General features: G+C 39.4%; 41 protein-coding genes (1 of these 41 only partly in view). 11 read left to right on the forward strand and 30 right to left on the reverse strand.

Annotated features, from left to right (window positions below):
* Nucleotides 1–13: 13 nt before the first annotated feature.
* A complete protein-coding gene (locus AN391_RS04755) occupies nt 14–2,377 on the reverse strand; it encodes an alkaline phosphatase D family protein (protein WP_055014327.1) in 2,364 nt (787 codons plus the stop codon).
* Nucleotides 2,378–3,052: 675 nt separating this feature from the next.
* On the opposite strand from AN391_RS04755, the gene AN391_RS04760 reads away from it, so the two are divergent.
* On the forward strand, nt 3,053–4,978 hold the full coding sequence (locus AN391_RS04760) for a CRTAC1 family protein (protein WP_055014328.1): 1,926 nt from the start codon (nt 3,053–3,055) through the stop codon (nt 4,976–4,978).
* A gap of 638 nt (nt 4,979–5,616) precedes the next feature.
* Here the strand turns inward: AN391_RS04760 and AN391_RS04765 are convergent.
* The 9 genes from AN391_RS04765 to AN391_RS04805 form a co-directional block, all read right to left on the reverse strand.
* Nucleotides 5,617–9,078 carry a TonB-dependent receptor gene (locus AN391_RS04765; RefSeq protein ID WP_055014329.1) on the reverse strand — a complete coding sequence of 1,154 codons (3,462 nt, stop codon included), beginning with the start codon at nt 9,076–9,078 and terminating at the stop codon, nt 5,617–5,619.
* Nucleotides 9,079–9,324: 246 nt separating this feature from the next.
* Nucleotides 9,325–11,667 (reverse strand): alkaline phosphatase D family protein, encoded by a 2,343-nt coding sequence (locus tag AN391_RS04770; RefSeq protein WP_055014330.1) that lies wholly within the window; start codon nt 11,665–11,667, stop codon nt 9,325–9,327.
* Between the two features lie 20 nt (nt 11,668–11,687).
* On the reverse strand, nt 11,688–12,659 hold the full coding sequence (locus tag AN391_RS04775; RefSeq protein WP_235576470.1) for an aldose epimerase family protein: 972 nt from the start codon (nt 12,657–12,659) through the stop codon (nt 11,688–11,690).
* A gap of 5 nt (nt 12,660–12,664) precedes the next feature.
* Entirely contained in the window at nt 12,665–13,693 is a 1,029-nt protein-coding gene (gene galE, locus AN391_RS04780) for a UDP-glucose 4-epimerase GalE (RefSeq protein WP_055014332.1), read from the reverse strand.
* Between the two features lie 10 nt (nt 13,694–13,703).
* Nucleotides 13,704–14,858: a galactokinase gene (galK, locus tag AN391_RS04785; RefSeq protein WP_055014333.1), complete on the reverse strand. Its 1,155-nt coding sequence runs from the start codon at nt 14,856–14,858 to the stop codon at nt 13,704–13,706.
* An 8-nt stretch (nt 14,859–14,866) separates the two neighbouring features.
* A complete protein-coding gene (locus tag AN391_RS04790) occupies nt 14,867–15,910 on the reverse strand; it encodes a UDP-glucose--hexose-1-phosphate uridylyltransferase (protein ID WP_055014334.1) in 1,044 nt (347 codons plus the stop codon).
* Nucleotides 15,911–15,921: 11 nt separating this feature from the next.
* Complete coding sequence (locus AN391_RS04795; RefSeq protein WP_055014335.1) at nt 15,922–17,010, reverse strand: family 43 glycosylhydrolase; 1,089 nt, start codon at nt 17,008–17,010, stop codon at nt 15,922–15,924.
* A gap of 9 nt (nt 17,011–17,019) precedes the next feature.
* The gene (locus AN391_RS04800) at nt 17,020–17,958 is read right to left on the reverse strand and encodes a sugar kinase (RefSeq protein ID WP_055014336.1); all 939 of its coding nucleotides are present in this window, start codon (nt 17,956–17,958) and stop codon (nt 17,020–17,022) included.
* Entirely contained in the window at nt 17,955–19,550 is a 1,596-nt protein-coding gene (locus AN391_RS04805; protein WP_055014337.1) for a sugar porter family MFS transporter, read from the reverse strand. The genes AN391_RS04800 and AN391_RS04805 overlap by 4 nt, the downstream gene beginning before the upstream one ends.
* A gap of 318 nt (nt 19,551–19,868) precedes the next feature.
* On the opposite strand from AN391_RS04805, the gene AN391_RS04810 reads away from it, so the two are divergent.
* Entirely contained in the window at nt 19,869–22,202 is a 2,334-nt protein-coding gene (locus AN391_RS04810) for a beta-galactosidase (RefSeq protein ID WP_055014338.1), read from the forward strand.
* Between the two features lie 105 nt (nt 22,203–22,307).
* Nucleotides 22,308–22,922, forward strand: coding sequence for a GntR family transcriptional regulator (locus AN391_RS04815; protein ID WP_055014339.1), 615 nt, complete (start codon nt 22,308–22,310; stop codon nt 22,920–22,922).
* A gap of 253 nt (nt 22,923–23,175) precedes the next feature.
* Here AN391_RS04815 and AN391_RS04820 read toward each other — a convergent pair whose 3' ends face one another.
* The 3 genes from AN391_RS04820 to AN391_RS04830 form a co-directional block, all read right to left on the reverse strand.
* Nucleotides 23,176–24,015, reverse strand: a complete 840-nt coding sequence (locus tag AN391_RS04820) for a hypothetical protein (RefSeq protein ID WP_055014340.1) — start codon at nt 24,013–24,015, stop codon at nt 23,176–23,178.
* A gap of 141 nt (nt 24,016–24,156) precedes the next feature.
* Nucleotides 24,157–25,020, reverse strand: a complete 864-nt coding sequence (locus AN391_RS04825) for a hypothetical protein (protein ID WP_055014407.1) — start codon at nt 25,018–25,020, stop codon at nt 24,157–24,159.
* Between the two features lie 122 nt (nt 25,021–25,142).
* On the reverse strand, nt 25,143–25,760 hold the full coding sequence (locus AN391_RS04830; RefSeq protein WP_055014341.1) for a hypothetical protein: 618 nt from the start codon (nt 25,758–25,760) through the stop codon (nt 25,143–25,145).
* 608 nt (nt 25,761–26,368) lie between these two features.
* On the opposite strand from AN391_RS04830, the gene AN391_RS04835 reads away from it, so the two are divergent.
* From AN391_RS04835 to AN391_RS04845, 3 genes are all read left to right on the forward strand, one after another.
* Nucleotides 26,369–27,133 (forward strand): hypothetical protein, encoded by a 765-nt coding sequence (locus AN391_RS04835; RefSeq protein WP_055014408.1) that lies wholly within the window; start codon nt 26,369–26,371, stop codon nt 27,131–27,133.
* A 117-nt stretch (nt 27,134–27,250) separates the two neighbouring features.
* Complete coding sequence (locus AN391_RS04840; RefSeq protein WP_235576468.1) at nt 27,251–27,754, forward strand: hypothetical protein; 504 nt, start codon at nt 27,251–27,253, stop codon at nt 27,752–27,754.
* A gap of 44 nt (nt 27,755–27,798) precedes the next feature.
* The gene (locus AN391_RS04845; RefSeq protein WP_055014342.1) at nt 27,799–28,026 is read left to right on the forward strand and encodes a hypothetical protein; all 228 of its coding nucleotides are present in this window, start codon (nt 27,799–27,801) and stop codon (nt 28,024–28,026) included.
* 219 nt (nt 28,027–28,245) lie between these two features.
* Here the strand turns inward: AN391_RS04845 and AN391_RS04850 are convergent, their stop codons facing one another.
* The 4 genes from AN391_RS04850 to AN391_RS04865 all read right to left on the reverse strand — a co-directional run bounded on the left by AN391_RS04850 (nt 28,246) and on the right by AN391_RS04865 (nt 34,456).
* Entirely contained in the window at nt 28,246–28,962 is a 717-nt protein-coding gene (locus AN391_RS04850; RefSeq protein WP_055014343.1) for a SapC family protein, read from the reverse strand.
* A gap of 33 nt (nt 28,963–28,995) precedes the next feature.
* Nucleotides 28,996–30,564: a tryptophan halogenase family protein gene (locus AN391_RS04855; RefSeq protein WP_055014344.1), complete on the reverse strand. Its 1,569-nt coding sequence runs from the start codon at nt 30,562–30,564 to the stop codon at nt 28,996–28,998.
* A 77-nt stretch (nt 30,565–30,641) separates the two neighbouring features.
* Nucleotides 30,642–33,413, reverse strand: a complete 2,772-nt coding sequence (locus AN391_RS04860) for a TonB-dependent receptor (RefSeq protein ID WP_055014345.1) — start codon at nt 33,411–33,413, stop codon at nt 30,642–30,644.
* A 272-nt stretch (nt 33,414–33,685) separates the two neighbouring features.
* The gene (locus tag AN391_RS04865; RefSeq protein WP_055014346.1) at nt 33,686–34,456 is read right to left on the reverse strand and encodes an IclR family transcriptional regulator; all 771 of its coding nucleotides are present in this window, start codon (nt 34,454–34,456) and stop codon (nt 33,686–33,688) included.
* Between the two features lie 235 nt (nt 34,457–34,691).
* Here AN391_RS04865 and AN391_RS04870 point away from each other — a divergent pair, with 235 nt between their 5' ends.
* From AN391_RS04870 to AN391_RS04880, 3 genes are all read left to right on the forward strand, one after another.
* On the forward strand, nt 34,692–35,456 hold the full coding sequence (locus AN391_RS04870) for a phytanoyl-CoA dioxygenase family protein (protein ID WP_055014347.1): 765 nt from the start codon (nt 34,692–34,694) through the stop codon (nt 35,454–35,456).
* An 83-nt stretch (nt 35,457–35,539) separates the two neighbouring features.
* The gene (locus tag AN391_RS04875) at nt 35,540–36,649 is read left to right on the forward strand and encodes a hypothetical protein (RefSeq protein ID WP_055014348.1); all 1,110 of its coding nucleotides are present in this window, start codon (nt 35,540–35,542) and stop codon (nt 36,647–36,649) included.
* An 86-nt stretch (nt 36,650–36,735) separates the two neighbouring features.
* A complete protein-coding gene (locus tag AN391_RS04880; protein ID WP_055014349.1) occupies nt 36,736–39,087 on the forward strand; it encodes a beta-galactosidase in 2,352 nt (783 codons plus the stop codon).
* 61 nt (nt 39,088–39,148) lie between these two features.
* Here AN391_RS04880 and AN391_RS04885 read toward each other — a convergent pair whose 3' ends face one another.
* Nucleotides 39,149–39,967 (reverse strand): hypothetical protein, encoded by an 819-nt coding sequence (locus tag AN391_RS04885; RefSeq protein ID WP_055014350.1) that lies wholly within the window; start codon nt 39,965–39,967, stop codon nt 39,149–39,151.
* A gap of 105 nt (nt 39,968–40,072) precedes the next feature.
* Between AN391_RS04885 and AN391_RS04890 the strand changes: the two genes are divergently transcribed.
* Nucleotides 40,073–40,936: a helix-turn-helix transcriptional regulator gene (locus AN391_RS04890; protein ID WP_235576469.1), complete on the forward strand. Its 864-nt coding sequence runs from the start codon at nt 40,073–40,075 to the stop codon at nt 40,934–40,936.
* 6 nt (nt 40,937–40,942) lie between these two features.
* Here the strand turns inward: AN391_RS04890 and AN391_RS04895 are convergent, their stop codons facing one another.
* The 10 genes from AN391_RS04895 to AN391_RS04940 all read right to left on the reverse strand — a co-directional run bounded on the left by AN391_RS04895 (nt 40,943) and on the right by AN391_RS04940 (nt 53,285).
* Nucleotides 40,943–42,220 carry an NAD(P)/FAD-dependent oxidoreductase gene (locus tag AN391_RS04895; RefSeq protein WP_055014351.1) on the reverse strand — a complete coding sequence of 426 codons (1,278 nt, stop codon included), beginning with the start codon at nt 42,218–42,220 and terminating at the stop codon, nt 40,943–40,945.
* 18 nt (nt 42,221–42,238) lie between these two features.
* Nucleotides 42,239–42,547, reverse strand: coding sequence for a 2Fe-2S iron-sulfur cluster-binding protein (locus AN391_RS04900; protein ID WP_055014352.1), 309 nt, complete (start codon nt 42,545–42,547; stop codon nt 42,239–42,241).
* A gap of 41 nt (nt 42,548–42,588) precedes the next feature.
* Nucleotides 42,589–43,761, reverse strand: coding sequence for a cytochrome P450 (locus tag AN391_RS04905; RefSeq protein ID WP_055014353.1), 1,173 nt, complete (start codon nt 43,759–43,761; stop codon nt 42,589–42,591).
* A gap of 202 nt (nt 43,762–43,963) precedes the next feature.
* Nucleotides 43,964–45,412, reverse strand: coding sequence for an aldehyde dehydrogenase (aldA, locus tag AN391_RS04910; RefSeq protein WP_055014354.1), 1,449 nt, complete (start codon nt 45,410–45,412; stop codon nt 43,964–43,966).
* 4 nt (nt 45,413–45,416) lie between these two features.
* Nucleotides 45,417–46,181 carry an SDR family oxidoreductase gene (locus tag AN391_RS04915; protein WP_055014411.1) on the reverse strand — a complete coding sequence of 255 codons (765 nt, stop codon included), beginning with the start codon at nt 46,179–46,181 and terminating at the stop codon, nt 45,417–45,419.
* Nucleotides 46,182–46,192: 11 nt separating this feature from the next.
* Nucleotides 46,193–47,215 carry a zinc-binding dehydrogenase gene (locus AN391_RS04920; protein ID WP_016709222.1) on the reverse strand — a complete coding sequence of 341 codons (1,023 nt, stop codon included), beginning with the start codon at nt 47,213–47,215 and terminating at the stop codon, nt 46,193–46,195.
* Between the two features lie 10 nt (nt 47,216–47,225).
* Nucleotides 47,226–48,335 carry a mandelate racemase/muconate lactonizing enzyme family protein gene (locus AN391_RS04925; protein WP_055014355.1) on the reverse strand — a complete coding sequence of 370 codons (1,110 nt, stop codon included), beginning with the start codon at nt 48,333–48,335 and terminating at the stop codon, nt 47,226–47,228.
* 176 nt (nt 48,336–48,511) lie between these two features.
* On the reverse strand, nt 48,512–49,498 hold the full coding sequence (locus AN391_RS04930) for an SMP-30/gluconolactonase/LRE family protein (RefSeq protein ID WP_082429298.1): 987 nt from the start codon (nt 49,496–49,498) through the stop codon (nt 48,512–48,514).
* Nucleotides 49,488–51,809: a hypothetical protein gene (locus tag AN391_RS04935; protein ID WP_055014356.1), complete on the reverse strand. Its 2,322-nt coding sequence runs from the start codon at nt 51,807–51,809 to the stop codon at nt 49,488–49,490. The genes AN391_RS04930 and AN391_RS04935 overlap by 11 nt, the downstream gene beginning before the upstream one ends.
* A 138-nt stretch (nt 51,810–51,947) precedes the next feature.
* Nucleotides 51,948–53,285: an RICIN domain-containing protein gene (locus AN391_RS04940; RefSeq protein WP_055014357.1), complete on the reverse strand. Its 1,338-nt coding sequence runs from the start codon at nt 53,283–53,285 to the stop codon at nt 51,948–51,950.
* A 1,003-nt stretch (nt 53,286–54,288) separates the two neighbouring features.
* Here AN391_RS04940 and AN391_RS04945 point away from each other — a divergent pair.
* A complete protein-coding gene (locus AN391_RS04945) occupies nt 54,289–55,938 on the forward strand; it encodes a diguanylate cyclase (RefSeq protein ID WP_055014358.1) in 1,650 nt (549 codons plus the stop codon).
* 30 nt (nt 55,939–55,968) lie between these two features.
* Here the strand turns inward: AN391_RS04945 and AN391_RS04950 are convergent, their stop codons facing one another.
* Together AN391_RS04950 and AN391_RS04955 are read right to left on the reverse strand one after the other, a co-directional pair.
* A complete protein-coding gene (locus AN391_RS04950) occupies nt 55,969–56,916 on the reverse strand; it encodes a siderophore ABC transporter substrate-binding protein (protein WP_055014359.1) in 948 nt (315 codons plus the stop codon).
* 423 nt (nt 56,917–57,339) lie between these two features.
* Nucleotides 57,340–57,671, reverse strand: partial view of a LysR family transcriptional regulator gene (locus AN391_RS04955; RefSeq protein ID WP_004586768.1) — the final stretch only. It continues 586 nt past the right edge of the window; only the last 332 of its 918 coding nucleotides appear in the window; its start codon lies beyond the right edge, outside the window — the gene reads right to left on this strand; it ends in the stop codon at nt 57,340–57,342.

The following is a 57,671-nucleotide window of genomic DNA, read 5'->3' on the forward strand; positions in this document are numbered from 1 at the left end:
ATTTTGATAATATTTAACTTATCAAGTTATTTCCTCTGTTCTCTTTTTGGTGAATTGTAACAGGCCAACCTGGGAACTGGTTACTTGCCTTACTATCAGCTACATCAATTAAAAAGCGATATGCTTCCATTGTGTAGGTGAGGTTTCTAGAGTCAAAGGTAATAAAACCAAAACCACTTCCTTTCTCATGTGCTTTCACATAGCGGTTATTTGATTTTCCAACCTTTGGATTACCAACCGCATAGACATAAATCTTATTACCGAAGGTATCATTGTACTCGCCTGTTTCAGCAAGCCCATGTGCAGGGCGATTTTGATAAGGCATCTTCATAGAATCAGGCTTCCACCACCTTGGCCAACCGGCAGAAATAGCTGGTGTACAAAAAGCCCAATTGCTATCCCTTTGCTGATTTACGCCATATTGCGATAAAGAGCCTAAATGGGTATCACCACAAATATGTAACGCCATAGAGTCACGCATTGCATCAATTGCACGGTTACGTGCAGAGGCAGGCCAGCCACTTGAATCAAAATCATACTTCAAGAAACGATCAGGTAAGGGCTGATGAGTAGAAATAGCTGCAAATACAGTCTGGCTTAATACCGCTTTTAATTTATGTCCACGCCAATCTTTACCCCACTTTATAAGAAAGTTCTCTTGGCGGCTTCCTAACAGGTCTAAGCCAGGAGGATTAAATATTGGATTATAATAAAACGGATCTTCATCTTGCCCTGTTTCTCCTACCGCAACATTAATACGTTCAGGACCACTTTTCCACTGCCTATCGGCAAGTATAGCAAAACCAACACCGCCGTATAACATCGTTCCGTAATACGAACTAATACCATTGGTTGGTGTTGGGTCATAAGGATCTGGGTGATGGTTTAGAGTCGTTCTATGTACCATATTAATCACACGTGCAGAATCAATGTAACCACCTAAAACACTTGCTGAAGGATCTTTCGAAATGTTTTCCATCCTTGCACCACCTTCACCCCACAAATTACCTTGGAGTACATCATGATCATCGGGTAAACAAATTGTCGGCTGATTCCGCATTACCTCTTTGAAAGCCCAACCAAACTGATAAAATTTGCGTAAATAATTTAAAATAGCTAAATTATCTGGGGTACGAATTACACCAAACCCACCATGGGTTTCATAAATTTGGTCACCAGAAAAAAACACCAAATCAGGATTTAGTTTTTCGACATTTTGAGCAACAGGTTGGTACGGAAAGCCATAATCATTTTGGCACGTGAGCGCGGCCATTCGTAATTTTTCACTCGCTGGGTTAGCTTTTATAACTCCTGAATATATATCTGGAGTTTGCGTACCATCAGTGTGTTTTTCACGATATATAACACGAAAAGGCGTATCGCGTGTTTCATCCCAATTGGCTATACGAAAAGTCGCCAACCAGCCATCATGGTCTATGACTTGCGAATCGATAGCGACCCACTGATTATCACGTTGTACTTGCAGTTCTAATTGTTGATTATCCTGCTCACCTATTGGCCCTGTGTATGCACTCAATTTCATCACAAAGCCTTCATTTGTCAATGTATCGCTTAATGAATACATGGTCCAAAGTATTGGACCAAACGCCTGTTCATCTATTACTGAAAAAGCTTCACCTTGCATAGTCCAATTACTAAATTTATAACGTGCGCCCAATTTATCTTCAGGTGCATTTTCATATGTAACGGATGGAATCGAGAAATTACTAACCAAAGCCACATTACCCAATAATTCAGAGGCAGCAGTCAAATGAGTGAGAGTACCTATAATTTTTCCAGACAAGGTCAAGCTAGCTGTTAACTTTAAAGCCATGGCACCTGATTGCGGAGCCCCTGTCAGTGTTAAAGTAATATCTTGATTCCCTACAGGAACCATTAAAGGAACTGTGTTATTCCCTAACACCAAATTATTATTTTTAATGCCTAGGTCGTACCCCTGTTGAACAAAACAATTACTACGGTATTCATTGAGTTCACTTTTCGCACCAAGACGAATCCCTGCACCACCATCGTTACTGTTTTGCTCTAAACGAGATACTTGCACAGACATTGTAAAAGGTTGATCAAGATGCGCTATTTGGTGGGTAAGCGAATGAACACTACGATTACCACCTCTATTAATACATTCAGCAGACCCGTTAACAACTCGCCAATCCTCCATTGGATTAGCCCAATATTGTTTACCGAGCCAAACTCTATCATGCGTTTTGTGCCAATTATCGCGATGAGACTTCGTACCTCGGGTAACTGTTGAAGTCATAGCACCTAAATGACTAGTACAACCAGAAATTCCTGTAGCAGCAACACCAGCTGCTAGCATTTTGAGGACTGAACGACGAGATATATTTTTATTCATAATTTTAATCTCACTTATTGAATATTGTTAACAGTAAACAACAATATATCTTTTCTAAATAAATATCAGCATTTGTTTTGAAAAAAGTTTAAGAAATTTTATCTACTCGTTCAAATTAAAGAAGAACTAGTTAGCTTTAATCTAGTTGCCAAAAAATAAATTATTGATTTATAGGTATAACCTCCCACTGCGTAGATAAGCGATCCCTATTAGCAGCGTTAGGTGTATCATAAGATCTCGACCGATAATATGATCAAATATCTTCCATCAAGCCTCAATATTTAGAGAAATCTAAATACTTATAACAGTTATAAAAAGGTTGCTATGTAATAACAAAAAACTGTAACCTGAACACATTGTCAACAATTAACACGATTTACTATTCATTATGGCATTTCTAAATAACTATAAAATAAATACACGAATCTTAGCTATAGCGCTTATTGCCTCATTAAAAAAAGGCCTATGTCAGATTATAATCTGCGCATCTATTAAGCCCAGCAGCAAGCTGGTAAGTCAGCTTGGTCAATACTTTCGCGCAGCCTTTAGCAAGCACCACTCGAAGTAACCAACAATGTCGATAACTTATCTGACATTGTTGAAAACTTAGAAAGCTATATTAATGAGTTCACTTTGGTTAAGCCCAAAGCCAACACCTTATAAGGACCTTTTTCTATGAGTAATACACTATTTAAACTAAGTACTATCTCTATTGCGCTTTCTATTACAGCCTGCAGTACTCAAAATACAAGTACGCAAGCCCAACCTAAAATTAAGTTCGAGGATGTCTCTGTCGAAGTGGGTTTAACAACTGATAAAAACTGGAAATACGGTGGTCCTACTATTTCAGATCTAGATAATGATGGACATTATGATTTATTATTGACGAATCATGACTCAACTCCCATACGTTTATTTTTGGCTAATGGTGATAATACATATACATTACAGCCTGATATTTATCCTCGAGTTGACCTACATGGTATGGCCAGTGGTGATTACGATAACGATGGTGACAACGATATTTTAATTGCGTTAGGTGGTGGCAATGGTCAAACACCACAGCCTCAAAGGCTTCTTCGTAATGATAATGGCAAATTTACAGATGTTACTGTCGAATCAGGGTTATCAAAAATGGGGGCTCGAGGTCGCTCAGTGCGCTGGATTGATTTAGATAACGATGGCGACCTTGATTTTATGCAAGTCAATGCTGCCAAGCAGGTGAACGAAGACACACCTCGAAATATATTGTTCGAAAACCAGGGTAATGGACAATTTATTTATCACCCTTCACAAGAATTTGAAAACTTACACGCTGAGAGGGTGTTATTAAGCGATTATAATAACGATGGCATTCTAGATATATTTGGCTTCAACGGCCACAGTGAGTTAATTATTTACAAAGGTAATAACGATTTCACCTTTGCCAATGTAACTGAAGATGTATTAGCCGATAACTCAAAAAACTACTTTGGTACGCTAGCAATGGCACAAGCCGACATTGATAACGATGGTGATATGGATTATTACCTTGCTCACGGCAAGTCACACTATGCTATTGCTAACAATAGTATCTCATTTAATGACCACTCTAAACGGTTAGATATTCGTGATGAAGGTAATAAAAGTCACGACGGCATTACATTGATTGCAGAAGAGAATATAATTCTTAGCGATTTTTATCATTTCCCACGCGCTAAATTACTCAATCATATGCCTGTTTATCTAGGTGCAAACAAAGAGCTGATCGAAACCCCCGATAATAATGTCCAAATCACACAAAACCGTGCCCAAGGCTTTCCTGTAAAGATTGATAAAACAGGTTGGTATATTGGTTATATAGGTAATGGCCAGTGGCGTGTTGAGTGGATGCTTGCAGATAATCTTGCTTGGGATGTACGCGCCTCATTTAAAAACATTATCTCTTATAAAAGCAACTGGGAGCCACAAAACTTAGCCTTACCAGATGCACTGTTACGTAATGACAATGGCAAACTTGTAGATATTTCAGCGCAGCTTCCAGTCGCTACCAATTCGAATAACTGGGGTGTGGTACCTGGAGATTTTAACAACGATACCAAAATGGATTTTATGGTGTATAGGTTTGGTGAATTAAAAGAGCGCATTGCCGATGTGTTACTCCTTAACCAAGGTGACTATTCATTTACGCCTGAGCTTACTCATAATGCGACTAGCGAATTAGGCCAGGACTCGCACGGAGATATGGGTGCTGCTTTTGACTATAATCAAGATGGTAAGCTCGATTTGCTCAGTGGTGATGATGACAATGGTAAATGGCATTTATATGAAAATAATAGCTTATTAGCTGATAGTCATTACTTATTGGTGCGAGTCGGCTACTCAAGGTCTGGGATTGATCCACTCGGAGCAAAAATTCAACTAACAACTGACTCAGCATCGCAACTCCAAGTTATAGGCTCACACAGCGCATCGCACTCTCAAAGTTTACTCAATATAGCTCATTTTGGTTTAGCTAAAGCTAAAAAAGTGACTTCAGTGATCGTAACTTGGCGCGATGGTAGCCAACAAAGAGTAGATAACATTAACGCAGATATACTAATTAAAGTTGGTCAATTTTAGGACGTGTTTATTTTAGTCACTGTATATCAATAAAAGGCCTGTAAATACCTAAGTATTTACAGGCCTTTTCACTCGTTCATTGTTTCTCATATCACTCCTTTCATTTAATGTTTATTTTTCATTTTTATCTTTGTTCAATCAAGTTTAGATCAATTGATTAAAAGGTACTTTGCTTTGTAAGGCAGCTCTAGCAGGTAAATACAAACAAGATAACTGTCATACGGGCCTACAGGTGATCATCGATTACTTTTGTATTTCAATCTTCTCTATAAAGATACTTCTCAAACTTAATTAGCTCATCAAGTAAATATGATTAGCATAAGCAATATTACAACTTATATAAGCAAGTTAGGCATGGGCATATTTTAAAAGGTACGATAAAAATAATGCTTGATTCAATCCAAAGAAGGAACTTATTTATCTCTTCTATATAGCTTTTTTGTACAAGCCTCATATTGAAAATGTAATTTAACTTTTTGTATTTACAGTAAAAAGCCGTACCAATATTTATAAATTACCAAGTGGTTTGTATATAGAGAAGTTATTCGGTCTTTCAAAGGTAAGTTTAGTGAGTATATTGTATTTGCTCTTAGCAGATACAAAAAGGCCGCACTTTAATAGTGCGGCCAACTTTTACATTAAAAGTTAATACGGGTATTCAACCTAAATGTACGCCCGGTATGATATTGATAAACCGTGCGCGATTTAGTTGCGTCACCTTCAAGTGGGCTACCTTCATCAAAAGTCACCCCTCCTGCTTGCAAGAATCGGCTAGTAAAGTATTGTCTAACTCCCTCATCTGTTAAATTAGCGACTTGGAAAGAAACACTGATATTATCATTAACTTTATAACTAGCTGAGAAATCAAGGGTTTGACGACCTTCTTCCCAAAGCGAACCATTCTCCCAAGAACGTTGCACTAGCTGGTCTGTTGTACCTTGATAAGATAAACGTAACTGATGACCATTTTTCTCCCAGAAACCCGTTAAGTTGTAGCTATGCTCAGGCGTATATGCAACAGCTAATGAAGGTACTTTAATATCGCTATCAATAGAAGAGATTTCTTGGTCATACTCTGAATCTTGATAAGTATAATTAGCCTGCATACCTAAACCAGACCAAATGCCGGGTAAGTTGTCGTAGGTTTGCATGTACTGTAGCTCTAGACCTTTGATAGATGCCCCTTTACCATTTTTAATACGCGTAGTATTAAATTTGGCACACATCTGCTCTAAATCACCTGAATACATCCAGTCTAACTCATAATCCTGACCACCTTGGAAACGTTTAGGCATACACCCTTCCAAGCTATCTTGGCCAGCAATCAGTACGAGATCGTTTGGATCGTATGTTTCCCCTTCAGCTAACCCAACACCGCGCAAATCATCCATATAAGTGACAATAGTTTCTGATTCTTCGAAATTAGTCATATCCTTATAAAATAAAGTAGCGGCTAATAAACCCGATTCATTGAAGTACCACTCATATGATATGTCTAGATTAAACGATTCAAGTGGATCTAATTTAGGGTTAGTTAATGTAATAGAATTATTCCTATTTTCACCACCCCATTGTGTTTCTCTCACTTTAAAGCCTGGGCGAAGAGAATCAATTTGTGGGCGTGCCATCGTTTTTGATGCGGCAAAACGAATGATTGTGTCTTCACTATATAAATAATTTAAGTTTAAACTCGGTAAGAATAAATCATACTCGTGTTCATCCGTAACAGTAAATGAACGTAAGCTTCTATCTTCCGTAGGTAATAAATTGCCTGCGTCATCATAAACTCGTTCACCGTAAATCCAATGTTTCTCTGTAGATACATCAGAGTGACGCCATAAATACCATTCAGATTCGAATTCACTACCTTGAATTGCATTTGGATCATGGCATGGGCCCTGATCTGGAATAACAATATCATCTTTTTTATCATTAGTACCTAGGGTGTCATAGCCTAAACCATCGACACGTGACCAACGAATTTCTTCGTTATAATTAGCACCATAAAACTTGGTAGGTGAACAAAGTGGTAAGCTGGTATCACGAAGTTCTGCAAGTTTAAATGGGTCCATTAAACGAGCATTATTTGATGGGTCAAAAGCAAACTGCACACCAGATGCTCCTTGAACTTCAACCGTAGTTTTGACATAGCGAACACCTACGTCACCGGTGATCTTGCCATCCATCAATTCAAAGTTTAATTTAGTATAAAATGCTAGGTTATCCAATTCTGTATTGCGAGTATTTGAATCATCAGTATTAAATTCCACCTCAGAGCTACCCTGAGCAACTTCAAATGCTTTGAATGCAGAGAAACTACTCCAACCATCTGTCACAGCATCGCGGCTATAACCGAGGCCAGCCATAAAGTCATCAACTGGAAATTCTTCACCATCGGTTATCATTTCACCGGTAATATCACGCAGGCCACTGCCAAGTACTGCTGGTAAACCGGTGTTTGGATTTGTTACTACAACCCCTTCACCTACGTTATTAAATGTACCTTGCTGGGCATCCACATACTTAGAACGTTTAGACCATTTAGCACCAAACTCAATTGACCGAAAGTTATCTGAGTCTAAGACGTAATCAAAATCTACAAATAACGACTTTTGTTCATCTTCGACCTGATTTAAAGTTCTGCTCATATATGATAAGTGTTGAGCGTTTAATTCGTCAGGGTTAAATCCTGTGGTGCTATAGTTATCCCATAAGCTTTCTGGATCACCAAAGGTATTATTTTCGCCATAGTCAATTAAGCCCGTACCGGTTACTAAATTACACAGACCACTACTACAATCATAACCAACAGGTTCCATATCTTCAGGTGGAACATTTTTTAAACTCCATGCACTAATATTCGCAAAATTTTGTAACCCCACGTACACAGAGTTATTGGGAATTTGTTCTGTTTTTGAGTAACCAACTCCCGCATCCATAGTTAATGAATCACTAAAGTTATGCTTCATATCTAACGAAAATATTTGATTATTATTTTCAAAATCACCTTCAGATTGCACTAAGCCACCGCTGCCGAAACGATTTACAAATTTAGTAAAAGTATTAGTTTCTAGATCAATTGTTCGCCAATCTTGTTCTGGATCTGTAAACGCAGCAGTTACACCTGCCAAACCTGGATCCTCACCTTCCACTAAGTTTTTAGTTTCAACTGAGCGAGTATTAATTCCATGCATCGAGTTATTAATATCTTGCTTACCGATAATGGCATTAAAATTAAATTCAGTATCCTCTGAAGCACGCCATTGTAGACCTAAATTTAAATTGACACGGTCATTTTGACTTTCATGATATTGATATTGAACATTACGCGGCGTAATACCGACAGCATTTTCGACAACATTACCGTTAGTATCGGTTGCAAGAGGAGATTCTGTCGCAAACCACTCTGTTGCAGAGTATTGATCTTTACGATAAGCATTGGTTTCTTTAACAGCTGTAACAACCACACCAAACGTATCATCAAAAAACTTACGAGAAAAAGTACCTGACACTTTATAGTTATCTTCTTCTGACAGGTCGTTGTAACGGCCTTCAAGCGTCATTGTGTTTATTTCATAATTTAAATCGAGTGGCTTTGTTGTGGTTAAGTTAATATTCGCACCTAATGCCCCTTCTTCATGATCGGCACTTGGAGTTTTTACAACTTCAATCTTAGACAAAATATCTGATGAGTACTGAGATAAATCCACCCCTTGGCTATAACCCGTCGAGCCTAGCTGTACACCGTTCATACTAATATTATTTTGCTGAGAGTTAGCACCACGCACTGTAACTCGTGCGCCTTCGCCATCGACAGTCTGTACTGAAACACCCGTTACACGCGATAGCGCATCTGCGATGTTTTGGTCTGTCGATTTACCAATATCCTCAGCATTAATTGAATCAACCACGTTTTCAGCGAAGCGTTTATCGTTTATTGATTTTTTTACACTTGCAGCTAAACCGCTTACTTCAATGATCTCAATATCATCTTCAGCTTCTGTTTTTTCATTTTCTTGTTGTTGTGCATAAATCAAATTCGAAGCAAATAGCGCAGCTGTCAATGCGCTTAATTTGAAAGTTTTCTTTATGGTTGTCATGTGTGTTCCCCGTTGAAGGTTTTATTATGTTGTCAGGTTATCATTTTGTAAACAATAGTATGAGAAGCAATTCATTGTCAACTGTATTTTGTTAACAATATTAATTTAATTATAAAAAAATGCGAAGCAGTAACTACACCCAACCTCGCACGCTATCTATTTGCTCTAAGAATTAACTTTTAAATAGTCTAATAAGTTAAAATCTCGTTACAGACGCTAATTATTAGAGTTAACTTATAAATTAAATCAGTTAAAATTTTTAACATATGGCCAACCTGCAAATTGTTTACCTGTTGCAGGGTTGGTATTCCATTCCCAGCACTCTAACTGATAGTGTTGTTGCTGATGATTTACTTTAATAATGCCGTAGCCTTCACTTTTAAGCATTCTATCAGCCAAAAATTTCCCCCATGAATTATTTTGCTCAGCAAAATCTTGGTGACTCACTTTTGGATTAGCTACAGCTAAAACACGCATTTTATTACCAAAACTATCAATAAAATCGCCTGTATTTTTATCATTATTTCTCTGATTAGGTAATTGAACTGCAGGTTCAAACCAACGCTGCCAAAATGCAGCACTGGCTGGGCCTGCAAAAAACAAGCTGCCATCATCGTAATTATCAATCCCTTGATAGGCTAACAAGCCTAAATGCTGATCTCCGGCAATGACCAATGCGTTAGCATCACTTACAAGCTTAACGGCACGTTTGCGCCCATCCGCGGGGTATCCATTTGAATCATGATCAATCAGCGGGTGGCCATTTTTATCCGTCTGAGGAGATCCCCATATAGAAGCTGTAATACAAATTTTAGGTTTGCCGGGGTGCATTGTTTGCCAATCTTTTAGAAATGCTTCTTGGCGCTCACCAAGTAACTCACCTGTGGTATTTAATTTATCTGCTTTATAATCAGGTGGTGATTTAAATTTACGATCTTCCACAATGGCAAAGCTTACCCCGCCATATTCGAACGCAGCATACGCTACTGGTATATCGTATTTAATGGGGGTTGCATCGTAAGGTTCTGGGTTATGCCCATGTTGAATGCGGTATATCATGCGTACTAAATCTTTATCCCACTTAAAGCCGCCATCTGCTTCTTTTGGCATGTCGGAATTTTCACCACTATTTCCCCACAAGTTTCCTTGCAGCACATCATGATCATCGGCCAAAATAATAGTGGGTTTATCTTTAATGCGGTGTGCAAACGCCCAATACCACAGATACCACTTGTAGAGTGTGTCAAGTTTTGCATCTTTGGTATCACGTCCATAGCGTGTTGGATACGTTTCGTAGTATTGATCGCCACAAAAAACATACATATCGGGTTCATGAAAGGCCCCATTTTCAACTAGCTCAGTATGAGGGAATAAAATGTTGTCCTTAGTATAACGACCTATATCACGCTCTTTAGCTATTAGACGAGTATAATTGGTATTATCTAAACTTTTTGATGTTGGGATAATGCATGAATAAAGGGCAATTTTGAATTCTTTGGAATTTTGCGGATCTTTTGCAACTAAACCTGAATAAAGCGTTGTATCTGGAGCAGCATCATCAACAATGCGGTACTGATAGGTCGATAAATAGTCCCAGTTATTTAATGAGAACTTTGCTACAAATCCATCTTCAATAACTCCAGAGGCTCCAGCTCGCCAACGCTGTTCATTTTCAGATTTAAATTCTAGACGTAATTGTTTGATTATATCTAAATTAACAGGCATTAATTGACAAGTCATACGTAATTCATGTTTATTAACAGTGTACATACAGCCCATAACAGGCCCTAATGAGTTACGATTGTTTTCAGTGATTTTTTCACCGCCAGTTTCAATATTACTAAACCCCCAACGCGCACCGTTTTTGTAAGGGTTAGATGAACTTAATAAAGATATTCCACCATGTAATTTATCTGCAGCAACATTGTGCAAAACACCAAAGCCAAGTTCTTGCCCTGTAGCTGAGTCAATCGCTGCTAGACGAATGTCAAAATGATTTGCATCAGTTGGGTCAAGTTGACAGTCCAAGGTGATAGATGAACCATCCTGATACTGATTTAAACTAAACAAATCTCGATTTATTGTTGTAAACTCGAGTGACTTATTTTCATCGTCAAACTGACGAAAAGATAGCTTACCTGAACTATCAAACGCAGCTATTATTCCTCCGTTAACCCCACCAGCTCGCTGAGCTAGTGCAGCACCTTTCGCTGTTAGCTCACCTTTACCTATGCCTAATAAAAAACCACAAAAACCCTCTTTACCCGGGGTTAAGTTACGTACAGTCGCCTTTAAGCGTGCGCTTTGTAAGGTGTTATTTAGCTGACGTGTTAATAAAGAGACAGTACGGGCTTCAAAACTTTTACCTTCTCGTGTGCACTGTAATTCGTTACCTATACGTCGCCAATCTTGTAACCGATTCGCCCAAAATGGTTTACCTAACCAGATTTGTTCCTCAAACCTCGAATTATCTAGAGGAGATGTTGATGCAAGTTCTGCGCGATATGATGCAAAAAATCCAGCGCAACCAGACAACATACTAGAACCGATTAACCCTGCACTTAACTTTAAAAAGTTTCTCCGTTTCATTTGAGTTCTCTTATCCATTATTATGTAAGTTGAATTTTGTATTTTATTTGCTGGTAATAAGGTTTCTCGGGGCTATAAAACGTACTTAAAAAGTGGGAGTGGTTTACCGCATTGGGTAATTCATGTGGCTCTATACACAAGCCCATATAAGGCCCAAATTGTTTACCATCAAGATGTTTGAATTGTGGGTCAAGGTAAAACCCTGTATAGAACTGACAACCAGGTGCAGTTGAGTATATATCAACTTGATAGCCAGTTTTTTTATCAGCAATAGAGCCATGAAGTTGTAATTGCTGAGTCCCTTGAGGGTCTAATAAGTAATAATCGTCAAAGCCATTATCTGTTAAAACTGAGCCTAGTTTGGTAAATTCTGCAAAGTCATAATGGCTATCATAAACATTAGCAAACTCCCCACTTGCGATTTTTTGTTCATTTTTTAAGAGCCTTAATCTAGCGGGTAATTTCACGAAATGCTCAGTAATGTCATGATGATTACTCAGTGCTAAATTCCAATAGATATGATTAGTTAAACTGATTGGCGTGACTTCACTCGGGTCACCGTGCATTGTTATCACCAACTGGTTATCAATAAGCTGATAGCTCACAATAAATTCAACCTGACCAGGATAGCCTTGCTCGTTGTCAGGACTCACATAGCGAAAAACCACCTTGTTATTGATATAATCGTGTTCAAGAACTTGCCAGTTAACATGACTTAAGCCCTTTTTACCTCCGTGTAATTGGTTAGCTCCCTCGTTAGACACAAGATTGACAACACGTTGTTCACCGAGATATTTACTATCAGCAATGCGATTAGCTACACGACCTACTGTTGATCCTAAATAGGCCCTATTACTTAGCCAATCGGCTTCATTGTCATAACACAAAGCAAGGTGGTCACCATTAGGCGCTTCAATTGTTCTAATGGTGGCACCATAGCTACTTAATGTTACTTTTAGGCCATTGGGCTGCTTGAGCGTAATTGTCTGCATCACTGTTACTCGCTTAAAAAGCCTTGGGGGTTTTTACTTTGCCAGCGCCATGTGTCTTTCATCATCTCTTTGAGGGTATATTTACATTGCCAGCCTAAAACAGACTGGGCTTTAGATGAATCAGCCCAAAAAGCTGCTAAATCCCCCTCTCGGCGTTTTACAATCTCAAAATTAATGTCAATTCCGGTATGCTCAATAAATGCTTTTACTATGCCAAGTACGGAATAAGGAGTACCAGTGCCTAAGTTAAATGCTTCATATAAGCCGTTATGTTGTTCGCCAAGCCATTTTAGAGCTCTAATATGGCCATTGGCTAAATCAGTCACATGTATATAGTCGCGCTCACACGTACCATCTTTAGTGGGATAATCACCTCCATAAATAGCTAACTTTTCACGTTTACCTACAGCAACTTGAGCAATAAAGGGCATTAAATTGTTAGGAATACCCAATGGATCTTCTCCTATTTGGCCGCTAACATCTGCACCAATAGGGTTAAAGTAGCGTAAGCTTGCTACTTGTAAGCCAGTATTTGAAGCTACAATTTCCTGTAGTATTTGCTCAATCATTACTTTTGTTTGCCCATACGGGCTTGCTGCACGACCTAAAGGCAAGCTTTCGGTATAAGGAACTGATGCCCCTTGTCCATAAACTGTAGCTGATGAGCTAAACACAAGTTTATTAACGTTATATTTAAGCATGCATTGACATAAATTTAAGGTAGACACCAGATTTGTATAGTAATACTCAAGTGGTTTTCCTATGGATTCGCCTACTGCTTTTAAACCTGCAAAGTGAATAACAGAGTCAAACCCGTGCTCGCTAAACGTGGCAGACAACTTAGCGTTATCAAGTAAACTGGCGTGAATAAATTCAACTTTTCGCTTTGATAACGCTTCTACGCGAGTTAGCGATTCACGGCTCGCGTTACTTAAATCGTCTATTACTACTACGTCAAAACCATCATTTAATAAGCTTAAAACAGTATGGCTTCCTATATAGCCTGCACCACCTGTTACCAGTACTTTTTTCATGAGGTTGTCCTTACGCTCTTATAAGTGATACACCAGCTGAAGGTACGCTTGTGTAAATAGTTTCTTTAATACCGGTTTGTTGCTGATACTTAGCTTCTATTGCAGCACTAACCTCTTCGACCATACAATTAGGTACAAACGCCACCACACAGCCGCCAAAGCCGCCACCTGTCATACGTACTCCACCTTTGTCACCCAATACACTGTCAATTATTGACACAAGGGTATCTATTTCTGCGGTGGTAATTTCAAATAAATCGCGCATAGACTGATGGCTTTGTGTCATCAGTCTACTTAACGTTGCAATATCGTTATTTGTAAAGGCTTGCATTGCCGATAGGGTTCGCGCGTTTTCATACACTATGTGTTCAACGCGCTTTGCAACTTGCTCATCTAATTGTGCTTTATTAGCTTCATATTCTTCAATTGAGACATGACGTAAGCTTGGTTTTGAAAATGCCTCTGCACCGGCATAACATTGTTCGCGGCGTAAGTTGTATTCGCTATCAACTAAACCACGTTTTACATTTGAATTGATCATCATGATGGTCATACCTTCATTAATGCTCACTTCAATTAAATCTAAAGACTGGCAATCAATTCCTAAAGCTTGACCTCGTTGACCGCAAGCCGAAATTAGTTGATCCATAATACCGCAGTTACAACCTACAAAATTGTTCTCAGCTGCTTGTCCAATTACAGCTATTTCTTTACGTTCAATAAATAAATCACATAAATGATTAAACGCGAAAGCAATCCCCACTTCCAGTGCAGCAGATGAACTAAGCCCAGCCCCTTGTGGCACATTACCGGTAATACAAATATCACAGCCCGATAAAACATGACCCCGCTTTTGTAATTCATCAACCACCCCGCGGACATAATTGCTCCAGCTCTGGCTTGGATGATGAGCAAGTACTTGGCCAAGCTCGAAGCTGTCAAATTCATTATTACAATCAAGGGCTAATACATTTACAGTTGAGTCAGTACGCGGCGCAACGGCAATATAAGTGGCGTACTCAATTGCACAAGGCAGTACAAAACCATCGTTATAATCAGTGTGTTCACCAATTAAATTGACACGCCCAGGAGCTTTTACAACAAAATCAGCATCACGTCCGTAGTGAGATAAAAATGCGTTGCGGGCATTGCTTTCAGTGTTCATTACTTCACCTATTTATAATGCATCAGTGATTGCTGTTTTAAAATTGTGGCTGCTTGTTCTGGCGTTATATGACGCTGAGCTTCGGCCATCATTTCATACCCCACCATAAACTTTTTAACGGTTGCAGAGCGCAACAATGGCGGAAAAAACTGGCCATGTAATTGCCAAAATGAATCATCTTGATCATCGTATGGCGCGCCATGCCAACCCATTGAATAAGCGAATGAACATTGAAATAGGTTGTCATATTTGACCGTTATTTGTTTGATCACCTCAGCCAAACTAGCTTGCTGTGATGCTGTTAAGTCAGTCATTCTAGTGATGGAAAAGCGAGGTAATAGGAGTGTTTCAAATGGCCATGCTGCCCAATAAGGAACAACCACTAACCAATCGTCATTAACACATACAACGCGCTCATCTAATTCAACTTCTCGTTTGGCATAATCAAGCAATAAGTTTGATCCATGCTGTTGAGTGTATTTTTGTAAATTAACGTGCTTACGCTCAACTAAACTAGGTAACTGATGTTGAGCCCAAATTTGACCATGTGGATGCGGGTTAGAACAGCCCATCACAGCACCTTTGTTTTCAAATACTTGTACCCAACGGTAAGTTTGCGAAAGCTCTGCACATTGCTGCTGCCAAGTATCCACTACATTAGTGATTTCACTGATCGAGAGCTCAGGCAGAGTTTTTGAATGATCCGGTGAAAAACAAATAACCCGTGCTGTACCGCGCTCTGTTTGCATGCTAAATAACGGATCCCTTTTGCTTGCCTTTGGCACATCTTCACGCAGTGCAGCAAAGTCATTAGTAAATACAAAGGTTCCCTCATAATCTGGGTTTACTTCACCATTGATGCGCGTGTTACCTTTACATAAAAAGCAATTTTCGTCATAGGCCGGTTTTACTTCATGATCAACACTTTCTTCTTGGCCTTGCCAAGGACGTTTAGCACGGTGAGGCGATACCAACACCGACTCGCCCAATAAAGGATTAAAACGGCGATGTGGATGTTCTGTCGGATCAAATTGATTGTTTTGATTACTCACTACTGCAAACCTTAGTTACTATTTTGAAATGTGCCCGCATCAAGCACTTGTTTACGTGGTGTAAATCGGCAAATGTAGTTCCAGTTCCAGCTAGCATCGTATTTATGGCAAAGTCCCCAACTAATTCCCGGTGCTGGGTTTTCATCAAAGCCATTTGCTGGGCGATATAAACCAATGGCCTCCGGGCCACCTTTGATATGTGCCATGATTTCAAAATTAATACCGTCTTTAGCAAATTGAATCGTATTTTTTTCAGGACCATCGGTCGTTAGTAAGCTGGCAATACCTCCTCTAAAATTCCACACAACGACTTCGTGGCCACTGTTCGAGATAGGGTTATATTCAGATTTAACATAGGGACCTAACACATTGTCAGCGATAGCAACGCCATGTTTTATTTCGCGGCCACCAAAATTCATGCCCTCCCCTTGGGTTTCACCTTTGTAATACAGGTAAAATTTATTTTGGAAAAACACTAAGCACGGATCGTGCACTTTATGGCTATCGAAACTCCCTTTTTTGCTCACTGCAAAGCGGTTATCTTCGTCACCTGACCACACTCCATCTTTACTTGGACTGACTATAGGCGCAGGTGACTTTTGCCATGGGCCATAAGGTGAGTCTGATTGTGCAATGGCTATATGCTCGTACTGGCGATTGCTATAGGGTGTTTCAACGGTTTGATACACTAAATAATATTTCCCTAAATGAGCAAAAACTTCAGGCGTAAATACAGCTCTATCATCGTATTGGCCAGCTTTACCGCGGGCAATCGCCACGCCTTGCTCTTGCCACGTAATGCTATCTTTTGAAGTGGCATGCCATACTTCTGTCAAATCCCAAGGAAATACTTTTGCTTCTGGGTCATTCGCATTAAAACCTAACGTTTCACCTTCGCCTTTTGTATACCAACAGTGATACAGGCCATCAATATACAAAACCGATGAAGGGTCGCGGCGGATCACGCCTTCTTGATATGCAAAGTCACCCTTTAATGGAGTTACATCAAATTCAGTTAACCAATGTGGGCTTTTTTTATCATAGCCTCGCTCAATTGCTCGCCGGCTCGCTAAACTCAATTTTTGTTGATTATTAGTCATATTTATTCCTTACTTTGCACTACTTAAATTAAGTGCTTGGTAGACGTCAAAAGGTAGGATGGCACCTTGGTGTTGCACAACTTTTGAGGCAACTTTATCTGCTATTTCTAAAGCGATTTGTGGCTCATGCTGCGTCATTCTTGCAGCTAAATAGGTTCCCGCAAATGAATCCCCAGCTGCTGTGCTATCGACTTGTTGTGGTGCTGGATTAAATACACACTGGGCACTTAAGATATTTTGACAAAATACCTGCATACCTTTACTTCCTGCTTTAATTACCACTTCATCAATCGCAAATTGTTGGCAGTAATCAACAATGTCTTTAGCATCTGTATGACCGAATAAAGTGTAGTGTTCATCAAGCCCTGGCAGCACCACATCACTTATTTGATAGGCGTGCTCTAGCCACTCAATTGCATGCGCTTTTGACTGCCACATGCGCGCACGGTAATTGGGATCAAAAGCAATGATGCACCCTTGCGCTTTTAATTTGGCTAATAAATAAACTAACTGTTGCTTTGATTCATCGTCTAAAATGGCAAGACTTATACCACTAAAAAATACCCAATCGTTTCTTACTAAACCGAAGTCAAATGGTTGCTTGGTATATAATTCCATCATATGTTTCGCTGCAGACTGATTACGCCAATAATCAAAGCTACGCTCACCATGCTGATCAGTCGAGATAGCGTAGATACCCACATTATGATCAGCCGTTTTGATCACTTTTTTGCTGCCAATACCTTCTTGCTGCCACTTTTCAAGCATATTAATGCTTAAAATATCTTCACCAACAGCGCTAAAAAGCTCACAATTTAATTGCTCTGCGAAACGTTTGGCATACACTAATGCGTTATAGGTATCTCCGGCAAAAGACTGCTGGCATTCACTCACCCCTTTAGGCACAAGTTCAACCATGCATTCACCAATGGCTAATAAGGTACTCACGCGCCCTCCAATGCTTTTTTTACTGATACACCCGCTAACTGCTCTTCAATTTCTTCTATCGATTTGTTTTTTGTCTCAGGCATAATTTTATAAAGCAATATAAAGCCAATTACACCGCTAATGCTGTAGAACAAAAAGATATTCGCCGCGCCAAAATTATTTAATTGCCAAGGGAAAAACTGCTGAATCAAATAGCTCACAACACTGGCAATAAAAGCAAATGTTGGAATAGCAACACCTCGAATACGAGTTGGAAATATTTCAGAAAAAATCACCCACATTATAGGGCCAATTGAAAAGTGAAACGCGGCTATAAAACCTGCAATTCCAATTGAAATTAAAGGAGCATTAATTGTTGCCGCACGTTGAATTAAATCACTTTCAAAACCTTGTAATTGTGCTGCAGAGAACACGTTAGCCAGAGCACGCTTGAACTCAACATCACTCTGATATACTTGGCCTATTAACTGTTCTAAGCCTGACACTGTATTTAAGTTTGAAAATTCAGTAATATGCTCTGCTGATAAACTGTATTCAGCTTGGCTAAAACCGACATAACACATAAACAAGCTTAATGTTGCTGTTACTAACCCCCCAATAACTAAAGGTCGACGACCTATCTTATCGATCAATACAATTGCAACTACTGTAAATATAATACTAACCAACCCAATTAACACAGCATTTAAAAATGCAGCATCAGTACCAACACCTAATTGCTCAAACACAGTTGGCGCATAAAACATTATGGCGTTAATGCCAGTAACCTGCTGAACTAAAGCTATTGTTAACGCAATAATCACTGCAGCACGAACACGACTATCCAGTAACTGTTTAAATGAAGCTAAATAGCTACCCGTATCTGAATAATCGGTTAAGCTCGTTTTTATTGTTTGTAGTTGCTCATCAGCTAGCGTGCTATTTTTAGTTAATCTTATCAGTACAGCTTTTGCACGTGACTCTTTTCCTCTCATTACCAACCAACGTGGGCTTTGCGGGATAGTAAATAACAATAAAAACCAAAGTAGAGCTGGAATAATTTCAACACCGAGCATCCAGCGCCATAAGTTATCTTGCATAGCGTAAGTGCTTACCCATTGATAGCTACTTTGAGATAACTCAACTAGTAAATAATTTGCAAAATAGGCTGTAGATAAACCAACAACAATATTTATTTGGATCATAGAGACCAGTTTGCCACGGTATTTAGCAGGCGATACTTCACCGATATACATAGCTGCAACAGATAAAGAGGTAAACGCTAAACCACCAATAAAACGCGCAATGACCAACGCTTCATAGCTCGGCGCTAAAACCGAAGATATAGCAGAAAAAATATAAATGAATGCAATGCCAATGAGTGTATTCTTACGACCAAACACATTGCATATATAACCGGTGATCAGCAGTGCAAATAACACCCCAAAACCAGGAGCACTGACGACTGTACCAATTTGTATATCCGTTAAGTAAAATTCAGCAGATACAAAACGTACCGTTCCTGAGATCAAAGCAGCATCTAAACCAAAGATAAAACCGCCAAAGGCGACGACCAAGGCAAAAAAGAACACATTACGGTTGCTACCATTCATACATCTTTATCCAATTTTGTTGTTATCATTGTGTGTATTAATTCAAAATCAACAATTAAAGAATCCCTCTAAATTGTTAACAATTAACCATGAGTAATTCATTCGAGGTTATTTCATAATTAACTCGCATGCAACATATATTTTTAATAAATTCAGTTTTCACACTGGGAAACAAAATTTTTGTAAATCTTTAAAGTATTTAATATCAATAATTTAAGTGTAGAAATGGACAATAACAAAAATTGCACTTTGTTAACAATTTTCAATTTGTTTTTTTTCGTGTATGGTGTGTTAAATTGTTAAAAAGGTTGGACTATAATGAAATATAAAAAAAATCTAGCAGTAACAGCACTGGTACTCACTCTCACAGGGTGTAATCAACAGACTAATAACGTGTCAGATCCCGTGGCAGCGAAAGCAACCAGCAGCTCGACCCTGTTGCAATTATTAGATGATGCCCAGCATACTGCTGACACAGCGGTTAAAATAAAAACCAGCGGTGCTCAGGTCACTAATAACGATAATATTTTAAATATTGCGTTTAATTCAGAGCAAAACCTTTATTCAGGAGTAACCTTTACTCCCGATACCCCATGGGATTGGAGCCAGTTCAAAGATTTTAATATAGCATTTGAGCTTGCAAACCCTGGCCAGCATTCCGTACAAGTATACTTAGATATCTCTGACATTGACGGTGCCAATTACACCCGTACAGTCAATGTGCCTATTGGTGACTTTCATACATATTATGCAAAGCTAGATGGCCATGACCTAGCAACTCCTGATGGTGATGAAAGTGTAGAACTTAACTTTACCTCAGGATTACGCTCGAACCCTGCTACCTGGCAGTCAGACGAAACTCAATTTATCTCAATGTGGGGTAAAAAGAACTTAAACCTGAAAGGCATCACCAAAATTTCATTGAGTGTACAAAGTGCACTTCATGATAAAGCGCTGCAAATAAAATCAATTGATTTACGTACTAACCCTGAATTCGATACTGAATTTTTAACCCACATTGTTGATAAGTTCGGTCAGAATGCAAAACAAGATTTTGCCTACAAAGTAGACTCGGAAGCTGAGTTAATCGAAGATAAAAAACAAGAGGCTCGACAGCTACTATCTCATCGCCCAGCAGAACGCTCACGCTTTGGCGGTTGGGCACAAGGGCCAAAACTAGAAGGAACAGGCTACTTTAGAACAGCAAAATACAATGGTAAATGGTCGTTAGTCGACCCTGATGGTTACCTTTATTTGGCAACAGGTTTAGATATTATTCGTCTTGCTAACTCGACCACACTAACTGGGTATGATTTTGATCAATCCCTGTTTAAAAGTACTAACGAGTCAGGTGTAACGCCTGAAGACTCAAAAGGCTTAAACCGAGTTAATAAAGAAGCACTACCAAGTCGCTTTGTCGCATCACAAGTACGTAAAGATTTGTTTGAATGGTTACCTAGTTATGATGAGCCAATGGGTAAACACTATGGCTATCGTAAAAGTGCTCACTCAGGCCCACTAGCCCATGGTGAAACTTACAGCTTTTACTCTGCCAACCTAGAACGCAAATATGGTCAAAATAATAGCGACTATATGCAGAAATGGCGTGAAGTAACATTAAAACGCATGATAACGTGGGGCTTCACTTCACTTGGGAATTGGACAGATCCAAGTTACTACGATAATCAACAAGTGCCCTACTTTGCTAATGGCTGGATCATCGGTGACTTTAAAACCGTTTCAAGTGGTAATGATTTTTGGGGAGCAATGCCTGACGTATTTGACCCCCATTTTGCAGAGCGTGCCAATGTAACTGTCGAGAACGTCGCTAAAGAGGTTAAAAACTCACCTTGGGCAGTGGGCGTGTTTATTGATAACGAAAAAAGCTTTGGCCGCCCTGACTCTGTTCAGAGCCATTACGGAATTGTGATCAACACACTAGGCAGAGATGCAGCAACAGTGCCGACAAAAGCAGAGTTTTCTCGCTTAATGAAGCAAAAATACACTGATATTAATCAACTCAATAAAGTGTGGCATTTAAATTTAGCCTCATGGGCGGAGTTTGATAAAGGTGTAAAAGTAGATGTTAAAAACAACGATCAACTTGCTGACTTTTCAATTATGTTAACCGCCTACGCCGACAAATACTTTAGTGTAGTTGATGCGGCAATGGATAAACATTTACCTAATCACTTGTATTTAGGCGCGCGTTTTCCTGATTGGGGCATGCCAATTGAAGTCGTTAGAGCATCAGCAAAGCATGTTGACGTGATCAGCTTTAATGCATACAAAGAAGGTATCAAGCCTAAAAAGTGGGAATTTTTAAGTGAATTTGATAAGCCAACTATTATTGGTGAATTCCATGTTGGCGCATTAGATTCTGGCCTATTCCATCCAGGGCTTATACATGCATCAAATCAACAAGACCGTGCAAAAATGTACACTGACTATATGCGGTCAGTCTTTGACAACCCATACTTTATAGGCGCTCATTGGTTCCAATACATAGACTCACCTATCACAGGCAGAGCTTATGATGGAGAGAACTACAATGTTGGTTTCATTACAGTCACAGATCGCCCTTATACTGAAATGGTTGAAGCGGCAAAAACTGTGAATAATGAAATGTACGAGCGCCGATTTAAAAAATAAGCTTAAATAGTGGTCTATTGTAATGTGTTGACAATAGACCATTCGCTTTTTTTTATATACACTAAGTAAAGAAAAACAAAGCATAAAATAAACGTAGGAAAAAATATGGCCGCAACTAAACCAACAAAAATTTTATCTGTAAAAGATCAAATAGCTGAACAGCTACGTTCAGATATTATTTCTGGTGAGATGCCCCCACAAACAAAATTAAATGAAAAAGAATTAGCAGAACGCTTTGGCCTATCACGTGGCCCTATTCGTGATGTAATACTACAATTGACGAAAGAAGGTTTATTGATTTCACGAAATAATTGTGGTGCATCAGTAAACAGCGTACTTGATCCTAAACTGCAAAAGTTAATGATCAAACTACGTAGAAGTATCGAAGAATATGCGGTTACAGAGCTAAACGGCAATTTAACAGACCAGAATATCGCAGACTTAGAAGATATATTAGCTTCTCTACAAGATGCCCTTGAACGTGAAGATTACACCGAAGTCACAAAAATCGATATATCGTTCCACCAATACTTAATTTATCAAGCTGGTGGCGAAGAGCTGGTTAATATTTGGTACCCTTACGTTATGCGTATGCGCTTAAACTACAAGCGAATTACCTCAAGCTCTGAATGCGTTAACGAGCATCGCGCTATTCTTGAAGCCTTAAAAGCGCAAGACAGCGCCACCGCAATCAAAGCTATTAAACACAATATCAAGTAATGAAATAAATTTTATGCTGAATCAAAGCCGCTGCAAAGCGGCTTTTTAGTTTGAAAACCTGCAAATACACATAATGTGTACTAGCTCAGACTTGATCTGAAGTCAGACCGCTTTGTGTCAGTGTAGGTCGGATAAGCGAAGCGCCATCCGACACAGTAAAATACCTTGCCAATTATTATCAACGTTTTATGTTGTCGAGTGGCTGGAGAGTGCCATGAGCAGACGGTCGTAACCTTATTGACTTGTTATGTGTCTATATATGGCCATATCTATAAATAAAAAAATGTTTACTTTTTACTTCAAGCACCCCAAGGTCAAGCCCATTAAGTAGCCATCTAAATTTGGTTTTTTTAGGAATTGAATAATCCGTATCTGCATAGATATTCTTTGCAAACTCCTTACTAGAGAGTTCACCATCCACTTGCTTAATCACATGCCAATATTGCTGAGTCATCGAATGAATATGAATAGGGTGGCCAGACATTGTTATTGGATTAGACATATATGCTGTATTTGGCGCGATTTCTCGTGACACCATGTCGTCAAATATTGCCCACATTCTTTTACGCTCATGAGACATCTCATTGCTGCTATGGTCAAACACTGAATGATCGAACAACGCCACTGCTTTGAAGGTTTCCCTTGATACTTGTGCAAATAGCACAACATTAGCTTTACTTCCTTTCCCTGCTTTAAGATGAAAGTGATGAAAGCCTTTGGTATTTAATAACTGGTCTTTGTCAGCCCAAGAATCGTTTTTAGCAAGAATATTCTCTTTTGGTGTATAACCTTTAGACATTACTTTATTAGATAAATGACCTGTTAAATCTTCACCTAATTTAACTTTTTTTAATAAGCTTAAGACATCTGCTTCATGATCTTCCCATCGAGTGTCCATTAATAAATAAGGTTCAACTGTTGCGCTACGAGGGCGAACAGGAATTAACCTCGATGCCCAATGAAGATAATGAAATAATACCGAGCATAGAGATTGCGCTTGAAGCTCGTCTTTTACTTCCTTTGTGTTTGGGCAGTAAGGCATAGTTTTTATTAATTCGGTTTTAAATGCCCTGATAGTACTAGACTCTTCCATATCCTTACTCTGACACATAACGAGGCTGTAGAATAACTCTAACAGCCAAATTCAATTAAAAAACGAGCTCCTACAATTAACTCTAAGCGTTTTTAAAGCACTAGGCAATGATTTTGGTCCCTCTGGCTGGCTTTGTTAAGGCTATTTTTCATAGCCTGTTACATGCCTATTTTTAATAATTTCTGATGACTCACCAAATAAAGGCTCAAATGGCTTAAAGTCGACCTCAGGCGACTTTGTTAGCAAATCAAGTAGTTTTTGGTTTCCGTTATTAGAGTAGGTCATGATCGCCCCATATCTTTTTAAACGCTTAACCTGAATCTTCGTTTTTGCATAACCAGGGAACTCAGACAGAAAGTTATCAAACTCGACGATTAAGTCATCTGTTAGCTTTATTAGCCTTTCGGTCAAGTCAATTAGAATTACAACATTCGCTTGTCCAACAGCAGCTACCGTATCGTCGAGTGATAAGGTGGCATATGCCTTGTCACCGTGGTGCTTTAATAGCTGCTCTTTAAATTGCTGATTGATTCCGTTTCTTTGCTCCCAGAGCTTAAGGATATAGTTGTAATTGCTAACCATTGATCTAATGCGTGGTATCTGACTCCATTTGTGATAGCTCTTTCCATCTTCTTCGCTAGATGGCACCACGAATGAAAGATCTTGATAGCCCTCAGCTATCGGGCTTGCATGAAACAAAATGCTTGGTATCGCGGCTAATCGTTGGAGCGGGTTCTCATTTAGTTCACCGTGATAATTGCCTTTGATGGCTAGAAGGGTTGCTCGTGCTTCTTCAGCAGAAAGAATCCATTTATTCGCAGCATCCATCTTATTTTTTTCAATTTGAATGCCTTCTTGGTGCCTTAGAGCTAGGTAGGCTATTCCTGCACCAAGAATGGAGGTGAAGAATGCACTCGCAATTGGAAAGGCATAGTCTTTAAAATAATTAGGTTCTTGCCTTAATCCATCAATGGCATTGACAAGCAATGTTATTTCTTCGTGCACTAGATCTCCTTGTGGCTTTAACACTTGCCTAACCGGCGCGAAATAGCAGGCTAAAATTAGCGACGAAGGAGCGCAAGCCTGCTGTTTTGCGTCCTTTGGTTTAGGCACTTGTTAAATGACGATTAATTGAAGCCTTTAACTTGTATGTTTATACCTGTAAAGTCGATATCAACTGCTATAAACACCATTACAGCCCATATAATGGACAATGATAGACCGACATAAATCGGAATTCGACTTACAGAAAATCTTTTAGCTACCAGCCAAGACGTAATCGACATAAAGCTTTTATTATGAGAATGCAGACGCCTGTTTACAATCTCATCATAGATAGCAGTTCTGTCATGAAATAAACTCCAGATCTCACGACGGGAATCGTCGGTACGATGGATATGTAACAACAATCTACCCTCTATCTTTTTTAGTGCCTCTTCCCAATACTCTTGCCAAAATTTTGCACCACTTGCCATCCCAACTTGGAAAAGAGAAATTAGCAAGCCAGCTATACAGACAAGCAGTGTAACTACTGGTTTAGTATGGCTTGACTGCATGACACCAGCAAAGAGAACACCTTGAAAAATCATGAAGAAGTTATTTCTCTGAACCAGTTGAGTTATTTCAAAATCTCTTTTTTCTAAAGCTATTTTGAACAAAGCTTTCAATGCATCAACATCACCAGGCGGCACTGCTGGCAACCTTTCTAAAGTTGCTTCCTGTTCAACTTGAGCTTCTTTGCTCACAGTATCTCCTTAATCATTTAACAGCTTATTGAACACCGCTTTGGTCGTTTACAACACACCAAAATGGCTTATATTACATACCTTGATAATTTCACCAATAATTACTTTTGTAAACAAGTAATTATAATGGCTGAGAATTAAGCTGGTTATTTTGCACCAAAACGGCGTTTAATAATGTTATTGGACAAAATTAGACTCCTACTCAAAGAAGTAGGGATAAATCTAGCTTTTTCAGTGTCCGCTAATCGCTCTTTGCCGAAATTCGGCTTAGTGCTATCAGTCGTAAATCGTTTCTGCCCCAAAGTGAGTTGGAATAAATGCCCTAATATCGACTTTTCAGAAATAGCTAAATATTGAGTTTGACTTAAAATAAGAGTTAATTGATTTCCACACTGTGTAGCTCGCGCATATATTCAAAAAAATGATCGATGAGCGTATCTTCTTTTTCTGAATACCTCTAGTGTCAATAAAGATATTATAGTTGGCATTGTGTTACGTTATTTGTTAAATATAGATTTATTAATACATGCGCGTAACATCGGCAGGAAGATGCGCGATGGGCGTATAAAATTGTTATGCCCCTGAGTGAGTTAGGAATCATTTGTGAAATGAGTATTCAGTTGAAGCTGATTCAGTTTAGAAAGAAAATCAGGGCAAATAAGAAGAAAGTAATTGATACAATTATTGCAAATCACTCTGCAAATATATGCATAATTTGCGGTTCTACAGATCAATTGACTAAAGAGCATGTGATTCCTCAGTGGGTCTATAATCGCTGTACAAAACGAACATTCAATACAACGACTAATGGCGCTTATCAAACATACAACAAGACGACGCTACCGGCATGCAAAGATTGCAATTCGAATCTGCTTGGCTATTTGGAAAGGCTTTTGAAGCATGAATTTGAAAAAATTGATGTGAGCAAGCAAGAGTTCTCTCAAGATACCTTAGAGTTAATCGTTTTATGGTTAGAAACTTTAGAGTACAAATTCCAAGTTCTTGACCTTAGAAGAAACCTAAACAAGGTAAAAGGCGCGGAGTACATACCTTTTATTGGCAAAATGCCAATAGCAATGTTTCAAGGTCCTATGGATACAAGTCCCTCAAAAGTTTTCTCGAATCTTCGCTCTGCACTGCAAGTATTAAGCGTGAAATCAAAGGTAAAGAGGCTTAATTCTCTCTGTGTTATCCATACTACAAACAAAGATTTTCACTTTTTCCACTCTACAAATAACTTTATATTTATTGAGTTAGCCGAATTTGGGGTCGCGTTTTTCTATTTTTACAAGCAGGAGTTTGACAGTTACAACGTTGCTGCCGAGTCAGCAATGAGAATCGTCCAAGGAAATTACGATAAAACAGGCACATAACAAACTGTTTAAGAGGGATTCGCAACGCGTGGCATTTTTACTATGCGTTGGTTTAAGTGTTTAAGGTGGTATGCGGCTTTGATATTGCGTTGCTCAGCCCTCAACAGGGCGTTGGTCATGGAGGAAATTATGTACTTTTATTTACCGATTTATAAAGAAACAAAAGAGCAATTTGAAGCACGGTACGAAAAAGCTTTCACTAAAAGAGTCTCAGAACTTGAAGATCAAACAAGCGGAGATGTTAGTGCAAGAATGAAGTTTATGATGAAAGACCAATTAGCTAAGGAAATGGGAAGGAGTTGGCGAGAAAATCATGCGATAGGCTGGATTAGAATAGGTAAAGGAAAAGGTGGCTTCACTTTTATTATTTCGAAATCGAATCCCGAAAAACCTAGGAGCCCAAAGCGTTACTTTGATTTAATCCCTCCAGATCAGTGCTATGGTAATTATCATGTAATTTCCTTTGAAAGTTGTACCAATTCAGAAGCAGTTTTGAAAAAGTTTGAAAGTATTTTCTCTGAAATTGTAGAAGACACTCCATTTAAAGGGTGTTTCGTTGACTACAGCCAAATTAAAAATTTGGCTGATTATATTGATTGGAAATCACTTATCGAAGTGTGAATTATAATAAGCTGTTATAACTGAAAACAAAATTTGGAGCATTCGTGGATACAAGTGAATTAATCGAACATATTAAAAATGAAGTTGCTCAAGCCGCATTGGATAAAAATAAAGATGCAGTAAATATGTACCTTGTTGTTAAATATGCGGAGCAATTGAAAGAAATTGATCCAATTGATTTCGCTTTATCAATCGGTCGCAACGAAAGTTACGCTACAGAGTTTCGAAAAGGTTTAAAGTTAGCCACTATCATTAATAAACGTGGCCTGTAACTAATTGAGTTATAATAAGTGCCTAAACCAAAGTACGAAAAATAGCAGGCTGAGCTCCTTCGCCGTTAATTATAAATGCTATTTTTCGCACAGAGTCATACTTCGGCGCTAAATTATTTCTGTCCACCGACGTGTTATGCATATAACTCGCCTTTGTCCAAAACCGAGTTTAACCGACCGTCTGCTTCTCGCTCAAAACGGCCCATAACATCTGTAATTTTAAAGTTCGCTCTTCCAGTTTAGTAACTTCTGTATATGACCTGTTGAAGCGATGATCATATAACAGGCTTGTAGATAACCCATTTCGTGTAATGACTTAAGTGCTTGTATATCAAGCTGCGCCAATGCCTGTTCGTTAATGGCGTATAAACCATTATACGTTTGCTTTCCCCCATGTTGAGTGAGGCTCAGTTGTACGGCTTCTAACAACTCATGCTCTAGCAAGGTCGTTATAAATGCACTAGTGCGCTTACTACCGTGCATCAGCATCATTAACTGCTCACAAACAGCGTTTAAGTAGGCCGTGGGCTCTCCCTGTGGATCAAAAATTCGCTCTCCTGTATTTGTATTAACACGTGGATGATCTTGATTAATAAGCACCGCGAAGCCGTTATCCGATGCCTGTGTTTCTGGCGTATCACGTAAACCTAACTTGAACGGCTGACGCTTTATATGCAGTGGTATGTGTTGTGCTCGCCAGCTTCCTTGGTGCAAAAATAAATTCTCTCCCGCTGTAAATCCAGTCAAAACATACAATTCAAACTGGCCTGTTTGTGGGTTTTTCATAAAGTACACAGGGTAATCTAACACCAACTGCTTTAGCTCATCAGCAACTATGGGAATGTAATTAATATTGTCACCAAATTCACCAGCGCGCGCATTGTTTATATATAAGTTTGCGTGTGTATTTTTATCTAATAATGTTGCGTTTGTCATCGTAAAGTTACTCATTTAAATGCGGGTTTTTAGCTAAATTTTTTGTAAACCATACTGTTTTATTTGTTTTAATAATGTGCGGTTATCCGGTAATTTATTCACTAATTCAGCCGTGTCTTTGCTATTTTTAGTTGCTAGATTTTGCGCTTTTTTAATCGCACTAGGATGATTACCATAATGAGTCGTCGCCGTTTTAAACCCCATGCCATACAATACGTATTGGTAACTTGCTGCCGGAAATACCTCAACAGAATAATCAAAGTGGTTATCGTTAGGGATATGTGTTCGCCATAGTGCTAAGTTATCTTGTAAGCTTTGTGGGATACTTTTCTCAGCGCAATGTTGCTGCCAAAAAAGGCTATCGGTTCGCTCACTTAACATATAGTGCAGCTTTAAAAAGTCGATAATACGCTGCCAACGGTAGTTAAAAGTACGATTAAATCGCGCGGCGGTTATATCCATAACTTGCCGATTAGCCGGTAATTGCTCTGCTATAAAGTTAGCGGATATTTCCACCAGCAATAAGGCCGATGCCTCTAATGGCTCTAAAAAGCCAGCCGACAAACCAATTGCTACACAGTTTTTGTGCCAAAACTTTTCTCGGTGTCCTGGTTCAAAACTAATTTTTTTAACATTAAAGTCGGCGCGCTTAGTCGGCGAGATATTTAAGTAATCAAAAAGTTGCTCTTTGGCTTCTTCCTCACTGATATGGCGACTTGAGTAAACGTGCCCTACTCCACGGCGTGTTTGCAGACCAATATCCCATATCCAGCCTGCTGTTTGTGCTGTAGAAATGGTGTGTGAACTAATTGTCTGAGTATCACCTTCATACGGCATGTGTACTGCTAATGCATTATCAGCAAATAAAATGTCTTTACATGATTTAAAGCCAACTTTTAAATTTTCACCTAACAATAAAGATTTAAACCCTGAGCAATCTATAAATAAATCGCTGCAAAGCGTTGTGTTATTATCCAAACTTAATGAGTGTATATCGCCATTGACGTTATTATTTACCGATAAAACACTGGCTATCACATGTGTTACGTTTAAGTTGTTGATACAATGATCTTTTAAAAATGTAGCAAATAAGCCAGCATCTAAATGATACGCGTAATTTGCCACACCACTGTATTGCGCTGTTGTTAGGGCTTTAGGTGCTAAATTGTGCTCACACAAAGCGTGTTGAGGACAAACAAAATTTGCAAAGTGATTGTAAGATTCGGCTGAATCAGTGTTTTGGGTTAGCCAAGCTGCAGCTAAACTATTATCTACAAAGCCTTGCGGCATCATCAGTGGATGGTAATAAAAGTCGTCTTCTTTACCTGTATGCCATTTTGCAAATTTTGCGCCTTGCTTAAACGACACATTACATTGGTTAATAAAATCGGCTTCATCAACGCCCATATTTTGTAATGTACGTCGCATGGTGGGCCAAGTCCCTTCTCCTACTCCCACCGTTGGGATATCTGATGATTCTACTAAGGTAATTTTATAATTAAGACTATGGTGTTTTTGTAAGTAAGCAGCGATGATCCCTGCACTCAACCAGCCTGCTGTTCCACCGCCAACAACCACAATTGATTGTAAGTGATTATTCATAGCAACCTCTTTATTGCTATAGAGCAAATCCAAAAAGAGCAAGGCCAGTAGCTGCCTTGCTCATAATTAACGATCAGTTACCACTTAGCAGTAAAACCTATGCTATAACGTGGGCCGTATTGCTCAGCAGAGATGAGTTGCTCACTAAAGCGACCATGACGACGAACAGTTTCATTAGTTAGATTCAGCGCATCAAAATTAATTGAATATGCCTCATTAATTGTATAATTGAAGTTAAAATCTAACTGACCGTATGCTTCAGTAAATGTTGGCTCTGTTCCTAATGAAAGTAAGAACTCGTCGCGCCAGTTATATGCAAGACGAACTTGAAAATCATCATTCTCATAAAAGCCTACCAAATTACCTGAGTCACTCAAGCCCGTCAGAGCAATCGTTTGATCAAAATTATAGGGTTCAAACTCTTCATCACTATTAACTAAGGTATAGTTAGCAACCACACCGAAGCCAGTATCTTCAATCATGTATTGACCGTTTAACTCCCAGCCATCAACTTCACGATTTTGCAGATTGTCAGGTTTAGAAATATCAAATATTACAACAGGATCAGAAGCCTGACTGAGACATGCAGGATTTGGTGTATCACTACTGTCAGGACATCCTGGACGAGGGTTAACACTTGGATCGCGAAGCGGCTCACCGTTTATATCATCTAATGTACCTTGTACTACACCAGCACCAATAAAGTTTTCAACAAACTTTTTAAAATAACCCACTGATGCGTAGCTACCATCATCACCATACCATTCAAACGAGAAGTCAAAGTTATCTGAGGTTATGGGTAATAAACTTGGATTCCCCTGCGAGGCTTTAAATGGCCCTTCTGGACGTGCATTAATCGTTGTAGATGGAAACATAGCACTGATGCTTGCTCGCGCTAATGTTCGGCTATATGAAAAACGTGCTTTGTAACCATTATCTAAATCAGCACTTAAATCAAAGTTAGGTAAAACACGGGTATATTTACCATCTAGCTCTTGCGAAGTAGCCTCTGAGGCAAAGAATGGGCGCAGTTCTTCTTCATGGCGATAATTAAGGGCAATAATTTCAGGTTTAACTGAATAACCTGTAACATCTGTACTTTCATAACGTACCCCCACATTCATATCGATAGGAATGTTATTAAATTCGGTGTTTACATCTAACGAAATATAAAATGCAAGAGTTTGCTCTTGAACACCATTGGTTGAAATATTTGGTTCTCTAAACAATCCTTCAGCTTTTACAATATCAACAAAATCTTGTGCGCTGTACCTTGGCATATATGGAAACAATTGGTCCGAGCCTGAAAACTCGTCAGCAAAGCCTGTCGCATCATCAAATGTCATGCCTAAATTATCTAATGGAATATCAACAAATGAAAATTGCTCAGACAAATAGGTATCAATCTGATAATCGGTATACATTGCGCCAAAATGAATTGCCGATATAGCCCCACTTTCTAAGTTTTCCCACATACCACTGGCATGAAACTGCTTGATATTGTTTTCCATTTCATAACCACGGCGCTGGTATAAATCAGATACAATATTTTCTTGCGCGTATGCACCGCCGGGTAAAGTCGAATCATCAATGGTTATACTAGGTACTTCGGTAGAGAAATTAGCCCCTATCATGGCAACTGAACCAGGAATGTTTTTCAGGTTGGCGATGGTTTCAGCCGTGTTACCATCAGGATTAGAATGTGATGTTGAATCGTGCGCGTCAAAACTTAATTTTAGTGAATCTGTTGCTTGCCAGGCTAAATTTAAACCAAAAGAATCGTTTTCTTTTTTCTCGTATAATTCCCATGCCCAAAAATTCAATTCATCGTTTGGATTAGTAATATCGATCAAAGTACCATTAGTATCTGCCGTACCACCAGGATTATCAAACCAAAATGCCATTTTATTGGTTTCACTAATCTCTTCAAATCGCGATAAGGTATAATCCAATGTTGCGGTCAATTTTTCTGATGGGGCAAACTGTAACACTAATTGCGCATTGTCACGGGTACGTTCAGTCTCAAAACGCTCCATTTCTGGTGTCCACGGCACCCAGTAAGTACCCGTAGGATTGACTGTAGTATCAATAGCGCTGCTATCAACCTGTGAAGGCTTTGCACGATTCTTTTCCCAACCTTGTGATGTACCCACACGTTCACGACCACTTTCACGCTCAGAATGTGAAACAGACAACAGCACACCAAACATATCATCTGCAAACGTTTGGCTGATCATACCTGAGACTTCGGGTGTTACACTTGATTTTTCAGAGCTGGTATCATTAATTGCTTTTACATTTGCAAACGCTTTAAATCCATCATAGTCAAACGGTTTGGCAGTGTTGATATCAATCGTGGCACCAATGCCACCAGATGCGACATTCGCTTTACCCGTTTTATAAACTGATACGCCTGAGACACTCTCTGCAGCAATCTCTCTAAAGTTAAAGCTACGTGAAACTCCTGCTTCTTGTATTACAGACGAGTTTGGCATTTGGCGACCATTTAGCGTCACTAAGTTAAAGCTTGGGCCAAAGCCACGCACTGTTACTTGGTTACCTTCGTTATTGGCTCTATCAATAGATACGCCGCTAATACGCTGTAATGATTCTGCTAAATTAGTATCTGGAAGTTTGCCTATGTCTTCAGCGGATATAGCATCAACTACACCTGATGAATCTTGCTTTATTGAAGCAGATTTACTCAATGCACTACGGATCCCCGTAACCTGAATAACTTCTACATCATTATTTACATCAGTTGTATTTTCTTGCTCTGCATAAGCCAGTGGTGTTGACACCAGCATAGCGATACAAATTGCGTTTAACTTAAATTTTGTATTTATCATTTTTACACCTAAATATTGTGTTTAGACGACGTTGCCAGTAATGATTTGATTTTGGGACCTTAATTGTCATCAAAATATTGTTAACAATTAACTTTAACAATAATGGAACACAGCTTAATAAGTCAAACGAAATTAAACAAAAATTTTACAACTGCACTGTATAGGTGATTTTTAAATGGGGGAAGGTATTGGTAACTATATGAATTGTTGGTTATTTTAGGCTGTTTGGGAATCAACTGAAAGCAATTTACTCGGTAAGTTCCTCAACCAGTTTAATTGTTTAGTAAAGCAGTAATCTTGCTTGCAGTACTTTTAAGCTCTTCGAGCATTGCTTGGGCATTCACTGCTGATGTTAATTCTGCATCAAAAGATGAAATAGTCAGTGCAGCTATCAATTTTGCTTGGGGTTTACCTATCAGCACAGAAAAATCATCAACACCGGTGATCAAAGGATTACTCTGTACAAGGTGGCCTTGTGTACAAATAACATCGAGTTCATGTTGCAACTGGCTTAGCGCTTTAGATTTTAACGTACTATAACTTGCATCATGTTCAATCAACATACCACGAACTTGCTCGTTACTATTTGCTAATAATAATTGACCCGCCGTTGATTTACTTAGCTTAAATAATGATCCTTCTGCAATGCTTAAGTGCATTGCACTGTGACTGCGAGCTTGTACTACCGTCATGGCTTGGCTTTGATACAGCATAGTTAAATAACATGACTGTCCCAAACTCACCGCTAAATCTTCCATGTAAGGTATGGCGCATTGACGCACTTGATCAATCGGCGAAATAGACCGAGATAAATTATACAGCTTTAAAGATAAACTATAACGCCCCGAAAATTCATCCCGTATTAAATAGCCCCGAGACTCTAAACCAACCAGCACTCGGTAAATTTCGTTTGCACTACGACCAAGCCCTGTCGCTATTTCACTTTGTGAACAAGTACTACCTTTAAGAACTAAATACTCAAGTATATCTAGCCCCTTATCTAACGCAGGTACCGCGTATTTACTTTTTACTTTAGTGTTCATTATCCACCCAACCATGCAAAAACAAGACAATTCGCGATATTCATATATGAATATAAAAATAATTTTTCTAACCCACAATATTTGAATTTATCTAGAAACAATTAGTTAATCGACATCACCGTTATTTATATATGAATATCATATTTTTATATAAATTCAAGCTTGACCACTTCATAAATCCAACTCATTATTGTCAACAATTTACAACAAGTAGTCATTTACAGGAAACCCACTTATGAAGAATAGACAACTCACACCACAACAAATTGCTGACTTTCATCGAGACGGCTACGTTATTGCAAAAGGCTATTACGACGAACAAGAAATTGCACGCTTACAGCAAACCGCCTTTAATGATGATTCGCTATACGAGCGAGCATGGCATAAAAAAGACGCTGATGGTGCAGTGAGTAAAGTGTGCTTGTGGCAAAAAACCGGTGATGACTTTTACAGTATGTTTTCACGTGGCCGTCGTTTAGTTGATGTATGTGAAACTCTGATTGGGGAAGAGGTTTATCATACAAGTACTAAAATAATGATGAAAGAACCGTTTGTTGGCGGCGCTTGGGAGTGGCATCAAGACTTTGGTTACTGGCATCGCGATAACTACATGCTTTACCCGAAAGCGATTAGCTGTATGGTGGCCATTAATAAAGCGACTATCGAAAATGGATGCTTGCAAGTTCTAAAAGGCTCGCATCATTTAGGCCGACTTGATCATAGTAAAACGGGGGATCAAAAAGGTGCCTGTTTAGAGTTTGTTGAAGAAGCAATGAAATACCATGAGCTGGTCAATGTAGAGCTTGAACCTGGTGATGTGTTGTTTTTTCACTGTAATTTATTACATAAATCAAACCAAAACCGTGCTGCAGAGCCGCGTTGGTCAATGATCTGCGCATTTAACGCAATCACTAATCAATCATTTAAAGAAAACGAAGCTGTTTATTATCCATTAGAACCGGTTAACGACGATGCCATTTTGAATTGGAAACCGGCTTAACTGTTCATCCGTAATTCTAGCCAAACCAACTCATTGATTATTAGCCCTTTTCTTGAGTTGTTTTTTTTAATTTGGAAAAACCAATGCTTTGTAGCCTAACTGAAAAACAAAAACAGCAAATTGCGCACCCATTCCCTAAAAACGGCCAAGATCCCCATGGTAAAATGATTGGTCACGGCAAATTCAAATATAAAGTAGATGCGCATTGGGGCAAACTCGATCCTCAGCAGTACCCAATCGAAAACTGCCACGCCATGGTAATTGATGCACAAGGGCGTATTTTTATGATCACTGATAATACCCAAAATAATATTTTGGTGTATTCACAACAAGGTGAACTACTCGATGCTTTTGGCACACTCTTTCCTGGCGGCCATGCTTTAAAAATTGTCAAAGAAGGTGAGCAAGAATTCTTATATGTTGTAGACAGTGGCTGGATTGTTAATCGTCATTGGGATGGTCACAGCAAAGAGCAATGGGATAGCCCGACTAATAATGTCATTCCACAAGCCGGATTTATTGCGAAAATGACTTTAGATGGCAAGCTTGTTTACACCATTGGCCACCCGCAAACATACGGTGCTTATACGCCTGAGCAGCCCTTTCGCCCTACTGATATAGCCATAGCTCCAAATGGTGATTTATACGTTACTGATGGTTACGGCAGTGATTTTTTACTGCACTTTGATAAACACGGCCGGTATATCAAGCACTGGGGTGGGCATGATAACAGCGATACTAACTACAACTTACATAATACCCATGGCATCGAGGTTGACTTACGTGATGCCAACAACCCGACTTTAATTGTCAGTTCACGTTTTGAACAGTGCTTAAAAGTGTTTTCTCTACAAGGTGAATACCTTTCAAAAATAAGCGCGAGCGGCGCATATATTGGTGGGCCAGTTTTTAAAGGTGAACTATTTTACGCTCCGGTGTGTTGGTCGCATATTGACGAGCGTAATGCCGATGACTCTGGTTTTATCAGTATTTTTGATCAATCAAATAAAATAGTGGCTAACTTGGGTGCGCCACAACCTGTATATATAGAAGGCGAATTACAGCCAATGCAAACAGATTGGCAAATATTTAACCATGTACACTGTATTTGTGTTGATCAAGATGACAATCTTTATGTTGGCCAATGGAACTCGTCAAATAGTTATCCTATGAAGTTAATAAAACAGAATTAATGCAATAAAAGTGAACACGATCATTGTTTATTGTTAACAATGATCGTATGTTATCCATTCTAGTTTACAACAGGATCAAAACTATTATGACAACAACTAACACTTCACTGACTGTTAACTTAATCGCGCTCAGTTTAGCCTGTATTTTTGCCAATGGGTGTAGCGATACAGATAAAACACCTGTGCAAGAGCGCGCAGCTAACACCCCAGTGGATCCTTTCTATCAAGCTGAAACATTAACTAAACTGGTTGATTTTTCAAATCAACAACAGCAAAGCTGGTTTTTCGATAAGTACACATCGCACCAATTCATTGAGTCTGCAAATAGTAATAAGTTAGCGTTAAATTTTTCTGCAAAGGGAAATATTTCTGAACTAAAAATAGCCCCACCCAGTCCTTGGGATTTATCATCGTTTAATAACTATAACGTGGCTTTTGACGTTGAAAATACCAGCGCCAGCTCTGTACACGTTTACCTCTCAATAGAAAATCCAGAAGGGCAACTACAAAGCCGCTCGGTTAGTTTACCGGCGAATTACTCAGGTACTGTCTATTTTCCTTTAGATGGTAAAGAAGCCCAAACCAATACTGGTATGTGGGGAGATGCACCACCTTGGCAAACAAATGATCGATTAATGGTGTGGCGCTCTTGGCGTGATGATGGCGGAGACTTCACAAAGATTAGTGCAATGAACCTCTTCACTATCGGTGTGTTAGAAGATAAGTCAATATTAATTGGTGATATCAAACTGAGAAAAAACCCACCATCCGATCCCAATTGGATGGTCAATATACTTGATAAATATGGTCAATACACAAAACAAACCAATGCGTTAACTATCACCTCAGATGAGCAGCTTAAACGTTTGGCTGATATTGAATTAGCTGAACTTGCAAAATCCAAAGGCATGAGCGACCGCTCTCGATTTGGTGGTTATGCCAAAGGCCCTAAATTAGAGGCCACAGGCTATTTTAGAACTGAAAAAGTAGACGGTAAATGGTGGATGGTTGACCCTGAAGGCTACTTATTTTTCTCCCATGGCCCAGCCAATGTACGCATGGCTAATCTTACCACCATTACCGGCGTAGACTTCAAAGATGATTCGGTCCGCAATCGCAGTAGCGATGAGATCACCCCTGAAGATTCGATGGGGATCATTAAAGTCTCAGATGACGCTCGCCAAAGCCGCTTTATTACCTCTGAGCTTCGTCATAATATGTTTCAATGGCTGCCCGATTACAATGAGCCACTTAGCGAGCACTACAGTTACCGACGCTCAACACATAAAGGCCCTGTTGCACATGGCGAAACATATAGTTTTTACCGTGCAAACTTACAACGTCGCTATGGCGAAACATCACCTAAATCATATTTAGATAAATGGCATGAGGTAACACTTGATCGCATGAAGGATTGGGGTTTTACATCATTTGGCAACTGGGTCGATCCAGCTTTTTACGATAAAGAATCAGTGCCCTATTTTGCCAATGGTTGGATTATCGGCGACTTTAAAACACTCTCTGGACATACTAATCACTGGGGACTGATGCCCGATTTTTATGATCCTGAATTTAAAAAACGCGCAGAAATTACCATTGATGCCATAGCTAAAAGCATTAAATCATCACCATGGTGTATAGGCATATTTATCGATAACGAAAAAAGTTGGGGCGAACGTGAAGGCAGCGTAGAAAAACGCTACGGCATCATACTCGATGCCCTATCAAAAGATGCACAGCAAAGCCCAGCTAAACACGCATTTGCAACACACCTTAAACAAAAGTACACCTCAATAAATGCACTAAATAAAGCATGGCAAAGCGATATTACAAGTTGGGATGAACTTAATAATGGCGTTACGTTTACTACCTACACTGACGCACAAATAGCCGACATATCGAAAATGTTAGAAATGCTAGGCGAACAATACTTTAAAGTAGTCAATGGTACATTAGCTAAAAAGCTTCCTAATCATTTATACATGGGTGCTCGCATGGCTAACTGGGGCATGCCAGATGAAATTATTAAAGCGTCGGTAAAATACTCGGATGTATTGAGCTTTAATATTTACGAGGAAGGTATGCAAGATCATTACTGGCAATTTTTAGAAGATGTTGACCTACCGGTTGTAATTGGCGAATTCCATATTGGTACAGCTACTGACTCTGGTTTGTTTAACCCTGGTATTGTTCACGCTGCAAATCAAACAGACCGTGCTGCTATGTATAAAAATTACATGCAAAGCGTACTCGAAAAACCCTACATGGTTGGCGCTCATTGGTTCCAATATGTTGATGAACCCGTATCTGGGCGGGCATTTGATGGTGAAAACGCCAATATAGGCTTTGTCACAACCACTGACATCCCCTACCCTGAAATGATTCAAGCGGTAAAAGACGTTACCTCTACCATGTACGAAAATCGCTACGATAAATAGCGAAAACGCTAATATGACCGGCTTCTATAAGTTTAGCCGGTCGTTAAAATGTAGTACCTAGTTACACAATTAAGTGCTGTTTTAGGTAATCTTTCATATCTACATTTAGTTGCCATTGTTGGGTCATTGGTCTATTTGAGTTGAGTTCATTAATCATATAAGGCCAAGGGCCAAACTCTGGACAGATATAAAATATTTGCTGGCCGCGTGCTTTAGCTAAATCTATGATCTGTTGCCACCATTGCACATATACATTTAATGTTTCCTGCCATTGATGGCTAAATGGGTCATTCACTTGTGCTGATTGAGTATTACCTACTCGAGCGTGAATATAATAACTGTGCTGTTGCGCGAGTTTTAGTGACTCTTGTTGTTCCTCTAAGTAACTTTCACTGACATTAGTCCAGTGGGAGAAGTCAGCATTTAATTTTAGAGCTGGAAATTGTTGAAGATACGGCACTGTGGCAAATGCTGCAAAATTAAACCGTCCTCGGTGAGTCTCGTGAGTAATTGTGATACCCAAAGTACGCTCTAACGCTAAAGCATCATTGAGTAACAAGCTGTTTTGTTCAACACTATAAAAGTCTTTTCCGGTATGTGAGTTTATAAACACTGGATTGAGTGATGCCAGAAAGCGCAATCTCGCATTAAATTTAGCGCGGTATTGTGCAAACGATTCAACCTTAGGTGCAAGCCATTGTTGTGCTACCACACTAAAATTATCTTCATTGGCGGCACGTTGAATTCCACTGATAAACTTTTCATCTGCTGGAAAGTTAATTTCTGCCCCAGCAAATCCAGCATCAAGTACCTTTGCTACAAATTCATCGGCTGCAATCCCTTCACAACCCCAGTAAGGGCATAAAAATTTTAATTTCATAATATTGCCTTTTATTTAAATTAAGCATGCGCGGCTGTTACACAATCATTGCAGCAATAAATAATGCGCGCTAAACTCAATTATACTTTGTTAACAATAAACCATATGCCAAAGACAACAATCTATTGTGAACCGTTTTCTATTAAAGACGGCTACGAGTTTGAAGTTCATCACGTTAGTTATCTTCAGCACGATGCTTATTCGTGTTTTATGCACTTTCATCAAGTGCATGAATTTATATTTTTTGAACGTATCGATGGCACTTATTTTTACCATCAAGGTGAATCAACATTAGCTGATTATGAAGCCGTGTTTACCCCCGCCATGGAAACCCATGACTTTGAGCTCAAACCTCGCTCTAAATCTTGGTACATAGTGCAATTTATGCCTGAATGCCTTGACGATCCTGCCTTAAGTGAGTTTACTGAGTTACTTAAAACCGGTTTACATTTGAGCTTTAGCATTGAAATACAAAAAAGAATTCATAAATTACTCGCGTGGATGCTGAGTGAGTTTAACGAAAACCCTAAAAGTAAAACTTGTACTCAACTGTTTAATAGCTTAATTACGATGGTGTGCGAATACGGTAAAAGCAGCTTATCGGAGCAGCAAAAACCATTAAGCGGCTCAGCCAGCTTTAAAAAGCTGGCACCGATAATTAATGAACTTAAAACAAATCACGGCTTAACCCTGTCACTAGAGCAAGCTGCAGGACTTTGTCATTTATCACCGTCGTATTTTTCGCGGGTATTTAAAAAGCACTTTAGAGTGCCTTATTCTGATTACCTTATGCAACACAAACTATACAGCGCTGCACGTCTACTAGGACAAACAGATGTATCGGTGACCGAAATAGCGTACGATTTAAGCTTTTCCAGCCCGTCGTATTTTATTAAGCAATTTAAGCATCACTTCAAAGTGACCCCCTACCAATATCGGCAACAATATCGCCAGCAATTACAGCCCTAAAGCCAGCTACTCACTTAGTAATAATGCTTTTGTAAGCGCCGTTGTGGTGTCCTTTAATACCTGTTTATTAACCAGTAAACTTTGTTTAATTGCTTGCATACCCAGTACATAGGCTTTGCTATTGTTAACCGCTTCAACACATAACAATTGCTCAGCCTTGAAATACCAAACCGAAAATTGTGTCGGCGATTCTTCACGAACAATTAATTCGTCATACCCTTGTGACAAACCAACAATTTGCAATTTGTACTCGTATTGATCCGACCAAAACCAAGGAACCGCAGGAGCTAAGGGCGCTTTATTCGTTAGACACTGCGCCACAGATTTAGCTTGATCAACAGCATTTTGTACTGACTCTAAGCGGATCCAACGTTGATAAAGTTTGCTAAAGTGCGTTGTACAATCACCAATTGCGAAAATATCAGGGTGAGACGTTTGGCAAACATCATTCACTTTAATACCTTGCTCTATCGCCAAGCTCGCATCACTGGCCAATTGTGTATTTAGCCTAACGCCGACTCCGACTAAAATAAAATCTGCGGGATAATGCGTACCATCGCTACACACAACCAAGTGTTTATTGCCTTGGTGTTGTATTTCGACAACGTCTTTCCCTGTGTGTAAAGCTACGCCTTTATCTATATGCAGCTGGGTTAAAAAGTCAGACATCACACTTGAGGTAACACGTGATAATATTTTGTCTTGCTTTTCAATCACGGTTACATCAGCGCCTAATGCAACAAATGATGACGCTGATTCAAGCCCAATATAACCGCCACCAATAATGACAACCTGTTTGTCGGTACTATTTTTTAAAGCCGCTTTAATCGCTTGGGCATCCGCAAACGTTCGCATAGCAAAATACTGAGGGTTACCCGCCTCATCAAGGGTATCGCTCAACCCAGGTATGGGCGGAATAAAAGCAGAACACCCCGTCGCTAGCACCAATTTGTCAAACGTAATACAGCTGTCATCATCTAGGATAATTAATTTTTCTTGCTTATCAATGGCTGTCACTGTTTGCCCTAATCGCAGTACTAAATTGTTATCTTTGTAGGCTTTTTCAGCTTTAAGTGGTGTTGATAATGAGTTACTTGCTTGCAATGTTTTTTTAGACAATGGCGGTCTGTGATAAGGTAACTCTGGATCACTATCTATTAAGGTAATACTGCCAAGCCAACCTTGCTGGCGTAAATTAAACGCAAGGTTTACACCTGCGTGACTGGCGCCTATTATCACTACATTTAAATCAATTGAATGCGTTGGTGAGTGTATAATTTGCATAATAAATCACCCAACTATCTAGTTAGCAACAACAAAGGTCATGCCATCGAGCTCTTCAGAGACTTCAATTTGACAACATAAACGGCTAAATTCAGTCACGTTATCATCAAGTTCTAGCATGTCGCTTTCAATTTCATCTGGTGCGCCTATTTTTTCAAAATCATCTGGCGCAACGTAAATATGACATGTTGCGCATGAGCATACGCCGCCACAGTCACCATCAATACCTGCAACGCCATTAGCGGTAGCTAACTCCATCAATGAGCCGCTGCTCCCTTCAACCTCAACAGCGCCATTGGTTTTTGTCATAAAAATTACTTTAGCCATCGTTCTATCCTCTTATGTTTTTGCACTTTCTACAGTGTTCGTTACTTTGCTTTTATACTGACTTGTAGGTAGTTAAAGCCTACCTTGCGTGAAAACTCACCGAGCTTTTCAATGTTTTCGTCGGCTTTGATTATGTCTATGCTGGCTACTTTACTTGCCATTGATAACACTAATTGACGTAATAATTGTCGTGCATGGGTGGCCCCTAAACAGTTGTGATGACTAAAGCCAAAACTCACATGAGGGTTTACTTTTCGATCAAAATCAACGTTATTTGGGTTTTTAAACACGCTTTCATCGCGATTGGCCGATGCCCAACATAGTGATATACGGCTATCCGCTTTTATTGCATGCTCACAGACTTGCGTATCTTCGGTTGCAACACGACCCATTTGTGTTAATGGTGAGAAGTAACGAATAAGCTCTTCAACAGCACGATTAATGATTTCAGGCTCAGCATGAATACGCTGTAAGTCACTGATATTTTCGCTAAAGTAAGCAATTGAATTAGTGATGGCATTTATTACCGTATCGCGGCCACCAGCAAAGGTTAGGATCATGACGCCTTTAACTTGCTCTTTCGTCATTTTTTGACCATTCACTTGCGCGGCAAGTAATACTGAGTACAAGTCGTCACTAGGATTAGCAATGGCATTATCTATTTCATTATCAATATAGTCATAGAGAATATTAGCTTTATCGCCATCTAAATCACTGTCTTCACTGCGAAATACATGAGTGCCCCAATCAATCCAGATTTGCGCTTTATCCATCGTGGTATTTAATAACAACGTCAGCGCTTTCGATTGCAGGGGCAATGCAAACTCACTCACAATATCCAGTGATTGTGCACGTAAAGCACTGTCAATTGTTTCATCAATGATCTGCTGTAAACTAGCTTGATACGTATCATCTAACGGGCGTTTAAACCATGGGTTTAATAACTCACGAAAGCCAGCATGCTCTGGCGGGTCGACTTCAAAAGGAATTTGTCGGGTTTCACGAATTGCCACTTCAGATGGAATAACAATCCGCCCAGGTTTAGCACCTGACTGAAACACCGCACAATTATGCGCGGCTTTTCGTACATTTTTTAAACCTAAGAGCATATTTACGGGATCATTCTGATCGTCCATTTGCCCAATACCCGATGTACTACGTTGCTCTTTGAATACATCAGGAAAATCACTCACACCTGTAACTTTTGCTGTCATGCTTAAATACCTTACGACCAAAAATGTAAATTTGATGCACCATACTAGTCCGATATTTTTGGCTTAAATACACAAAATAGATTAAAAAATGGTAGCTTCATGTTCTTTTTAGCATGACGTTAATAAATTCTCAGGCACAAAAAAGCCGATGCGTTTGCATCGGCTTTTGGTGGGCAAATGTGAGAGAATCCACCCTGCCTAATTACTGCTCGTTTAAATAAACGGTTTTCTTCTCAAGATATTGTTCTAAACCGTATTGGCCGTCTTCACCACCCATACCGCTTAGCTTCCAGCCATTGTGGAAACCTTGATGTTGTTCACCTAAACCACGGTTAACATACACTTCACCCACTTCCATTTCTGCAATTGAGCGATGAATGTATTCCATAGATTTAGTGTATAAGTATGCTGAGAGTCCATATTCACTGTCGTTGGTATAAGCAATGGCTTCATCAATGCTGTTGATTTTGATGATTGGTAATACCGGCCCAAAAGTTTCTTCGTGCACTAAAATGTTGTCTTGCTCAACATCAACCAGTACCGTTGGTTCATACCAATTGCCGCCTTCAAAACCTGCTACTGTGGCAACTTTACCACCAATTACAAGCTTAGCGCCTTGTGCAATGCCTTTTTCAACAATTGAGTGAATATTATTAATTTCACTTTGATTGACCTTAGGCCCCATATCTGAACTTGGGTCCATTGGGTCACCTACTTTAAGGGCTTGCACTTTTGGAATGAATTTTTCTATAAAACTATCGTAGACATCGCTGTGCACATATAAGCGCTCAGCACAGGTGCAAACTTGACCACAGTTAGCAAAACGCGCTACCACAGCATCATCAACGGCTTTATCAAGATCAGCATCTTCCATAACAATAAACGGCGCTTTGCCGCCAAGTTCCAGCATCACTGGTGTTAAGTTTTTACCACTGGCTTGATGAATAATTTGCCCAGCACGGGTACTGCCAGTCATGGTGATTAACTTTGTCAGCGGGCTTTCACATAAGTGTTGGCCAACAACTGAGCCCGTACCATTAACAATGTTAATCACACCTGGCGGAATACCTGCTTGATTAGCAATTTCACCTAGCTCCATAGTAGCTAATGGCGTTTCTTGGGTTGGCTTTATTACTATTGAGTTACCAGTAATAAGCGCAGGACCAATTTTACGCCCCGCTAATGCCAAAGGAAAGTTCCATGCTGTGATTGCCACTACCACACCGCGGGGCACTTTGTGAATGTAGATTTTTTCGTTTTCGTGGTCAGAAGGAATAATATCCCCTTTGATCGTCAACGCATTATCACAGGCATATTCAATAAATGTGGCTGTAACATTGGCTTCCATACGCGCAACATCAATTAACTTGCCTTGCTCTTGGACTAACAGCTCAGCAAGGCGCTCGTTATTATCACGAATACCTTGGGCAAAACGGCGTAAAATTGTAGCGCGTTCACGCGGTGTTTTTTGTGCCCACTGAGTTTGTGCTACCGTGGCCGTTTCAAGCGCAAGTTGTGCGTCTTCAATACTGCCTTTAGGAATGACACCCACTTGCTCGCCGGTACTTGGTGAAAGCACGCTGATGGTGTCGCTATTTGATGAGCTAATATACTCACCATTTATAAAGTTTACATTGTTTTTTATTGTCATGGTTTTATCGTCCCATCCAGCCGCCATCAACTAATAGAACACTACCGTTCATGTAGTTTGAGGCATCTGATGCTAAAAATACGGTTGGCCCTTTAAAGTCATCAGGTGTTCCCCAACGACCTTGTGGTATACGATCTAGAATCGATTTTGCACGCTCAGGGTCATTTCTTAATGCTTCGGTATTATCAGTGGCAATATACCCTGGTGCAATGGCATTCACATTAACACCTTTACTGGCCCACTCGTTAGCAAGTGCTTTGGTTAATTGACCAATCGCCCCTTTACTTGCTGCATAACCAGGTACAGTAATACCGCCCTGAAAAGTTAATAATGACGCAGTAAAGATAATTTTACCTTGCCCACGAGCCACCATTTCTTTGCCTAATTCACGGCTTAAAATAAATTGTGAATTTAAGTTAATCTCAATGATTTTATCCCAATATTCATCACTGTGCTCCACCGCCGGATCACGTAAAATTGAGCCTGCGTTATTGACTAGAATATCAATTTGAGGGTGTTCTTTTTTCACATCATTTATAAAAGCATATAAGCTCTCACGATTAGAAAAATCACATTGGTAAGCATAAAACATTTGCCCACGAGCAAGCACTTGCGTTTCAACATCTGATCCTGATTTTGCTAAACTCGCTGATACGCCAATTACATCAGCGCCGGCTTCAGCCAATGCAAGGGCCATTGCTTTACCAATACCACGGCTACAACCTGTGACTAATGCTGTTTTACCTTTAAGACTAAATTTATCTAACATGTTATTTTCCATTACTTAATTTGGCAAGAAACAAGGGCTTTCATACCCGTAGGGTTATTGTCCATGCTAGCAAACGCTGAGCTAATATCAGCCAGTTCACTGACCGAAGTAATAAATGGTTCTAAATCAATTTTGCCGCTAGCAACTAAATCAATCGCCATTTCAAAATCAGCATCTTCATAAACACGTGCGCCAACAAGCTCTAGTTCACGCCAAAAGAATTGGAACAAATCAACTGGCGGCTTTTGAGAATGGATAGCAACCATACAAATACGGCCACGTACTGCTGCAATTTGGGTCATAGCTTCAACTGCAGGTTGCACACCCGATACTTCAAAAACAACATCAGCGCCTTTGCCATCACTCCATTTAGACACATATTCTTGCAAGTCTTGTTCTAGTGGGTTGATGGTTTCAATATCAAAACGCGCAGAAAACTTACGACGCTCGTTATTTACTTCAGAGATCAACACGTCAGCACCGACACTTTTAGCAACCAAAGCCACTAATTGACCAATTGGACCGCCGCCAATCACCACTGCTTTTTCACCGGCTTTTAAGCGTGAACGCGAAATATCATGACAGGCAACAGATAAAGGCTCAATTAATGCGCCTTGCTCAAGTGTTACGTTGTCAGGTAGTTTATGAATAGTACGCGCTTTTACTGTCCATGAATTTTGAAATGCGCCAACTGAATCAATGCCCATAAATTTCAGGTTATGACATACATGACTATGACCGGCATTACATGCAGGACAATCACCACAGTAATCAAGTGGGCGTACAACGACACGATCACCCACTTTTAAGTTAGTCACATTGCTACCAAGCTCTGCAACCACACCTGAAATTTCATGACCTATGGTATGCGGTGGGTTAACGCGCTGATCCATTACGCCATGATAAATATGCATGTCGGTACCACAGATGCCAACAAAACCAACATCTAAACGTACTTCATCCGCTTGTGGCTTTACTTGTTTTCCTTCGACGATGCGAAATGACTTATTGCCAATATATTCTGCTGCTTGCATGGTAAATACCTTATGATTGCTTAACTAAATGAGGCTTAACTAATTGCGCGTCAAACTCGACACCGGTACCAATTAAATCTGGTGCACAGGCTTCGCCGTTATCAAGTTGCAATGGTCGCGTGGTGTATTCATCTATCGGGAATGAGTGTACTTCTAAGAATCCCGCATGAGGTTGTGAAGCCAATAGCGATACATGTAATTCATGCATACCGTGGCTACAAATCGGCAAGTTGTGGGTATACGCTAAACTAGCAACATGTAACCACCCTGTGATACCGCCGATATTTGAGGCATCGGGTTGTAAAAAACCAAGTTTTGCTTGATCAATCGCATAACCAAATTCATGTAATGTATGTAGGTTCTCACCCATAGCTAAAGGAATTGAGGTCGCTTGCGCAATCCGTGCAAACCCTTTGTAATCATCTGGAATTGTTGGCTCTTCAAACCAGGTTATATCAAACTGCTCAATGGCTTTTGCAAAACGGATAGCATGTTCTACATTCATCGAGTAATTAGCATCAACCATTAACGTTTTATCAGCACCAATTAGCTCACGAACGGCGGCCACTCGTGCCACATCTTCTTTATAATCTTGTTTGCCTACTTTAATTTTTACCGCATTAAAACCACGGTCTAAGTAAACTTGAATATTCTTAAGTAGCTTTTGCTGATCAAAGTTAAGATCTATACCACCGGCATAACACGCGGTTTTATCTCTGTGTCCACCAGCAACTTGCCAAAGTGGTGCTGATAAGCGTTTACATTTGATATCCCACAATGCAATATCTACTGCAGAGATTGCAAAGCTTAATAAACCACCGCGGCCTACGTAATGTAGGTCCCACTGTAGCTTATCCCAAATTGACATAATTGCTGATGAATCAGCCCCGATCAAACCAGGTTTAATTTCGTCATTTAATAACGAATAAATAGCGCGGCCACCTTTACCGCCAGTATAGGTGTAACCCATACCTTCGTAACCGTCTTTGGTCATTACACGCACTGCGATAACTTCAAAATGAGTATGATCACCGTGTTTAGCATCACTTAACACCTCAGCGAGAGGAATTTGGTAATACTCTACTTTTATATTTTTTATTGCTCGCAATGAATCTCTCATCTAGCCACCAGTTTAGTTTACAAGATACTGTCTATTGTTAACAATCTACAACAACATAAATTTATTGTAAAGGTAATATAGTTAATAAAATGAAAATAACTTTGCCGTAGACGTGCAGCTAAGAGTGGCCTAGCAAGTTAAGCAGCAACCACTTAACTTGCTAGTGATTTAAACGACTATTGAAGATCAGTGTTTAAAGAAAATGTCAGTAAATGTGTATGAGCGGTTATGTACACACGGTTTTGTTGGGCATTAAATGCTAAATTTGCGCTGATGGTAGGCAATGATACTTTGGCTAATAGCTGAGCGTATTCATCAAACAACCAAAGCCCACCAGGCCCTGTTGCAAATATAATCCCACTGGGATGAATTTTTAATCCATCCGGTAGACCATGGCTGTTATCTGCCACTGCGGGCAATTGATAAAATAACGCTTTATTTTTAACAGTACCATCTTGGTTTAATTGATATCGATACCAAGCGGGTTTATCAGGGTTTGATGCCGCCACATACAGTGTTTTTTCATCCCCAGACAACGCAACCCCATTTGGGTAAATTAATTGCTTATCAAGCACATTAAGTTGGCCTTTTGCATTCAATGAATATACCCCTTGGAAGCTTAGCTCTTTAGCGGGATCATCAAGCTGCTTAGCCAGTCCATAAGGGGGATCACTAAAAAATAGAGTACCTTGCTGATTAAAAATACCATCGTTTGGACTGTTGAGCTGTTGCCCTTGATAACGACTCAATAATTCGCGATAGTTTGTTTTTGGATCATTAACCGACGATGCCATAGTGACAATTTTTCGTGAGCGTGATTGTAATAACACCAACTCATTGTCGTTATTCAGGACTAGGCCATTTGAGTAACCGCTATCGGCTAAATAAAGGTGCACACCTTGCTCAGGCTGATAGCGATAGACTCGGTGGGTGGGAATATCTGAAAACAACAAATACCCGCCGTCTTCAACCCATACAGGCCCTTCAAGCCACTCAAAGCCGGTAGCCAGTGTTTCGATTGGTGTATCTAAATTTAAAACCTGCAACGCCCTGTTATCGTAGATTTCATACGGGCCTTGTTTTATCACTGGCTCTGCATCTACAGCGGTGCTAATAAGCACAGCTGTAAGCACTACCCAAGCCTGAATATAACTAGTTAGCATTATTTGTATACCTGCGTTGATAAAGTTGCTGATTAACTTCTTTAGCAGCATTAACAAGGGGCATGTAAGGAATATCTGCCACATTAACAAAGCCAACGTTATAATTTTCGCCATCATAGGCACGCCCTGTTAATGGCGAATCTATATATTGAAACCAATGTGCCCCGACAAAATATGGATTATCGATCACGCTATACATATATTGTTGGTATTTAACACCGCGGTCGTGTTGCGACTCGGCATGAATAAGCCCTGGGTTTAATAGCCCAGAATCTAACGCCCCATTATGAAATTCACCAATAATGCTTGGCTTATCAATGTCTGCTAAAAAGTGCCAAAAATCATCATTGAGCCCTTCTCGGTAGTAGTTATAGCTAACCACATCAGCATGAGCAGCTGCTGCGTTACGAATTTCTGGCGTCATGCCCCAGTCAGCAAAACGAGCTCCCATATAGAGATGGTTTGGTAAGTGTTTTGCTGTTGCTTGCTCTACCACGGCAAAATATTGGTTAGCATAATGAAATAGCATAGTGGAAAAATCAGCTTCGACTTGCTTGTTGATATTTTTGACTGTAATGCCACTAGAAAACTCATGCCACGATGCAATACTGCTGTTCCAGCTAGCATTCAAAGCAGCTATATCTTGGTACTTATCTTTCATCAGTTTTACGAATTCAGCTTTAGTAGGGCTTTGTGTTGCATCTACAGATAATGTGTTGATCACTAATCCATATTGCGAATTAACTGAGCCCATCATGCCCCAGCTTTTTTCATTATCAATAAAAACACCAACACACCATGGACTATTGTTCACTTGCGCTGCCACGGTTGCTAAGGTGATATCCGCGCGCTTAATAAAAACAGGATCAAATGGATCAGGTAACGGGCTCCAATAATCATTACCACTGCTTACTGTTTTAAAATCACCGATGATCCAAGCATTGGCAAAGTAAGGAAGTCGGTTTTGCTGATAGTAATCATCATCAAGCCAGTTACCAAACGAGGTGAACCCCCACGACAACATACGATCTGTCGTGGTATCGCGCCATTTTTTCATTAATGTTTGCTCATCACGTGTTTGGTATTTGCGCTGTAAGTTTGCTCGATAAAAACTAAATGTTTCACCTTTTTTAACTGCCCCACTATGCACTTCACGGCGATAGCCATAATTGTCGGCAAGAGGATCATCACTGTCAGGCAACCAATTAAACATGTTAGCGCGCAGCTCAGAGCTGATATAACGTGATGGCCACGCAGCCTTTGGTGCCGTATTTAAGCCGATTGAATCCTCAGGAGTCAGATCACCCGCCGCCCTTTGCGTAATGTACTTTTGGTCAAAGTCGTAACCTGTAATTGTAGTGGTATTCGCTAAGCGTACATTGGCTATACCGGTTGAAAAAAATAAATAACCTTGCGGGTCAACTAAACTCCATTTGCCTTGGTACTTTTCGGTTCTAAAGTAGCCAGTTGCTTTAAGTTTTGGCCCTGCTTGCCAACCACTAAACGTTGAGCGCCCCTCAACAGGTGACTTTTTCAGTTGTATTTGCTCTTGCGCTGAGATTGCAAGTAATTGCTCTGTGGATGAAACTTTGTTGCTAAAATCACGCTTGGCATTTTGGCCAAACTCATCCACCAAGCCTACTAGGTATTCGGTGTCAAAGTTAGTTGGCTTGATTAGTCTTACATTATCGATTAGTAATTGCTTATCCGCTAACAAACCTTTTGTGCCAAACATCACCTTGGTTACTTTACTAACATCAATTTTCTTTTCACCCCCTCGGTACAATACCGGGGTATAACGACTATGCCAACTAGGCGGGTTGGAGCGTATCCCCGACTCTGTATTTAAATCTGCCCCTTTTAACTCAATATAATAAGTATTATTTGATTCAGCTGGCACCACTACACTGCGACTTTGTGCTCTACCGTTATCATCCACTGTTTTTATATATAACTGAGTAGATGCCTTATCAGGGTTTTCTATATCAAGTGCAAAAGCAAAGTTGCCTAACGCTTGCCAATTCCACGTTGAGCTATTTACAAATTCAATATCGCTTTCGTGATGAGTTTTGGCTGCAAATATAACCTGTAACTTATGATTACCTTGCTGTTCAATTAGCTTAGTCGTGGTATTGTGATGCTGTAAAAAAGACTGGTATTCAGGTTTTTCGAAATCCCACAGCATGTGCTCTTTTTTTGTTGTGTCGACTACGGGCGTGTTTTCTTCGAGTTGATTATTAGTACAACCTGACAACATAGTGCCTAGCAGTAGTACTGATGAGATATAAATATTGTTGTGTGTTTTTTTCATAGCAAGCCTATTCTTTTATTATGAAAGAACCGCTTTTGTAATAAAAGCGGTTAGGTACTATGTAGAATAATTACACAACACAAAACCAATAACAATTAATTGTTAACAATTTCACGTTTGTAAAAAATATGCTGCTTTTTACTCAATCAGCTGAAAACGTTGATTATCGCCGTTATAACACTGCCACTGCACAACTGACGCGCCATTGGTTTGTAATTTACCAGCTATATCAATACATTTATTACTTAAGCTTGCTCTAAGCTCAAAGTAGCCATCACCCGTGCTATTGAGAGTAAAGCGTTGATTGGCTTTTGTGTGATCACACACCCACTGTTCAACCCCAGCGCCATTTGAGGTACTTGAGTTAGCAATTTGCATACACAAGCCAGTTAATTGTGAGCTGATAGCATATTCGTTATTTGTGAGTTCAACGAGCTCAAATGCTTGGTTCTCGTTATTAGAATTACAATTCCATTGCTGATAAGTACTGCCGTTATTCATTGCACCGTTTTTAATATCGATACACTTTTGACTGTGTTTTGCTTTAATTTGCGCGCCACTAGTAACAGAGCTTGTATTTGCTGCATTTACGGGTTTATACACGCGCACCCAATCAACGTACATTTTATTTTTACTGTCATCAGCTAGGTCTGCATCAGTTGCAATATTACCCGCTTCTGAGCGCCAATCATGATCTTCAGTATCAATAATAATATAAGCAGATTGATCCATATTATGTGTGTTCTTATTTAACGTAGCCCCAGAGTAGTCTTTGTCTTTCATGACCACTTGTGCCCAAGAACCATCTGGCGTTTGCTGGCCATCAATATAAAATGTGACATCTGTTGGACTTTTCCAATACACACCAAAGCGATGAAAGCCTTCTCGCCAGTATGTTCCCCAGCTTGGCGTATTATGGGTTTGGTCATTGTAATCACTGATTATTTGATTTGTTTGTTGATCGCGAATAAAAACATGGAAGTTCGTCGACATGTTTCTAGCAAACCATTTATCACGCGCACCACCGTATACTTCTAGTACATCAATTTCGCGTTCATCATTATCGCTAAGCAACCAAAAATTTGAAGATAACTCTAGGTTACTCACCTTAATACTGGCTTCTAAAAAGATTGGGAAAGTGACTTTCGTTTTTGAAGTGATCACCCCAGCATTGACTTGATCAGTACCTGCACGACGTGAAGCACTTATAATCAAATTACCATCAGAGACCCAAGACTCATCGCGTTGCCAATAGGTCAAGCCTGGACCTGTCCAGCTATTAAAGTAGGTATCGTTCCATTTACTGGTAAATGCCGCCGGCTTCCCTGTGTAATTAAAAGAGTCTGAGTAGGCTTCTTGTAACTGCCAGACTTTACCATTGTCAGGCGCGACTGGTAATGGAATTGCATCCCAATCGTTGGCCATTAAATTTGTAGATGTTAAAACACAGCCGATCAACAAAAGGTTATTTTTCATTTTTGCCTCTTAAAAGTTAGATGTTGTCATTTTGGTCACACAATGTGACCAATACAGACTAGTACAAATAAAAGACAAAACAAACAAATTGTTAACAAAATATTTTTAACAATACACAGTGCATTATGGTCAATTTCTCCTACTTTAGGCATGACTAACATGTTATGCGTGTCTCAATAAAAAATACTTCAACAATAATAGAAAAGCTTTTATGGTGCTAAAAAATATAATAGTTAAGGAGCTACACTATATTATAATATTAAACTTTGGTGCGTTACTGCTGGTAAGCTGTAGTAAACCTATAAATAAAATCAACTCAATTTCATGATAAAAGCAGCCTTATTAATATGACTAAACTTATGACTACTCACTATCATGTGACTGAGAATTTGATTAAAAATTTCGACCTTGAGATATCAAATCCAAGTAACTATGCACCTTTAAATATTTATGCCAACGACGGCTCCTATTTGAAAATCGAAACATAGGCAAACAGATTCTAAATGCATTCGTAGGGGTTCCTCAGCAAGGTGACACGACCCTAACCTTCAAGACCAATGTAAATCACAAAGGACACCTGATTTAGCGCATTATTTGCTATTTAGAAAACTATTTTTACCACTAAAAATTAATTAATAGATTCAACTACAACTTAGTTGATTAAAGCGATACCTACTCCCTGTGCCCACGCCGAAATCGGTGGTTTGAATCCACTCAGTCTTACCAAAATTATTCATTCCACTGAATCAAATTAATTAACCAATTAATAGTTCAACCATAGCTCAGTTGGTTCGAGCGCTACCTACTTTAAATCCTAGCTATGAATGCAAACACCCGCGGTGTTTATAAATTCGTGTCAACAAAAGCGCCCTCATATTACTTATTTATTAATTCATTTTGTTATTCAAGGTCAAATTTAGTCATTATTTAAATGCAATGATTTTGTTTGATTTATATACTATTTGTTTACAATTTGATTATAATCGCTTAGTGGGTTTTTATAGTGAGTTTAGGCATGGCGCGGGCTGGTATATTAACAGTATTTTTTTTCTGTGCTTTTTTTAGCCCGCTAACACATTCTTATCCACTTAATAACAATAACACTACCATAGAGGATGATAACCTGTGGCGTCCTGTTACAGCATTCAATACGCCTCCTTCTGCACAGCAAGTTATTACATCACATAAAAACGGTACCGAAACAAGTAGTTTGCTCGGTAAAAGTGGCGCTGTAGTGACAAAAGTGGCACTAAATAGCCCCGCCACTGGTGATTGGTATGTGCTTCCTCAGGCCAATTTTATCGATGTTGGCCTAGCCTTTTGGCAAACCGAACAGGGGGATATAGTTAAGCTTGCTGATTTTTCGCAGACTCATGTAAACCAACAGGCCATTTTAATGCATGGTCAGGCATTTAAACTGCCCTTTTTTGAACCAAGCAAGGGCTATTTGTGGATATATTTAGAAGCCAAACATTACCCTACCCCAGTTGATCTGACTATTTTAGATGAGGGTGCATTTTTACATCATCAATTTTATATAAACTCAATAAGCCTTATTGCTATTTCAGTCATGCTTACTTTAGCAATATTGGCCTTGGTAATGTTTTTAAATGTAAAACAAAAAGTGGCCTTATTTTGTGCTGGCTATGTTGGTTTACATGGCTTTGGTTGGGCGTTTGCCTCAGGTGCTGTCAATGCAGTTTACGCCAGTCCCACTTTTAATAAACATTACTTAGGTATGTATTTATTCGCCTTTGCTGTGAGTTGCGCTGGCGCATTTACCTACTACCTATTTAACTTTTATAAAGAAAAAACAAACAAGCTGACACGCGCATTAAAATACTTCTCTATTACTGCCTTTGTATGTGGCGTTTGCAGTCTATTAATGCCCTTTTATGTGGTGTTTTATACCGCGCATTTTTTAGCAGCAATATGGGTTACGCTTAGTTTAACTACCGGGTTTGCTATGCTTAGCCTGAACGATTTTAGAGCCAAGTACTTTTTATTTGGCAATGTGCTCTATAGCCTCTCATTAGTAGTCTACGTTGCGTTTCATTTTAATTTAATAAATGCAACATCAGCAGAAATCTTTGTGCTGATCGCTTTAGCAATAGATTGCGTGTGTATATTATTATCTTTATCTGAGTGGCTGAAGTTAAAGCATCAAGCGTTTAATACCTTATTGTATGAATCTCGCTTTGACCCTCTAACCCAAGTTGGCAACCGATTATTATTAGATGATGAGCTGGTTAAACTTGCACATAGTGCTTACATCATTGTGTTTATAGATTGTGATGGAATAAAAAAAATAAACGATGGGCTTGGGCACGCCAAAGGGGATGCGTTTTTAATTAATGCAGCAAAATTAATGACACACTATTTAGCGCAAGACGGCACCGTATTTAGAACCGGGGGCGATGAATTTATTTGGTTATGTAAAGTCAAAAACAAATCACACCTCCCCCAGCTTAAAACCACGCTCACCCAAAAGCTCAAAGCATTACATAACACTATACAGCGTCAATGGCCGCAATCAGGTATTAGTTATGGCATAGCATCAAGCGATGAATGCCAAAACCATACCGAGTGTTTAACCTTAGCGGATCAGCGTATGTATAACTTAAAATCAGCCCATAAACTCAAAGTATGCTGAGTTAATAGTGTGCACTTTTGGGCTTGTTACTTACCATAGTGTATTTAGATCATTAACCGTGTTAAGTACACTCGTGTATCCACCAGTAACTACGTACCATTGTGTTGGATTTAGATAATAAACATGATTTTTTTGCCAAGCGTTGGAATTTTTTATAAAAGGTGAACTAGTTAATGCTTGCTTAATATTACTTTGTCCTGCGGTTGCTAGCCCTCTGTCGAGTATAAATAACCAATCAGGTTTTTTTTCTATGTATGCTTTTGTAAGGGTTGCAGCATGTTTGGCTTTTTGTGCTTTAGTTTGCTTTTTATTTGCTTTACTGTCGGTTTGTTTATTAATTTTACCAACGCTTGGAATACCTAACAGGTCATACACCATACCAAACCTATCGCCAGGTAAATGTGCAATAAACACATCTTTTACGGTAAATAAAACTAGCCCTGCACCTTTACTTTTTGCTTTAGCCTGCAAAGTTAGGATTTTACTGTTTAGCTTTTCCCACAGTGACTTTGCTTGTTGTTTTTTATCAAAAATACTGCCCAGTAATAAAACATTTCTTTTAACGCTAGGCACAAAGCTATCGGCATTAACGGTTAAATCAATAGTTGGCGCAATACCCGATAATTTATCAAGGGTCTTACGGCTTCGGCCACCCACAATAATAAGGTCAGGTTTTATATCTTTTAGCTTTGCATAGTCGGGTTTAAATAAACTACCCGCTATTGCTTTATCAGAGGTGTTATAACCTGCCAAATAATCTGGGAACACGCCCTTAGCTACAGCGGTTACTTCAACATCAAGCGCTGTTATGGTATCGAGTACACCTAAATCAAAAACAACCACTTTTTTAGGTTTTTGTTTTATAACAACAGGCTTCTTTCCTGCATGCTCTATTGTTAAAGGGTAGTTGGCAAAACTTGCCACTGAATAAAAGCCGAACACTAAAATTATAAGTATATTTAAAAATTGACCGTACATTATTACTATTTCCTTTTGTGTAAGTATAGGTAATTGGTAGGCCATGCTATCACGCACACCTAAAAATGATAATGAGTCGTATTTGTTTTATTGGGTATGAAAGCGGTTTTTTGCGTTGCAGTTTCTAGAACACTAAGACACTTCTTCGCGTTTGTGAGGGTCTGTTGATCTTTGCGGACTAAAATTTGTTTAAACTAGGGGCTATTTAATCACAGTGCGATTTTTGTAACATGATGGATTAAGCAAAAGCCGAATTACTAAGAGTAAATAGTCCCCAGGGAGACCCTTTGGGCAGCGGCTGTTTGGCGTTAATACGACGTTAGCGCCTATTTATAGGGAATAACGAGATAGGCTCGACTTTGCCTAAATACCAAACAGACTGATGAGAAGTTAACTTAAAAGCTCAACATACTCTAATTACTATTACATACTTTGGCATATTTCAGTGTTCCAGGCTTTAGGTAAATTACCTTTAATATGATCTATAAAGGCGCGTTGCTTTTTCGCTAATTTACCAAATGGGTAACATAGCCAAATAGGCAGTGGATCCGCTACCCAGTCGTTTAAACAACGCTCAAAACACCCAGGGTGAGCATTGAGCCGCATGCTGGCTTGCCACAGTGGTAATAAACCCAGCCCATGCCCATGGCTTATTGCATCCCCCTGTAACACGAGCTGATCAGACTGAATACGTGATGAAGGTACCGGCACACTTAATGTTGTCCCACGCTGATCAGTCATCACTAGCTGCTCGC

It is taken from the genome of Pseudoalteromonas sp. P1-13-1a (genome assembly GCF_001401875.1).
Taxonomy (GTDB): domain Bacteria; phylum Pseudomonadota; class Gammaproteobacteria; order Enterobacterales; family Alteromonadaceae; genus Pseudoalteromonas.

Bases quoted from the DNA above. Each gene is read 5' to 3' on its own strand.
- AN391_RS04755 (WP_055014327.1), bottom strand. From the start codon at position 2,377: ATGAATAAAAATATATCTCGTCGTTCAGTCCTCAAAATGCTAGCAGCT.
- AN391_RS04760 (WP_055014328.1), top strand. From the start codon at position 3,053: ATGAGTAATACACTATTTAAACTAAGTACTATCTCTATTGCGCTTTCT.
- AN391_RS04765 (WP_055014329.1), bottom strand. From the start codon at position 9,078: ATGACAACCATAAAGAAAACTTTCAAATTAAGCGCATTGACAGCTGCG.
- AN391_RS04770 (WP_055014330.1), bottom strand. From the start codon at position 11,667: ATGAAACGGAGAAACTTTTTAAAGTTAAGTGCAGGGTTAATCGGTTCT.
- AN391_RS04775 (WP_235576470.1), bottom strand. From the start codon at position 12,659: ATGCAGACAATTACGCTCAAGCAGCCCAATGGCCTAAAAGTAACATTA.
- galE (WP_055014332.1), bottom strand. From the start codon at position 13,693: ATGAAAAAAGTACTGGTAACAGGTGGTGCAGGCTATATAGGAAGCCAT.
- galK (WP_055014333.1), bottom strand. From the start codon at position 14,858: ATGAACACTGAAAGCAATGCCCGCAACGCATTTTTATCTCACTACGGA.
- AN391_RS04795 (WP_055014335.1), bottom strand. From the start codon at position 17,010: ATGACTAATAATCAACAAAAATTGAGTTTAGCGAGCCGGCGAGCAATT.
- AN391_RS04805 (WP_055014337.1), bottom strand. From the start codon at position 19,550: ATGAATGGTAGCAACCGTAATGTGTTCTTTTTTGCCTTGGTCGTCGCC.
- AN391_RS04810 (WP_055014338.1), top strand. From the start codon at position 19,869: ATGAAATATAAAAAAAATCTAGCAGTAACAGCACTGGTACTCACTCTC.
- AN391_RS04815 (WP_055014339.1), top strand. From the start codon at position 22,308: ATGGCCGCAACTAAACCAACAAAAATTTTATCTGTAAAAGATCAAATA.
- AN391_RS04820 (WP_055014340.1), bottom strand. From the start codon at position 24,015: ATGGAAGAGTCTAGTACTATCAGGGCATTTAAAACCGAATTAATAAAA.
- AN391_RS04835 (WP_055014408.1), top strand. From the start codon at position 26,369: ATGAGTATTCAGTTGAAGCTGATTCAGTTTAGAAAGAAAATCAGGGCA.
- AN391_RS04840 (WP_235576468.1), top strand. From the start codon at position 27,251: ATGGAGGAAATTATGTACTTTTATTTACCGATTTATAAAGAAACAAAA.
- AN391_RS04850 (WP_055014343.1), bottom strand. From the start codon at position 28,962: ATGACAAACGCAACATTATTAGATAAAAATACACACGCAAACTTATAT.
- AN391_RS04855 (WP_055014344.1), bottom strand. From the start codon at position 30,564: ATGAATAATCACTTACAATCAATTGTGGTTGTTGGCGGTGGAACAGCA.
- AN391_RS04860 (WP_055014345.1), bottom strand. From the start codon at position 33,413: ATGATAAATACAAAATTTAAGTTAAACGCAATTTGTATCGCTATGCTG.
- AN391_RS04865 (WP_055014346.1), bottom strand. From the start codon at position 34,456: ATGAACACTAAAGTAAAAAGTAAATACGCGGTACCTGCGTTAGATAAG.
- AN391_RS04870 (WP_055014347.1), top strand. From the start codon at position 34,692: ATGAAGAATAGACAACTCACACCACAACAAATTGCTGACTTTCATCGA.
- AN391_RS04875 (WP_055014348.1), top strand. From the start codon at position 35,540: ATGCTTTGTAGCCTAACTGAAAAACAAAAACAGCAAATTGCGCACCCA.
- AN391_RS04880 (WP_055014349.1), top strand. From the start codon at position 36,736: ATGACAACAACTAACACTTCACTGACTGTTAACTTAATCGCGCTCAGT.
- AN391_RS04885 (WP_055014350.1), bottom strand. From the start codon at position 39,967: ATGAAATTAAAATTTTTATGCCCTTACTGGGGTTGTGAAGGGATTGCA.
- AN391_RS04890 (WP_235576469.1), top strand. From the start codon at position 40,073: ATGCCAAAGACAACAATCTATTGTGAACCGTTTTCTATTAAAGACGGC.
- AN391_RS04895 (WP_055014351.1), bottom strand. From the start codon at position 42,220: ATGCAAATTATACACTCACCAACGCATTCAATTGATTTAAATGTAGTG.
- AN391_RS04900 (WP_055014352.1), bottom strand. From the start codon at position 42,547: ATGGCTAAAGTAATTTTTATGACAAAAACCAATGGCGCTGTTGAGGTT.
- AN391_RS04905 (WP_055014353.1), bottom strand. From the start codon at position 43,761: ATGACAGCAAAAGTTACAGGTGTGAGTGATTTTCCTGATGTATTCAAA.
- aldA (WP_055014354.1), bottom strand. From the start codon at position 45,412: ATGACAATAAAAAACAATGTAAACTTTATAAATGGTGAGTATATTAGC.
- AN391_RS04915 (WP_055014411.1), bottom strand. From the start codon at position 46,181: ATGTTAGATAAATTTAGTCTTAAAGGTAAAACAGCATTAGTCACAGGT.
- AN391_RS04920 (WP_016709222.1), bottom strand. From the start codon at position 47,215: ATGCAAGCAGCAGAATATATTGGCAATAAGTCATTTCGCATCGTCGAA.
- AN391_RS04925 (WP_055014355.1), bottom strand. From the start codon at position 48,335: ATGAGAGATTCATTGCGAGCAATAAAAAATATAAAAGTAGAGTATTAC.
- AN391_RS04930 (WP_082429298.1), bottom strand. From the start codon at position 49,498: ATGCTAACTAGTTATATTCAGGCTTGGGTAGTGCTTACAGCTGTGCTT.
- AN391_RS04935 (WP_055014356.1), bottom strand. From the start codon at position 51,809: ATGAAAAAAACACACAACAATATTTATATCTCATCAGTACTACTGCTA.
- AN391_RS04940 (WP_055014357.1), bottom strand. From the start codon at position 53,285: ATGAAAAATAACCTTTTGTTGATCGGCTGTGTTTTAACATCTACAAAT.
- AN391_RS04950 (WP_055014359.1), bottom strand. From the start codon at position 56,916: ATGTACGGTCAATTTTTAAATATACTTATAATTTTAGTGTTCGGCTTT.